This is a genomic window from Exiguobacterium sp. UBA1053, assembly GCF_002316465.1.
GTDB classification, from domain to species: Bacteria; Bacillota; Bacilli; order Exiguobacteriales; family Exiguobacteriaceae; genus Exiguobacterium_A; species Exiguobacterium_A abrahamii.
Genome location: NZ_DCDO01000003.1, coordinates 287,102 through 344,772 on the forward strand (window position 1 = coordinate 287,102; position 57,671 = coordinate 344,772).

The following is a 57,671-nucleotide window of genomic DNA, read 5'->3' on the forward strand; positions in this document are numbered from 1 at the left end:
TACGTGAAACAAAAAAGATGGATTTTAGCAACCGTCGCATCCGCTGCTTTTTTAGTGCCACTTGCGCAACCGATTGCAGTCGGCGCAACGGCAGACAACGGAACGATGATGCAGTATTTCGAATGGTATGTGCCAAATGACGGTAACCACTGGAACCGTCTCGGGAGTGACGCAACAAAGCTCGATCAGCTCGGGATCACATCGGTCTGGATTCCCCCTGCTTACAAAGGTACCTCGCAAAATGATGTCGGGTACGGCGCCTATGATTTGTACGATTTAGGTGAGTTCAACCAAAAAGGAACGGTCCGTACGAAATACGGCACAAAGGCGCAATTAAAAACGGCGATCGGACAATTGCATACCGCCGGAATCGATGTCTATGGCGATGTCGTCATGAACCATAAAGGTGGTGCCGATTTCACGGAAGCCGTCACGGCAGTCGAAGTCAATCCGGGTAACCGCAATCAGGAAGTCTCGGGCGATTATCAAATCCAGGCATGGACGGGCTTCAATTTTGCAGCACGAAATAACCTCTACTCGAACTTCAAATGGAAATGGTATCACTTCGACGGCACGGACTGGGATCAATCGCGTTCTAAGAGTGCCATCTACAAGTTCCGCGGTACCGGTAAAGCGTGGGATACGGATGTCTCAGGTGAAAACGGCAATTACGATTACTTGATGTATGCGGATCTCGACTTCGATCATCCAGAAGTCCAGCAAGAAATGAAGAACTGGGGTAAATGGTACGTCAACGAACTTGGTCTTGATGGATTCCGTCTCGATGCCGTCAAGCATATTAAACACGGTTACTTAGCGGACTGGCTCGCGAACGTTCGTCAGACGACAGGCAAACCATTGTTTACAGTCGCAGAGTACTGGCAGAACGATCTTGGCACGTTGCAAAACTACTTAAGTCGGACGAATTATCAACAATCCGTCTTTGATGCACCGCTTCATTATAAGTTCGAACAGGCAAGTAAAGGCGGCGGGTACTATGACATGCGGACGATCTTTGACGGTACTCTCGTCAAGAGCAATCCAGTCCAAGCCGTCACACTCGTAGAGAACCATGATTCGCAGCCTGGACAATCGCTTGAATCAACGGTTCAGTCATGGTTCAAACCGCTTGCTTACGCGATGATTCTGACACGTGAACAAGGCTATCCGTCGGTCTTCTATGGTGACTACTATGGTACAAAAGGTACGTCGAATCGCGAAATTCCAGCACTCGCTTCGAAGATTGATCCGTTACTCAAAGCACGGAAGGACTTCGCGTTCGGGAAACAAAATGATTACCTCGATAACCAAGACATCATCGGTTGGACACGTGAAGGTGTCTCAGACCGGGCAAAATCAGGTCTTGCGACAATCCTTTCGGATGGTCCTGGCGGTAGCAAGTGGATGTACGTCGGGCTTCAGAACAAAGGAGAAGTCTGGACAGACATCACTGGAAACAACACAGCATCGGTCACGATCAACCAAGATGGCTACGGTCAATTCTTCGTCAATGGTGGTTCGGTCTCCGTCTATCGTCAACAATAAGCAATCAAAAAGGTCTCTTCCGTATGACGGGAGAGACCTTTCTTCTTCATTCAGCGAGACCGACACTCGATTTGATATGATCTTCTGTCTCGATTGCTTGTAAGAGGAAATGCGCCACATCTGCGCGATTGATTTGTTTTGCATCTTCCGGAACACCTGTATCTGCTTGACGATAAAGCCCCGTCAACGGACCGTTCAGTAAACGGAGTGGTCGGGCCACCGTATAGTTCAAATCCGCTTGTTGCAAAAGCGCGATCGCTTGGCGGTGATCCTTCAGTGGATTTTTCAGAATCCGCTGAGCGAGCATTCCTTGTACACCCGGTAATTCATCATCAACACCGGCAGACGCGACATAACCAATTCGGTCTACGCCCTGCTTTTTCATCGCTGTCACGATCCGGACGAGACTCCGTTCTAAAAAGCCACTGTATGCAAGACTCTCTGTGCCAAGAGCCGTCAGGACAGCCTCTTGCCCGGCAATAGCAGCCGTCACCGCTTCTTGATCGAGCACGTCACCTTTAACGACGTGTAACCGTTCGTCACGTAGTGTCAGTTTTTCCGGACTGCGGACGAATGCTGTGACCTCATGACCGTGATCAATCGCTTGCTTGACCAGTTCTTGCCCCGTTTGACCCGTCGCTCCAAAAATAATCAATTTCATACAAAACATCCTTTCTCTTTCAAGAACCACTGATTCCATCATACCCTCACCACTTGAAAATGAATCGTCTCACCTTGTCTTTATTTTCAGAAAATTGTTTTTATTTGTTAAGCGTGTATGCTAAAATCTTCCTAAGTACATATGGATATTTTTTCCTTAAAAACAGGAAGGAGGATCGCTTGTGTTACGGCAACGCTTTATCATGTCGCTTGGTGTCATTCTAATTGGTCTGTTATTGTTTCAAACTACCGCGACGTATATTTACACGCATTACATCATGCCGGATCCTTTTAAAAAGCCTTCGATTGCAGAAACTGAAGCGAATGGCGAAATTAGTTTTAAAAACGGTCACTCACCTACTAACACAAAAGGCAAGATGCCTTTTGAACCGATCGATCCACGACCTGGTCCAAAAGAGCTCTGGAAATCCCTTAAAGCGGATGCCTCTGACTCCCCCTTTTCTTATCTACAATATGTCATTTTAATCAGCTTATTTAGTTTCATGGTCTGGAAACTCGTTCAGTCGCGTCGCGTGAAAAAACGGCGCAGGTCTACAGGAGACGTAACGGATGACGTTCCATTCGCTCAATCAATCTTTCGTCCTGCTTCTTTAAGAAAATCACCTTATCTGTATGCATCGTATTCGTCTTCACGTGTCCGTAATCTTGTCATTCGTTTTGAGCAACATTTACCGCGCAGTCAGCAACGTCGTCCGAACGAAACGCTTGAAGACTGGTTACGTCGAATTGAGGTCCCTGTCGATTTTCAGTTGTATCGGAATATCCGCTACGGTGATATGTCGGAAACAATCGTCACGGACGATGAAATTCTACGCTTCGAACAACAACTAGCACGCTACTCAACCATTTAACCTTGGAGGGATTTCCTATGAAACTACAACAATTAAAAGACCAACTCAATTCGATCTATCTCGGTAAACCGGACGTCATTGATCTCTGTCTGACGGCACTCATCGCAGAAGGACATATTCTATTAGAAGATGTACCGGGAACGGGGAAAACGATGCTCGCGAAGGCGCTCGCTCAAAGCTTCGAGAGTGCCTTCTCGCGGATCCAGTTCACGGCGGACCTTCTCCCGTCAGACGTCATCGGTTCGGACTTCTTCAACTTAAAGACGCAGGAGTTCGAGAATAAACGCGGTCCATTGTTTGCGAACGTCGTCTTGATCGATGAGATCAACCGCGCCGTTCCGCGGACACAATCGGCATTACTTGAGGCGATGGAAGAGCGTCAGGTATCGATCGGTGGAACAACCTATCAGATGCCAGCCCCATTCTTTGTCATCGCAACACAAAACCCGATTGAATCGGCAGGAACATTCCCACTACCGGACGCCCAACTCGATCGATTCATGGTCGCAATTGAAGTCGGTTACCCGGATTTCGAGAATGAACGTCGCTTATTGTCTGAGATTCTGACGAACGTCCGTCGGTCAGCCGTCGGCATCGCGTCAGGTGGCGACTTGATTTCCTGGCAGGAAGAGGCACGCCGCGTCCATGCATCGCAAGACGTGCTCGATTATCTATTACACATCGTTCAAGCGACACGAAATCATGAACTCATTGAAGTCGGCGTCAGTCCGCGTGGAGCGATTGCATTACTTCGCGCCTCGCAAAGCTATGCGTTCTTGAATCAACGCGACTTCATCATCCCGGAAGATATCAAATATCTTGCAAAACACGTCCTGTCCCATCGCCTGACACTGACACTTGAAGGTGGAATCAAGACGACGAAAGCGGCTGTCTTGACGCATATTCTTGACGACGTGCCGGTTCCGGTCGAGATGGGGTGACGAATCATGCAGATTGAACGTTCCGTCCCGTTTTGGCTTGAACGTCGACTCTTTCCACTGTACGTCACGATGACGTTCATCTTTCTTTTCATTCCACGTCTTTCCGTCCTCGGTTTTCTGTTCGCAGCCTTAGCGACGATTCATTTCGTCGTCGGGCGAACAGAAAAGCAGCTTCGACGGGACGTGGCAATCGAATGGAAACATTATGAATCATTGATGTTCAACCAGGAACAGACATCACTCCATTTACAAGTCTTCGGCGTCGAATCCTTGAGTCAACTCGGACTCGAAGCGACACTTCGTTTGCACACGGATGGCGGAGTCATTTTCCCGGAGATGGACCCACTACATCCGGCGACGTTTCATGCAGTGATTGACTCTGAAGACGGAGTGACGATCCCGATTCAGACGGTTCGCCGCGGACCAGCCGAGTTCGATGAGATCATCTTGACGATTCGCCTGCCCTGGAAGATGGGCGTTTATCTCTTTACGTTCGATACATATCCGTCGTTTACAGTCTTACCGTCCTTGACGGCGCAAGCGACGCCGCTTCTTTTACAGCGTTTACGGATCGGTGATCGACCGGACCGTTACTCACCGCTCAAGAACAAACTGGTTCAACTCGGTGCAAAACCCTATACGGCGGAACCGTCAAAAGAGATCGATTGGTATGCGACGGCGAAGACCGGTCGCTTGCAGGCAAAAGTATTCGAAACGAGCAATCAAGATACGTTTACGATTGCCTTGAACTTATCTGCCCCGAGCGGTTACGGACTCCACCAACAATTTGAGACGTTCATCGAACAAGCGGCATTCCTGATCAGTGAATTAATCAAGGAGGGCTGTAAGATTGAACTGTTCTTGAATCGACTCGACGGAGCAAACCGGATGACACATCACTCGTTACAAGAAGGACAACCGCAATTAAAACATGTCCTGATGACCCTTTCGACGGTCTCGACGCGTGATTCGTTCATCGCGACACAACAGTTCGAACGCTATGTACTGCGCAGGCAACATATGAACAGTCAGTTGATCCAAATTGGCAATGACCGGATCCTCGCCATCGGCTGAGGATCCAAAGAAAGGAGTTTTTCGCCTCATGGTGTTTATCGCCCGAAAATCAATTCAGCTTATCGTGGCATTTTTTGTCTTGATTGCGATCAGCGCCCTTCCGGCGCTTGTCGCGCAAATGAAATTCAACCCAGCAAGCTACTGGGAAGGTCTGAAGCAACAATTTGCTCAATTAACGAAACTTGATGAGATTACCTATTTCAACGTAACCGCTCAAAAGGAATTCTTGTTGCTTCCTACCATCAGTCCATTCATTAAAGAGACGTTGATCATCTTTACGACAGCTATGCTGGTCTCCGCTGTGTGTGCGATTTTTTATGCTTATTTGTTTTATCGGAGTGGTCGCAAAACACGCATGATGCTGAAACAAACGACTCGGACGCTTGAGATGGTTCCGGATCTGTTCTGGATCATTCTTTCGCAATTCCTTGTCCTCTATCTGTTTAAAACGACCGGGTATGACAAAATCGAAATTGCGGGATCCTATGCTGAGTACATTCGTTTTTTACCGATTCTTACGCTAACGTTGACAACACTATTCTTCTTCATCAAATGGTTAACGACGCAAGTACTCGAACAGGAAGCTGCTCCTTTCCTTGAACTCGCACGGGCTAAAGGCATTCGTCCTGCCGCTCTTTTCTGGAAACATTTGATTCCGACAATGATCTATCGGTTTTATCTGTTTTTCCGAGCGAACATCATTACGGTCTTATCGAGTCTCGTGATCATTGAATACACGTTCGAAGTGCAAGGTATGTTCCGGTTCGTCTTTTATAATGGACAAATGCCGATTTTGATGGTCATCTTGTTCTTAATCTATCTGCCGATTTTCATCATTGATTTGTTGGCAGAATGGCTTATTCCTAACGCCTGGAAAGGGGGGATTTGATGCGTCGTACTTTGATGCGAGATCCTGTCTTCTGGCTATGTTTATTTTTACTCACTGGTTTACTGCTCCTTAGTTTTGGAAATATGATCTTCCGTGATGGTCAAGTCGATCAAATCTCGAACCGGTATGCTGAAGACGGTACGTTCCTTGCGACGTCACCACTAAAACCGTCAAGTGATCAATGGCTCGGTACAGACCGCTCTGGCTATGACCTCTTTCAATTGATGATTGAAGGATTTAAATGGACAGCCGGTATTTGTATGATTGTTGCGCTCGGTCGAATGTTTCTTTCGCTAGTGATTGCGATTCCGCTAGCTTTTAGAAGTGCTCGCATCAATCGATACTTAAAACTTATTCTTGATGGATTTTTAGTTTTACCGCTCTCTCTTGTCGCGTTGCTCATTTTGCTTCCATCACTTACGTTCTTTGATTCGACTGCTATCCCACCACTTTTTGATCGTGTATCGTTTGAATTGATTGTCTTGATTTTGCTTGGTCTCCCCTCTTTATCGCTTTATCTGATTGCTGAGACCCGCCAGTTACTTAGTCAAGAGTTCATGATTGTCGCACAGACGCTTGGTGGCAGTCCGTGGCATAGGTTCAGACGCCATATTTGGCCACATCTTGTTCCAACGTTGACAATCGTTTTTATGCAACAGTTCATCCAAACGTTGATGTTACTCGTCCACTTATCGCTCTTTGATATTTTCTTTGCAGGAACAGTTAATTTACATGTAGGAACTGCTCCAACGATCTTTGAATGGTCATCGATGTTTGGCTATTACTACAATCAGTTTTCGGCGACGTCGTGGCTCAACCATATGTTCCTCGTTCCACTGATTGGACTAGCATTAGTCGTCTTTTTCAGCAATCTATTCATGAGTCGACTCGAACGGGCTTTCCGATTCCGCCAGCAACTAAAACCAATCAAGCTATCGGCATCTCGTGCTCAAGACGAAGCTGCCGCGACGTCGATGGTTGATCCCTTTACACCCGTTGCACTGAAATCTCATCACGATTCTGATTGACAATCCATTTTTTTCCTCTTACACTAAAAAAAACACGAAATGAGGGCGTCCAATGTAAGTCATTCTGAATTTTCACTCCTAATTAAATACGTACGATATGGAGGTCATTCAGAATGAACCGGTTTACGCTTTTATTGGTCAGTCAATGGATTGCGAATGCGGGAGATGCGCTCTATATCGTCTCCCTGATCGCGATGATCTATCAAACGACAGGGCAAGCGAGTCTCGCTGCCCTGTTTCCCGTTCTCGTCACAGCAGGCATGACAGGAAGCGGCTTCTTATTCGCCCAAGTCGCTCAACGTGTTCCCCATGCCTCCTTGTTGTTCGGCAGTCAACTCCTCAAGACGATTCTCTTAGGCGTCATCTGGGGGTTTGATCTACCACTGCCGCTCGTCCTCGCGCTCGTTGGGTGTATTGCCTTCTTCGACGGATTTGCTCGTCCGATCGAAAGTGCCTTCATCCCTCGACTGTGTCAGGATGTCCAAAAAGCTAACAGTCTCGTACAAGGTTCGAATCAAGTGATTCAGCTCATCATGTGGCCGCTTGGTGCCATTCTGGTCAGCTGGTTATCGCCGCTTTCCGTCTTGTCCGTCTCGGCTGGTCTGTTTTTAGGTGCGAGTCTCATCAGTTATCTGTTCTATCGAAGCGTCCGCTCTCTACCCGACCCTTCGATGGAAGGGGAAGACGTTTCCTTCCGGTCGAGTATTCGCTACACGCGATCGCATTCTTTCGCGAAAGCCAACACCTACCTCGTCGGAATCGATGCGTTCGTCAGTACGGCGTGGATTTCTGCTCTGTTTCTCGTCTACATCGATACACATTTCCAGCTATCGGAACGCTGGTGGGGCATTCTAAATGCCTTCTATCTGCTGAGCATGATCGCCGGTAGTTACATGATGTTACGTCGTCGTGGAACGCGTTCGTTGCTTTATCGTAGTATCGGCTTTTCGATTGTTGCGACCTTCTTGTTTGCTTTCGCTCCAATCGTCACACTTGCCGTGATCGCTTGTCTGATCCAAGGGTTTGCGAGTCAAGTCCGGGCGATTGAGCTGAATACGTTGTTGCAAAAGACGACACCACTCGAACGGTTACCGTATGTCTATAGCGTGCAACAAACCGTGTATGCACTCTGTTTCTGTCTCGGTAGTCTGCTGTTCGGATGGCTTGCCGATGTGTTTGCGATCGAGATTGTCTATGCGCTCGCAGGAGTCCTCTCCTTGTTGATGTGGCAACCAGCTCGCCAGGTATTAGCGCGTTCCTCTCAGGAGCAACGACACGTGTCGTAATAAATGACAGTCAAAAGGACAAAGGTCAATGCACCTTTGTCCTTTTTTTGATTCAGTTCTGACGCGTGCGCGTCACACTATACAACAGAAGCAACATAAGTGAGACGAGACCGAGCGCGGCATAGGTCATCTGAAGCGAGAAGACACGTTCGACGAAGACGAATAGCGTACCGGTTCCAAGCACAGCTAAACGTTCAATGACTGAGATCAGCGACGTAAACGTTGCGCGTCCATTTGTCGGCGCAACTTCTTGGATGACAGTGGTCAAATAAGGATCAGCCCAGCCATAGCACAAGTACAGCGTCCCGAGTAACCCGATACTGACGAGCGGTGAGGCAACCGACAATCCGGCAAGACACACGATATAGATCATCGCCCATCCGACCGGAGATCGGAACCGAGATAATGACGCACCGATCGCCTGCATGATTTGAAATAACACGAAAACGAATCCGAAATGGACCATCGGTATCGTTTGATCCCGTAGATAAAGTTGCCAAAACTCATCGACGAAATCAATCGTCGCCCCGTATAACAAGACAAGACAAAGAATTCGGACGTAGACGCGTCGAAACGAGAGTCCTATTAGCAATGTCTTCAACGAACTCGTCTCTCCGTCTTGTTCTCGCGATGCTTCCTTTAAGAAAAACGTCAGCAGTACTGTTCCGAGCAATACCCACCAGGACACGTGATAGTGCCAAATCAAGTCTACCGATCGCACGGCGTAACTTCCGACAAGTGCCGCGAGTCCTGATGTCAATAAACCACCGATTGAAATCAGTCGCCAGACCGTCTCGAATCGCTCTTCTATCCTTTGCATTCGCAATGTTTCATAGACGTGGGCTTCAAGCGCTCCACTAAGTGCTGCGCCACCGATGCCGGCAAGGACCATCGCCAAGAGGAAGGCAGATAATGAGTAGGCTTCAAGCAACACCGTAAACGATAACCACTCACATACGAAACCAGCCAGAATGAACGGCTTTCTGCCCCACCGATCGGATAACAAACCGAACGGGACCTCACCAATCAATATGACCCAAGCAAAGACGATTTCTGCGATGACGACGTCGGCAATGCTCATTCCCCGGTCTTCCCAGTAAAAGCGCTCAATCACATACGCTGGAATGAACGAACTACTGGCTTCGATCAGGATCCAAAGCATGAGTGATCGTCGGACTTAACAAGGCCATCTGCTTCGCCGCATCTCCTCACTTCCTTTCTATTTGATAGTAGTTAATTCCCGTTTTGCAGATGAAACCAACAAAAAAACGCCCTTTGATTAAAAAATCAAAGAACGCTTTTGACATTAACATTCATCTGCCGATTCCGTGACCGGTACGACGGACTGGACGATCGGTAGTTCGACGATGAACGCGGACCCGACACCTTCTGTTGATTCGACATGAATCATCCCTTCGTGCGAACGAACAATTTCCTGACAAATCGCAAGACCAAGACCGGTACCGCCGATTTTTCGACTATCCGAATTATCGACTCGATAAAACTTACTAAACAGTTGTGGTAACGCGTGACGGGGAATGCCGATTCCCTCATCTTCGATCTTCAGCTGTACACGATCTTCGACTTGACGCATCGTGATCGTGATTTGACCACCATCCGGTGAATACTTGATTGCATTATTGATCAGGTTCGTGAACAGCTGACGCATTTTTTGTTCGTCAGCATGAATCCGCCCCGTCGTCGTTTCTTCAAAATCAAGGACTAGCTCGTGATCTTTTGCCGAAGCCGTATGGAACTCGACCGTTTCCTGAATGACTTTCGTCAAATCAAGCGGTTTGAAGTCATATTGTTGCTGACTCGATTCCATGCGCTGGACATCGAGGAAGTCGTTGACGAGGTTCGACAACCGTTCGGTTTCTGCATGAATCGTCTCGAGATACCGTTGACGTTTTGATTCCTGGACGTCGCGCGCGAGCATCAATTCCGTGTAGCCGTAAATCGAGGCAAGCGGTGTCCGTAACTCATGCGAGACAGTCGAGACGAATTCCGATTTCATCCGGTCGATCGCTGTCTCTGCCGTCACGTCACGTAAGACGAGCATCGTACCGCGGAAACAACCACCGTAATGAATTTCCTCTGCATACAGCGTGACGAATCGTTCTTCCTTGTTTAAGGACAACGCCAAGCTCTCCGTCGGAATTTCCTGACTGCAGACATGATCCATGTAGGTTAAGAACGCCTCATGTTGATCGACTTGCACTGCCAACTCTTCGATTTTGACGTCGAGCGTCATCAATCCTTCTTCCGCCACTTGATCGTGCGCCGGATGATGGAATAAAGCGAGCAATGGTTTATTGGCAAAAATCGTCTCTCCTTCGATATAGATGACCGCTTCCCGAATCGAATGGAGAAGTTTGGACGTCTTTTCCCGTTCTCGTTCGACTTCTTCAAAGACACGCATCCGGAGCAAGGAGAGTGCCAATTGACGGGAGAACGACCAGATTTCGTTCGTCTGGTCTTCCGTAAAGGCATCCCGGTAACGGACGAGATAAATGCTTGCAATCATCGTGTTCGTTGCTGGGTCCATCACCGGTACGACGATTTCGTACATCGTGTATGGATACGGGAGCGGATGATGACTCGCGACTTGTTTCGTCGAGCGAACGGCACGTTTATTAAGACGTGCGCGTTCAAGTAATGACGTCGAAGCGTGCAATAACTGGTGCTCCTGAGCTGACGTCATCCCGTACGAGACGAGATCCGTATAACGGTCTTGCTCTAAGAAGACGATCGCTCCGAGCTCCGCATCGGTAATTGTGATCAATTTTTCGATGATCGCCGGATACGCCGTCAACGTTTCGCGAGACGCGAGTGTCTCGGTCAACTCATTGCGATAACGCAAATGGGTCTCGTTACGTAACGTGATGTCGAGTGCTTCTTCGAGCTCTTCCTGTTGCGATTGCAGTTCTTCTTGCTGAGCAATTAATTCTTCTTGTTGACTTTGGAGTTCGTCGTTACTTGCGACAAGTTGATGTTTTTGCCCGGAAATGGCGGCTGCCATCTGGTTGAACGTTGTCGTCAATTCACCAATCTCATCTTGACGATTCGTGATGACGATCGGCGTCGCATCTTCACCTTTAGCGAGTCGTCCACTTTCCCGGTTCAACTGACGCAACTGACGCGTCAAGCGGCGGACGAATGGTCGGACGAAAACGAGCGTGATCAATAAGAGGATTGCGATATTGACTGCTCCGAGAATTTGCGACGAGTTGACTTGTTTACCAAGCCGCTCTTGTGCCGCCATCTCTTGATCGTTTAAGGAATTACGATATTTTGTAAAAACGCTCTCCATATCAACGATACTTGAACTCATATCAGCCGCACTCTTCGTCTTGATGTTGAACTTTCGCTGTGGATTGAGTGGTTTTGATTTCGTGACTTTTCCAAGCGTCGGCATCTTCAAGAACGGCTCCGTCACTTTGCCGTCTTTTTTCGCCGCGACATAATTGACGAGGCTTGGCATGACGCGTTGGGTATACGCCGTGTAGAGTTCCCGTGCGTCCGTTGCATACTGTCGTTCTTCTTTAAAACGTGCATTTCGCTCGAACCACGTCGTTTGTTGATTGATACCATTTTTCTTTTCTTCGATTTCCTTCAGCATTTCTTCGTCACCAAGCAAGACGAAGCCCCGCATTTCGTACTGCATACTTTGCCATGATTCGTACAAATCCGTCGCCCGTGTCCGATGTTCGTTTAACATCTTTAATTCTTGCCGTGATTCATCCACCTGTTGTTTCGTATATAGGTAGACACCACCTGTCGTTAACAGCAGTGTCAGAAAAATCACATAAAACGCAGACATGATTTGCCGTCCAATCGTTCGATTCAGCCATGTTTTCATTAAAGAAATTCAACTCCTTTCCCTTTATCCTTCTCCAGCAATAAAGGTATTCCCGTCCATTCATTGTAAACTTTTTTCAATCGATACACAGCATTCTGCTCAAAAAGATTTCAATTTCATACAACTTTAATTTAAATCGTTGTATATGACAATTAGATGTCACGATTCGATCGTTTTCAACAAAAAAAGAGCCCCTCAGGACTCTTTTTAATGATGATGGTGATGGCTATGACTATGGCTCCGGACCGGCTGTTCGTCTGCTAAATGATCCGCATCCAAAATGCCGAGCCGTAAGTATTGGGCGACGACTTGTTTTTTCGTCGCTTCGGAAATCTGATCCGTTCCTTGGACAAGCTTTAAGATGCCGGTCGCAATCCGGAACGGTTCGAGATTCGTCTTTTCCACCGGAAAACTTGTCAACGTTTCTAAGTAAGCGACGTAATTCAGTGCATCCGATTCATTCGGACTGACGAGACGCGCCGCATGCTCGCGCAGTTGTTGCGTCAATGAATTCGTTGAGATTCCCTTTGAGGCTGCAGAGATGACTCCAAACAGAATGAACCCGATGATGAGAACAAAAAATCCGACCATGAAAATCGGCATGCCCGAGAAAAAGCCGTCGCCTCCCAGTTCGCTTTCCATGAATGCTACTGTAAACATGATGAACCCTCCAATTGAACAGTATGATGACGTTAAGCTATATTACGTCATCCTGATCAAGAAAGTTTCACCTAGTTAGGTAGTTTTTGTAAGTCAGCTTGGAACCAGTCTTCAACGAAGAAACGTTCCGTCTCCGTCTCGATTTGATATGAATACAACACTTCGAAGTCGCCCTCCGTCAACATCGGTAATGTCAATTCGCGGACGAGTTGGCGTAATTCTTCCGTCAGCTCAGCTTCGTAGCGGATGAATCCATCTTCCCGGTGCTCGACTTCCGTCAAGTACGGAAGCAGGATATGCTTGCCGAATGATTGTGGATCATCGATCACTTCCGCTGTCACACCAAACAGTTCTTCTGCTTCTTCGACCAGTCCTTCTGCTGACTGTACCTCGATATGATCCGGAAACCAGACCGTCAAGCGGCGCCCTTCCTGTAACAGTCGTTCAAAGACAGGACGAAATGATTGATTTTGAATCAGTTCGTATTGCATCAGTCTTCCCCTTTCGTGAATTCGAATTTTAATTGATCGCGCTCGAGATAAAGCATCGCCTTAAACTGGCGCGCATTTTTTTTCATCTCGAGTGGCTTTGTTTTTTGACCTGCTAGTACTTTTTTGACTTCCGTTTGCGTCAGTCGGGCACCAAGGATCGTTTTCGGTAACGTAAAGCCACAGTTGTTCTTTTGATATCCACTGCAGCCATAGAACTTCCCACGATCAAGAACCGCTGATTGACACAGTGGGCACGGACCGACCGGACGATTCGTCGCACCACGCGGGGACTTACTCTTGACTTGCGTCGGATCAACAGCGAGTTGTTCGATCCGTTGCTTGGCATCAACGACGAGATGCTCTGACAATTTTTTCGCCTGTTCAATGAACTGGGCAGCCGACGCTTCCCCTTTACCGATTTGCTCGAGACGGCTCTCCCACTTCGCTGTCATCTCTGGCGAAGCAAGAATACTCCCCGTCACGGCATCGATCAATATCCGACCTTTTGGCGTCGGATGAATCTCTTTTTTGACGAGTTTGATGTATTCCCGCCGTTTTAGTCCGTCGATGATCCCGGCACGAGTTGCTTCCGTCCCGAGTCCCTCGACTTCCTTCATGATCGCTTGCAGCTCATCTTCGAGTAATTTACCAGCTGTTTTCATGCCGAGGATGAGTGTCCCTTCCGTATAGCGTTTCGGCGGCTCCGTTTGTTTCTCGAGCAGACGACAGCCTTTGATCGGCATCTCTTGTCCTTGTTCGACGGCTGGCAGTTCGACTTCTTTTGACTCGATTTGTAAGACTTGTTTAAAGCCCGGATCAATCGTCCGACTGCCGCGTGTCAAAAAACGGTCCATCTCACGCGTCGTCACGATTTCCGTCTTCTCCGAGACGGCGTCCGGTGCAAAGGCAGCAAGGAAACGGCGAACGATTAAATCGTAGACTTGCGCATCTCGTCCAGAGAGCTTCGCGACGGCACCCGCTTCTTCTGTTGGAATGATCGCATAGTGGTCGCTAACCTTTGCCGGATTGACGTAGCGTTTATCGTTAGCTGGATTGTTCGTCAGGACATCCTTGATTGGGCTATATTCCGCTTGCTTCAATAACCGATCAAGAATGACCGGGAACTGTCCCGCCTCCTCTTTCGTCACGAAAGAAGAGTCCGTTCGCGGATAACTGATCCAACCACGGATATAGAGTTTTTGCGCGATATCGAGCGTCTCTTTTGCACCGAGACCAAACCGTCGGCTCGCTTCTGTTTGTAAGAGCGACAAACTGAACCAAAACGGTGGACGTTCCGTCTGCCGTTTTTTCTCGATCGATGCGACGATTCCGGTTCCTTTCGTCCGATCCACGATCGCTTGTGCCTGTTCCCGGTCACTCAGTTTCGTCTGTTTCTTCGCATTGATATATTTTCCTTTGTATCGCGTAAAATCCGCCTCGACCTCGTAGTACGTCTCCGGTAAGAAATTCTCGATCTGTTTTTCCCGTTCGACGATCAGTGCAAGCGTCGGTGTCTGGACTCGTCCGAGGGAAAAAACGTCGGCGATGCCCTTCTTCTTCAGTAACGTCGTATACGCACGGGACGCATTCATCCCGATCAGCCAATCGGCGCAAGCGCGACTCATCGCCTCATGGAAGATGTTCTCTGTTTCCTTTCCATCAAGCAGATTCGCAAACCCATGGTCAACCGCTTGAGGCGTCAAACTCGAAATCCAGAGTCGTTGCAGTGGTTTTGCGTTGTTCGCGAGACGTAAGATCAATCGGACGATTGCCTCTCCCTCTCGCTCGGCATCCGATGCTATAATGATGGAAGTCGTCGTCCGCTCATTCAATAATTTCTTGATGACTTGGTACGGTTTACTCTTACCTTTTGCCAGTCGATAATCAAATCGTTCCGGGATGATCGGCAGATGATCGTAGTTCCATCGTTTCCATTTGGCGTCATAATGCGCCGGCTCCTGCAGTTCACATAAGTGTCCGACTGCATAGGCGAGTTTTGCTCCTTGCGGAAACCGGTCACACGGCTTGATTTCAATGTATCCGTCCCGCTTCACGGACGGATACGGTGCTGCCAGTTTTTCAGCTTGTTTTGGTTTTTCAGCAATGATCAATTGCACACGCTTCACCCTCATTTCCTTACTTCAGACATGTGGAGGTACCCATGCCCTATTTTACGTTATTCATGGCTTTATTCTTTATTTCAACATCGGCAATCTTCGTCAAGTGGGCGGAGACCCCGATTGAGGCTGTCGCCTTTTACCGCATGTTGTTCTCGACCTTGTTGTTGCTCCCGCTCATTCGATTGAAGGAACTTTTGCAACTCAGTTCGTCAACGATCCGGCATATGCTATTAAGTGGCATTTTGCTCGCCGGGCATTTTTGGCTGTGGTTCCTCTCTCTTGATTATACGACAGTTGCGAGCTCGACGCTCTTCGTGACCGCGAGTCCGATTTTTGTCCTTGCCGGTAACGCGTTATTCTTCAAACAACACCCGTCACGCAAGGCACTCCTGTTCGTTGCTGTCGCCCTATTTGGTGGCGGTCTCGTCGCTTACGGAGATATCGCCGTCGGCATGCGTGCCTTGATCGGGGACGGTCTTGCCTTGCTCGCAACGATTTTAGTCGCTGGTTACTGGTTGCTCGGTCAACATGTTCGCACGAGCGTCTCGACGAACCTCTATTCGTTCGGTGTCTACGCTGTCGCGTCGCTCGTCTTGCTTTTGTTATCGTTGATTCAATCGACGAATCTCGTCGCTGCGTTCCAACAGGATTGGTGGCTGTATATTCTTCTTGCCGTCTTCCCGACGTTACTCGGTCACAATTTATTCAACTGGGCGCTCGCTCGTGTCAGCGCCAGCATCGTCAGTATCACGATTCTTGGTGAAGCGGTTTGGGGGATGATCTTCGGATACTATCTGTTTGATGAGAAGTTGACATGGATTCAAATCACCGGTGCCGCTTTACTATTGATCGGAATCGGATTGTTCCTCCGACGCAACGAACGCGATATTCGCGAACAACTCGCCCAGCGTGAGAGTGCCACTAGTCAATCTTCTTAATGACAAAAGCGAACCAGGATGATCATCATCCTGGTTCGCTTTTTCATTACGATCGTGGATCGTCAGGTCGAACTTTCGGTAAACGCCATGTCATCGCGAACGCGAGAATCGCACAAAGGACGCCACCGATGAAGACGTAACGTAATCCATGTGATAACGCGATTTCTGCCGCATACTGCACATCCTGTCCGAACGTTTTTGCCGTACTCGATTGGAAAAATGGATCAATCGCGTACCCTGAGAGCGTGTCCGACGCTGAAAACGAACGAAGGATGGATAGGTTGAAGATCGTACCGAAGATCGCAACACCGAGCGTCTGTCCCGTTGTACTCAAGAACGAGTTGACGGCCGTCGCTGAGCCACGAAGTGACCAATCGACGGAAGTCTGCAAGACGACCATAAAGACAGGCTGTGAGAGACCAAAACCAATTCCGATCAGCGAAACAGCAAGATAGATGAAGACATCACTTGATTCGCGCGTGATTAACGATAAAATCACAGTACCGACGATCAGCAATCCCATTCCTGTCATCGTCCGGTACCGGGGCGAGGCGACACCAATCGTCCGTCCACCGATGATGGCGGTCAGCGTCCAAAAAAGCGAGAGCGGCATCAACATGAAACCGGCCTCGGTCGGACTCTTCCCGAGTACCCCTTGGGCAAAAATCGGAATATACGCTGACATCGAGACGAGCACCCAGGCGGAAAAGAAGACCGCTAAGTTGATCACGAGAATGACCGGATGGCGAATGACTGCTGGTGGTAAGAGTGGATCGCTCGCCTTTTTCTCGACCCGATAGAACGTGAACAACAACACGAAACTAATGAAAAAGCTCGCTAGAATAATCGGACGCAAGAACGTCTCCGATTCACTCCCCGACAATAAGCCATACAGAAACGCACTCATCCCGAGCGCAAACAATAACGCGCCCCGGTAATCGATTTTCCGCTCCGTTTCACGGACCGTCTCTTTGTAGTAAACGACGATCATGAAGAACGACAATAACGCAAACGGTACGTTTAGTAAGAAAATATACCGCCACGAAAGCGATTCGACGAGGAATCCACCGACGAGTGGTCCAGCGACACCCGAGATCCCCCAGACAGCGCTGAGCACTCCTTGGATTTTCCCCCGTTCCTCATATGTATACAAATCACCGATGATCGTCATCGCGATCGGCAATACGGCTCCTGCCCCGATTCCTTGGACGGCGCGGAAGACGATCAACATCTCCATCGATTGAGCAAGTCCACAGGCTAACGAAGCGACGGTGAAGACGCCGATTCCGAATAACAGAACTCGTTTTCGCCCATATAAATCTGCCATCTTGCCGTAAATCGGTGTTGATACCGCCATGAACAACAAGAACCCGGCAAAGATCCAACTGACTAATTTCGCCCCGTTCAATTCACTCGCCATGACAGGTGTTGCTGTTGCAACGATCGTCCCCTCGATCGCGGCTAAAAACGTCGCGAGCAACAAGGCGACGGTTACTTTTTTCCTCATCTGTTCCACTTCCCCTCTACTGTTCTATCATACTGGTTGGACCAGTGATAAGAAAAGTAAATGCTTACGAAACAGGATTCGCGGGAACGGTATGGAATGGTATACACTAGACTCAGATTCACGATTTCGAATGGAGGAATGTCCTATGTTACGAAAAACGGCACTGATTACCGGTGCATCGGGTGGAATCGGACTGGATCTCGCTGTTCTCGCGGCGCGAGATGGCTTCGATTGTGTACTCGTTGCCCGCAATGAGAAAAAATTGAAGGAGCTTCAACAGGTCCTTGAAAAACGCTATCAGATCAAAGTCTATGTATTCGCTGCTGATTTATCACTAAGCGACAGCGTTGATCGTCTCGTGCAATACTTAGAGGAACAAGAATTGACAGTCGATCTATTGTTCAATAACGCCGGCTTCGCCACGTCAGGACGCTTTGCGGAAATCGATCCAACAGAAGACATTAACTCGATCCAGGTCAACGTCGTCGCCTTGACGGATTTGACGAAACGTCTCTTACCAGGAATGGTTGAACGTGGCTTCGGACGCATCCTGAATGTCGCGTCGGTCGCTGCCTTCATGCCAGGGCCTTACATGAGTGTCTACTACGCAACGAAAGCCTATGTCCTGTCGTTCTCGGAAGCACTTGCGACAGAAGTAGACGGCTCGGGTGTCAGTGTGACTTGTCTCTGCCCGGGACCGACCGATACGAACTTCTTCGACCGGGCGAACATCACGCTACCGTTTAAGAGTATGCCGTCACACCTCGTTGCCTTCGCCGGGTACCGTGGCATGCTCAAAGGACGACGCGTCGTTGTTCCAGGTGCAAGCAACCGCGCCATGGTTTCCTTATCTCGTCTCTTGCCACGCCGTCTCCTGACAGAAGTGACCGGTCGCATTCAAGACCCTGCTCGCCAACAAGAATCCTCGACAGAAGAAGAACTCCTGTACGCGAATTCATGAAAAAAAACGGAAGGACCAGATAGCTGGTTCTTCCGTTTTTGTATTTATGCCTCGTGATGACGAAAACGCCGCGTCGCATAACGTTTGATGCGATCAAAGGTCGTCGTATAGCGATACAGATAACGAATGACGAGCGCACTCGTGATCGAGACGATGTAGCCTGTCGATAAGACGAGTAACCAGGAGACAATCGCGAGGAACCATGAACTCTCGAATCGTAAATGTTGCCAAAGTAATCCTTCTGATGAGGTAATGAGCATGGCGCTTGGGAAGATGGCGGCAGCAAGTAAGTAACAAGCAGCATAACGTCCTCTAATCGTACCTTTCATCAACAGAATACTGCCAAACACTAAGCCGACACTCGAGACGATGAGCAACATGACGACATAAGCAAGCGAAATCGACGATTCCAGCATATGCCTTCCCTCCTGTTCGGTATGTTACTATTCTGTACCCCTCTTTTCATCGAATGAATGCATAATTCGTAAAAAAATCGGAAACAATATCCAAATGAAAATCGCGTTACTGAGACCGTGAAGCATATCAAACGTTCCTCCGGCTACAAGCAGTGTCAAAAAAGCTTGCCACGAGAATCCGGTCAATACCAAGAACCCGAGATTGCTCACCCATCCGTATAAGAAACCAGCTAGAAATCCATATCCAGTCAATACGATCCGGTAACGAAGAAACGGAACGAATCCTAAACTGGCAATCGTTGCATACGCCAGCGCCTGAAAGAGGACGAACGGACCGCTTCCGAGAAATAAGCTCGTTAACACAATGACAAGCATCCCAGAAATGGCTCCGACGATCGGATGGATGAATACGGCTAATAATAAGACGAGTGCCGTTGCCGGCTGGACGTTCGGCAAACTGGAGAACAACAATCGTCCGACGATTGCCGCTGCCGTAATGATGGCGATGAACCGTAATCGTTGATCCGTCATCTGAAGTCTCTCGAACATGACTAAAAACAGACAGACGATCAGAACCGTTGCGACGATCATACGAACAACCGACTTTCTTGTAAAAAGTCCTTCGTCGGTCCATCGAAAGCAACTTCTCCGTGCACGAGATAAATGATCCGCTGTGCTGCCCGAATGAGAACTGGATCATGCGTCGCCATGACGATCAGATTCGTCGGATTCTGCTGCCACGATGCGACGAAAGCCATTCGTGCGCTGTCATCAAGTCCAGCCGTCGGTTCATCAAAGTAATAGCTGTCTTTACTCCAATCAATACCGTCCAAGAGACGCTTTTTTTGCGTCGTAAAACTACCGCTTCGATCGTCTAATGGCGCAAGCATTGGATGCGCTGGTACATAATGTGTCTCCCCCGACCGCCGGACTTTTCCGTATAGCGGTCGCTCGACACCGAGCGCGAGCCGGAGTAACGTCGATTTCCCACTACCATTTGCACCAATGATCGCAATGCGTTCACCTTGATGAAACGACAATTTTTCTGTCACGAGTGCATAGCGTGTCTGTAACGGATAACGGTGTTGGACGTTTTCGATCCGATTCAGGATACGACCTGTCAGTTCAGTGGCGCGACTCGTGATCGCCAAGTCGGATTGTATCGTCATCGAGCAATGGATCTGACAACCAAACCGTCGTTCGATTTCTTCAAGCAAACTCATTAATCGCTTTCGCCTGACATGATCAAGAAAGAGAAACGGTTCCGACAAGAACAGGGTCTTTGGTGACGAAGACAACGCATGACCGAGACCGACGAGCTGTTGTTCTCCGGAAGAGAGCTCACTGGACTCCGCTTCAAAAAAAGCTTCTAGCCCAAGCAAGGTCGCGAGTTCTCCTGCTCGAAACAAGGAACCCGTCGCCAGAAGATCTCGGACACGTCCATGAAGCAACCGCTCCGGTGTCAAGACCGGTTGTTCATGTTCGCCCGCCTGTTGACGTAGTCGCTCTTCGCGATCGGTGTCGGTATACATGATAGGCATCCCGGATTCCCCCTTTTGTAAATAATAGTGCTACGGGCAAAATCATCGCCGGAATGATTGCCCATGGTGTCAGACAAAGAGCCAGTCCTGCCGCAAGCAATAAGCCTGTCTGAACATCACGTCGCGTGATCGGTCTTAAGCGAGACGGCACCGCTTCGATCGGTACGATATGATAGGCGGCCATCCGCTCCAGTCGAACAGCAAGCGACGCATTCGGATGACTCATCTTGACTTCGGGCCAAGTGCGTAAGAAAGACGGAATCAGTGCCAGCACCATACCCGTCAATCGTGTCAGTCGAGGTAAGAAACGAAACAACGGTCCCATCTGCTCGAGTCGAACCAACGTAAAAATCCATTGACTCGACGTGATGAATAGCGTCACTTGGACCGTCGTTTCATAAATCGCTACTGTGTCGATGCTTGCACCATAAAGAAGCGGGACACACATCATGACGGCATAAAGAGCCGGGAGGACTAAATAGCGAAACACAGTCCGTTCTTGAACGAATAAAAACAAGAGCAGATGATAGACGACGATCACTGATTGATCATGTGTGAGGACGAACGGGATCGTAATCATCCCGATGAAAAAGAGAGCGACGTTCACTGGGTGAAGTCGCTCCCGTTCTGGTTTACTCAAAATAAGCCATTGCATCTTTTTCAAATCGCCATTCGAGACGATCTCCTTTTTTCAGTTCATAACTTCCAGCACCGACTTCGCCCGGTTTGCCGTTGACTCCGAAGACCCAGCCACTACCTGTTCCAGCTGATTTCTCTCGAATCCCATCGACTGCCGTGACATATGCCATCTCACCTTTGCCTGTTTTGACGACATCGAGCGTCGTATCTTCAAGTGCATCAAGTGCCGTATCTTTTTCGTTCAAGCATACGTCTTTATTAAATAACGTCTTATCCTTGACGTGATCCACGACCGATACCTTGACTTCCGCCTCACAAGACGCTGTTTGTTGTTCCTCTTTTGCTTCCGCGCAACCGGCAAGTAACACGATACTTGCAGCAAATAGCCATTTTTTCATCGTACGACTCCTTTTCGCCTTGATGTCTCAAAGCTGTAATTGTATAACAGAATGGTTTTATTTCGTAAGGATTGACCGTCAGAACGGTAATACGTCAGACGGACCGCATTCGCTAAGACATCGTCCCCTGTATTGACGTACGGAATCAATTTCCCTTCGTCATCAATCAAGAAGACCGTTGCATCCTGCAGACTAAACGTTTCGTAGAGCCCATCGAGATCCATCTCGACATAAGGGGTTTTGGAATCATGTAAGATTTCATGAATCGAAAGCTTTCGCAACGTCTCAAACGATTGATTCGCATCAATCAGTTTCTGGTAATATGATGTCAACGATTTTGTCGCCAACTCTTCACGTGGTCGATAGGAAATCGTTCCTGTCAGCTCCTGGTAACTGACATCGTAACGAATGAAGCGTTTCGGTGTTTCGACAAGCATCTCAAACGAGGCGTTCCGGAGATTCCCGCCCCGATCGAACATCAACCGACTTTGTTCCATCCGCAGTCCCTCTTCACCGACACGCCGTTCGATTTGAGAAAGGAAATTGTCGAATGAGTCATCCGTGATCGTCACGCGACCAATCTGTTGTGTTTCTTCCCGCAACACTCCCGCATCAAACGGACCGAGAAAGAGTTGCAACAGGAAGAATAAGAACCCAAAGAGTGCCATGTATCTTTTATAACGCGAGTTCTTTTTCGGGTGCAGGACGATCAGGAAAATGATGATGCCGAGCGGTAACTGAATATCATAGACTGGAAACGACACGGCCCCGAGACACGCATAAAAAATGAACTTCATGTACAAGTATTTTTCTTTTTCCGTCCGACGTTCGAGTAAAAAACCTAATCCGCTAGCAGCCAGTAAAAAGAGTGCCCATAAAATGAGAAAGTCCATCGTCTATCCTTTGACCGGGACGATCCGGTGATCAAACATGAGATGACTGTTCGTGAATACTTCTCGTGCCTCTTGTTCCAGTACTTCCTCTTGATCGACATAACGAGCGGAAACGTGCGTCAATAGAAGCTTTTTCGCTCGTGCCGTTTCTGCAATGACAGCTGCCTGTCGAGCGGTCGAGTGACCGAAGCGTCCCGCATGTTCGACTTCTCGATCGGCAAACGTTGCTTCATGGACTAATACATCAACGTCTCGCGCCAGTTCGACCGAGGCTGCGCACGGCATCGTATCGCCAAGAACGGCTAGCTTAACACCTGGTTTTGGTGATTCTAAAAAGTCGGACGATGGATAGACCGTTCCTTCGAATTCGAAGGTTTCTTCCAGTGTGATTCGGCGATAGATCGGACCGGATGGCACGCCTAGTGCCTTCAGTGCATCCACACGCAAGGCGCCCCGCTCTTCTGGTCCTTCGAGTCGGTACCCAAACGCCGGGAAACGATGCTCAAGCGACCGCGCCGTCACGCGGAATCCGTCCTGGTCATAGGTTTGACCGTCTTCGACTTCAACGATCCGGAGTGGATAACGTAGATATGTTCCTGTGATGCGTAATGTCGCGTCCATCCATTCTTTGATCCCGGTTGGTCCATAGATCGTTAGCGGTGTCGTTCCTTCCAGCGCTGCCCTTGTACTAATGAATCCTGGTAATCCAAAGATATGATCCCCGTGTAAATGGGTGATGAAGATCGCATTGACTTTCCGTGGTTTGATCGGACTGTGTAAGATTTGATGTTGCGTCGCCTCTCCACAATCGAACAACCAGGTCATTTTGGGGTGTAACAAGGCAATCGATGTGACGTTTCGTTGTTTCGACGGCATACCGGCTCCTGTCCCTAAAAAATAAAATTCCATCTTTTTCCCCTTTTCGTAAAATTAGCATTTTTTATACACAAAATACACCTTTCTTCTGTTGAAGCATGGTAAACTGTACCTATTCAGATTTGGAAGGTGGTTTTTTCCATGACTAAGATTGAACGGACCTATGCCCGCATCGTCCGGGAAGCCCGCAAACTGAACGAGAGTTATCGGCAAAAATACGGAAAGTCGATTCAAATCGATGAAATCGCTTCGACCTTATTATGTACAGAAGAACTCGTTCTAGAGTCTATGGAATATGTTGATCGTCCTCTAGTAGTTTAATCGTACAATGATAAAGAGTGTACCGCAATGTTGCGGTACACTCTTTTTTGTGTTTCATCAGCTTATTTGTTCGTGATGTAATCGACTAGCGTCACGCAAAGTTCCGCTGTTTTGACAAGTTCTTCGATCGGCATCTTCTCATTCGTCGTGTGGATATCTTCATATCCGACAGCCAAGTTGACCGTTGGGATACCAAAACCAGCAATGACGTTGGCATCTGATCCGCCACCAGAATGTAAGAGGCGTGGCGTGCGTCCGAGTTGTGTGATCGCTGCTTTCGCGACTTCGACGACTTGATCTCCATCCTCGAACTTGAAGCCCGGGTACATGACTTTGACTTCGACTTCAGCACGACCACCAAGCTCTGCTGCCGCTTCTTCAAATGCCGCTTTCATCTTCTCTGTCTGTGCTTCCATCTTCGGAGCGACAAGTGACCGTGCTTCCGCGAAGATTTCGACATAATCACAAACGATGTTCGTTGATGGACCACCACCGCTGAACCGTCCGATGTTCGCTGTCGTCTCTTCATCAATCCGACCGAGCGGCATCTTCGCGATTGCTTTCGAAGCAATCGTAATCGCCGAGACACCTTTTTCCGGTGCGACACCAGCATGCGCTGTTTTCCCGAATATCTTAGCATTGACTTTTGCTTGCGTTGGAGCAGCCGTAATGATGTCTCCGACTTTTCCATCTGAATCAAGTGCAAAACCGTAATCGGCATCGATTTTTGATGGATCAAGAACCATCGCACCGACGAGTCCAGATTCTTCACCGACCGTGATGACGAACTGAATTTTTCCGTGAGGTTGTTTCGTTTCGTTCAATACATGCACGAGTTCGATCAAAGATGCGAGACCTGTTTTATCGTCTGCCCCAAGAATCGTTGTGCCGTCCGTCTTGACGTAACCGTCCTCGATGATCGGTTTAATGCCTTGACCCGGGAATACCGTATCCATATGGGAAGTGAAATAAATTTTATCGACACCTTCTTTTGTTGCCGGAAGCGTGACGATTAAATTGTTTCCTTTATGTTCCGTCTTGGATGAAGCGTCATCCTCGAACACCTCACATCCGAGATCCTCGAACGTTTTTTTCAAATGGGCACAAATGCGTGCCTCCTCTTTTGATTCCGAATCGATCTGGACAAGTTCTAAAAACGTATCTAATACGCGTTGTTCATTGACCATGACAAAACCCTCCTCCTAATATGTTTCAATCCACTAGCGCTTTTTTAGTATACCATCCCCATCGTCATTTGCACTTCTGAAAGGTTGTTTGTACAATGGCAGTAATCAGTCGATACGAGAGAGGAGTCAATGACGATATGGCAAAACCATCGAAACAACAACGCATCATCAAATGGACGACGATCGGGATCTTAGCAATCTTCCTGATCGGTACGTTCGCTTCGACGATGTTTTATTTCTTTTGATTGACGTAGCGTTGTTTTAAACGTAAATATTGCTCCGCTTCTTGTAGCATGTGTAGTAAGGCAGAGCGGACCTCGAACTCTTCCCGCGTGACGGGTAAGGCAGAGGCACGGAAACGTGTCAATAACGCCTCTAGTTCTGAAATGTACACCATTGCGTCGGCTTCAGGTCGGACATTGTCACCAATCGTCCGAAAGAAGTCGGCGACTTTTTTTCCTTCTTCGACGACGAGGACCAGTTCCTCGGCATGATGGACGATACCACGCAGTAACTCGAATTGTTGTTCGCGCATCCGGAAGTAGGCATAATCCTCATCATCGTTCCGACGACCGATCGCGTTTCCCATCCGTTTTAAGGCGGCATCCTTCCCTTCACGTAACAGTCGTTCTGTCTCGTCAAGCGTCAACGCATGATGATTGACCCGCCCTGTCTCGATCGCAGCGGCGACTTCGAAGAATAAGGCAGCGATCCGTTGATCAATCTTTTCTCGGCGGTCGTCAATCAACAAATCGAGACTTGGCATGTACATGTTGACAAGCAATCCGACACCAACACCAATGCCAAGCAATAAGGATTCATTTAACAGGATGTGCGCGTTGAGCTGACGTTCCGTATACAAATGTGTCAGAATGACGACACTCGTGATGAAACCGTCCTGAAGTCGGAGGCGTTGAACGGATGGAAGGAATAAAATGAAATAGATCAATAACGTCACCGGACGATAGCCGATGACCTCGAATAGAATGAATCCGAGCACGATGGCAAGTAATGATGCCATGATGCGTTCGTAAGAAGACCGAAACGTCTTCTTTCGTGTCGACTGGATGCTCAAGATGGCGATGATGGCAGCGAAGACGTAATAGTCGAGCTTGAGCTGTTCTGCGATCCACATCGCGAGCGCAGCAGCGACTGCTGTCTTCAGCGTGCGATAACCGATTTGCAACAGGTTCACCCCCTTTTGTTTTTCTTTGTTAGACTACCTACGTTGGACACGAATGTCCATTGCTTTTTAAAGGACGTGATTTACTTTGACGACACGCACTATCCGCCCCGGTCGCCCCGTGCGCCGGACCGGTTCGATAAAAGGATTGCTTTTTTTCTTCCTCATCGGAGTTCTCTTGTTCTTTTGGCTCCGCGAGGAACCGAAGACCGTCTTAACCCCACCAGCGCCTTATTCAGCTGAGCGCTATGAAAAAGGCAAAATCATGGAACAAGAGTTCCAGACGTTCACCGAAGCGAAGGAGTACGCGGGGCAGCGTGGTGCGGTGAAACGTTCATCGGACGACCGCTACGTCTACCTCGGTGGACCAGGTACTGGGATCGTCGACGATCGTGGTATTCTATCGATTCATCGTGACCCTGAGTTAAAGAAACGGCTCACTTACGTCGCTTCTGGCACACGTGTCCAGTTGCTTGAGTTCGGTGAACAGACGAGTCGTGTCAGTATCGCCGGCGTGACGGGGCATGTCCCAACGGACCGCTTACGTCCGTTCCCGGCAGAACGTGTCTCGAATGCATCGTATTATCAGACGAAGGGCGATCGACTCCTTCACTACATCGTCGCGGACAGCGGACTTGGTGGACTGATCGTTGCCGGCGAAGCGACGAAAACGACTCCTCGGACGAGCAAATATGTCGAATCGAAGACATTAACGCGTGATTTGACGAAACCGACGCGTCTCAGTGCCAAACAACTCGATGCGTTCATCAAGGAGCAAGCACCGGACAGCCCCTTGATCGGTAAAGGGAAAGTCTTTAAGTCCGTTGAAAAGAAATACCGTGTCAACGCGGCCTATCTGCTTGCACATGCGATTCACGAATCCGATTATGGACGGTCTGAGATTGCCCGCGAGAAAAATAACTTGTTCGGCGTCAATGCGACCGATTCCGCGCCGGGAGAAGATGCGACCGTCTATAAATCCTTGACGGACTCAATCGAGCAAACCGGTCGATTCATCGCAAAGGATTATCTCGATCGGGATGGACGTTATTTCCGTGGGGCGTACCTTGGAAACAAACAAAAAGGCATGAACGTCTTTTACGCGTCAGACCCCTTCTGGAGTGAAAAAATCGCTGGTATCATGGTGAAAATGAACGCTTTCTAAATCCGAGATATGATACACTATAGGGCGAGACAACAATCATTGAGGAGTGAACACGTCATGGAAAAAGTTTTAGTATTTGGTCACAAAAATCCTGATACCGATACAATCACATCGGCAATCGCTTATGCAGAATTAAAGAAAGCACTCGGTGTCAATGCCGAAGCCATCCGCCTCGGTGAAATGAATGATGAAACGTTATTCGCACTCGATACGTTCAAAGTGACAGCACCACGTTTAGTGACAGAAGTCGCGACAGAAGCGTCACACGTCATTTTAGTCGACCACAACGAACGTCAACAAAGTGCGAACGATATCGACGCTGTTACGGTAACGGAAGTCATCGACCATCACCGGATCGCAAACTTTGAGACATCGGATCCTGTTTACTACCGGGCAGAACCGGTCGGCTGTACAGCAACGATCCTGAACAAGCTCTACAAAGAGCATGGTGTTGCCATCAAACCAGAAATCGCTGGGTTGATGTTATCAGCGATCATTTCTGACTCGCTCCTGTTCAAATCGCCGACTTGCACGGAGCAAGATATCATCGCAGCACGTGAACTCGCAGAAATCGCTGGTGTCGATGCGAACGTCTACGGTCTTGAGATGCTCAAAGCTGGAGCTGATCTCTCGAAAAAATCCGTTCCTGAATTGATCTCACTTGATGCAAAAGAATTCACGATGGGAACACTCAAAGTCGAAATCGCTCAAGTCAACACGGTCGATACAGCTGAAGTCTTACTTCGCCAAGAACAACTCGAAACAGCGATCAACGAAGTCATCCTTGCAAAAGGACTTGATCTGTTCGTCTTCATCGTCACGGATATCTTGACGAACAACTCTGTTGGACTCGTCCTCGGGAAAGAAGCGAATCTCGTCGAACGTGCTTACGGTCTTGAAGCGACGAACAACCTTGTTTACCTCGAAGGTGTCGTTTCACGTAAGAAACAAGTCGTTCCTGTCTTAACAGATACGGCTCTTGCAACACAATAAGTCAGAAAAAGAAGGAGTTCGCTCCTTCTTTTTTGAATAAAGAATATGAATGGCTGTTCATTCATTATATAAAGGAGGAAGCAATATGACACAAACGATCATGGTGACGGGTGGAACGAACGGAATGGGGAAAGCGATGGCGCTCGCCTTAAAGGAAGCCGGCTGGAACGTCGTTGTTACAGGACGCGACGCGGAACGCTTGCGACTCATGGATGAAGCATTGGGTCAGATTCAAGGCGAACATCTGACGATTCAGATGGATGTCCGTGATGCTGACGCTTGTCTGGCTGCTGTCAATCAAGCACGCGAACGGTTTGGTCGTCTCGAAGCATTGATCAACAATGCTGCCGGGAACTTCATCTGTCCGACCGACGAGTTATCACCAAATGGATGGAAGACGGTCATCGATATCGTCCTCAACGGGACATTCAACTGCTGTCACGCTCTGGTCAAAGGATGGCAGGAAGATCAAGTCGTTGGCGGACAAATCGTCAACATCGTTGCGTCTTATGCGTGGCAGGCCGGCGCTGGTGTCGCTCCGAGTGCTGCTGCGAAAGCCGGTGTCCTGAACTTGACGCGAACGCTTGCCGTCGAATGGGGCTATAAATATCAAGCCCGTGTCAACGCGATCAGTCCAGGTCCGATCGAACGGACAGGTGGTGCTGACAAACTCGCTTTATCACCGGAACACGCGGAACGAATTCGTCGCAACGTCCCGCTCGGTCGATTCGGGACACCGGAAGAGATCGCAACGCTTGCAGCGTGGATGGTGTCAGATCAAGCCCGCTACTTGAACGGAGAATGTATCGCTCTTGACGGTGGTCATTGGTTAAATAAACAACCATTCTAATGATTGAGATTTAATGACTTAAGAAGTCGGTCTCCACAAAGATAAGAATGACGCGCTTCACGCAACTCCTACAGGAAAAAGCGCATCTTTGCGCTGTCAGAGACGAACAAGACCCGCTTTCCTGCTTGAAAGAAGCAGGAAAACTGGCCTGTGTCTCGTCCGAGGAAAAGGCGTGCGTCATTCTTTTTTTGAGTCAGCCCCTTGCATGCGTCGCGAACTATTTTTCTTCCTTTTCGCTATGTTTATGAATTATCTAGAACAGGTAGAAAGGACAAGAAGGAGGCGATCGTATGTGGGAAGCGTTCGGTTGGGGAGCGCTAGCAGGTGGGGCCGTTGTCATCGGTGCCCTATTCGGGCTGTACTTACCCTTAAAGCAACGCCTGATCGGTTATATCATGTCGTTTGGGACCGGCATCTTGATTGGAGCAGCGACGTTCGAGTTACTCGATGAAGCACTAAAGAAGTCAACAACACTCGTCGTCGCGATCTCTTTCATCGTCGGTGCTCTCGTCTTTACGGGCTTCGACCTATTCGTTTCGTCACGCGGCGCGAGTAAACGGAAACGTTCGTCTGGTGGGAACGAAGGCACGGGAACAGCGATTTTCTTCGGGACGATTCTTGATGCGATCCCGGAATCAATCATGATCGGTGCCAGTCTGTTATCCGGAAATGTCAGCGCGGCACTCGTCGCGGCGATTTTCGTCAGCAACATCCCGGAAGGTTTATCGAGTACGACCGGTTTGCGAAAAGATGGATTCTCGAAGAACAAAGTATTGCTGATGTGGGGAGTCGTCTGGTTGATCTCCGCCCTCGCCTCACTCGCCGGCTACACGATTCTCGCAGAACTACCGGACATGCAATTCGCCATGATCGGTGGCTTCGCAAGCGGTGGGATCATCGCGATGCTCGCTTCGACGATGATGCCGGAAGCTCATGAGGAAGGTGGTGCGATCGTTGGTCTGTTCGCAGCACTTGGGTTAATTACTGCCATCATCCTTAGTTAAATACAACATAAGGCGCATTGTCTGGAAAATGAACCGGACAACGCGCCTTATGTGTTTAAATTGATTTACATATCACCTACTTCTCCCGTAGCGCCCTCCCATTCCTGCTTAAAACGATTAACGAACTCTTCCATGTAGCGATGTCGCTCTTCTGCTAAATGAAGTGCTGTTTTCGTATTCATTAAATCTTTTAGTCGGAATAACTTTTCTTCGAAATGATTCAGGGCACTTGTCTCTCCCTTTCGGTCACCCGGTTTTCGTGGTGCTAGTCCAGGTACATGCATCGGCTCCCCGAACCGGCCAGCGAACTGAAATGTGCGCGCAATCCCGATTGCACCGATGGCATCGAGTCGATCAGCATCTTGAACGACTTGCCCTTCGATCGTTTGCATCGGTGGGCGTGTACCGTCTTTATAGGACAGGCTCGTGATGATGTCTAGAATTTGTTCCTGTTCTTCTTCTGTCACTTTTCCTTGTAAAAAGGTTGCGACCGTTTCTGCCGTTCCCCCGAGTTTACTATCTGCTACGTCATGAAGTAAGGCCGCCAGTTCGATGATTTTGACGTTCCCGCCTTCCTGTTTAGCAATATGTAAGGCTAAGCGGCGAACCCGTTCGATATGGGCATAATCATGACCTGAAAAGTCCGTCGCGTGAAACGACCGGACGAACGCTTCCGTTTCTTGAATCATTGTCGTTCCCTCCATTCCGGTTCGAGTAATCCGTACAGTAACATATCATGTCGCTCCCCGTCTCGTCGTAAAAAGGCTCGGTATCTTCCTTCCTGAACGAACCCGAGTCGTTCGTACAGTTGAACCGCACGTGTATTATACTCAAAGACCGTCAATTGAATCCGGTACAGATTCAGTTCGAAGAAGGCGTATTCGAGGATTGTCTGTAGCGCATCCGTTGCATACCCTTGCCCTTCACAATCCGGATCGATGCCAATCATCAGCCATGCCGTTCCATGTGTCGGTAAAATATCTTCTAATGCGACCACCCCAATCATCCGTTCATCTTCGAAGTTACGAATCGCAAACCGAAACGTCTCCGGAGCATCCGTCGCCATCATCTGTTCAATCTTTTCCTTCGATAAGTGACGATATGGCGTCGCACTGAAATGGCGAGCAAACGTTGCATCGTCAAGTAGACGTTGCATCACTTCGGTATCTTCCGATTGAAAACGCGTCAGACGAGTATGATGACCTTCAAGCAATTTTTTCATTCTTATCCCCCCTCTATACAAAAAACCGAAAAACGCTAACCCTCTTCAGAGTTAGCGTGCTGTGCTCATAAAACTTTTTCGAGGAACTTTTTCGCCCGGTCCGTCTTCGGATTGTCAAAGAGTTCGACCGGTGAACCTTCTTCCATCAGAATCCCCTCATCGAGGAACAAGACACGATCCGAAACTTCTTTGGCGAAACCCATCTCGTGTGTCACGATGACCATCGTCATTCCGCTTTCCGCCAGTTGTTTCATGACGTCCAGTACTTCATTGACCATCTCCGGGTCAAGCGCTGACGTCGGTTCATCAAACAACATGACGTTCGGTTCCATCGCAAGAGCACGTGCGATCGCGACCCGTTGTTTTTGTCCACCTGACAACTGGTTCGGGTAATTATCGCGTTTTTCAGCTAGACCGACACGTTCAAGCAATGTCTCTGCCCGCTTGACTGCCTCGTCTTTTGAGATACCAAGGACGTTGATTGGTGCGTACGTCAAGTTATCAAGAACAGACTTATGTGGGAACAAGTTAAATTGTTGGAACACCATGCCGATGTTCTGACGTGCTTTCGAGATGTTCGCTTTTGGTTTCGTTAATTCAAAACCATCGACGATGATCGTTCCACTCGTTGGTTGCTCAAGTAAGTTGATACACCGTAGAAATGTTGATTTACCGGATCCCGACGGTCCGATGACAGCGACGACTTCACCGCGTGTGACTGTCGTCGAGATACCTTTTAATACTTCTAATTTTCCGAACTGCTTATGCAAATCGGTGACTTGGATCATAGGTTCCATCTGATTACCCACTCTTTCTCATAGCTTTTTCGACTTGTTGGCCTATCAAGCTCAATCCCATGACGAGAACAAAATATACGAATCCGGCAAACAACAACGGTTCGAAATAAATCGCCTTTTCTCCTCCAACGATTTGCGCACGACGCATGACGTCGAGCACACCGACTGTCGAGACGAGTGCCGATTCCTTCGTCAACGTGATCAATTCGTTCATGATCGCCGGAAGGATATTTTTAAAGGCTTGTGGCAAAATGATCGAACGGAGTTGTTTGAAATACGAAATACCGAGCGCATCTGCCGCTTCCCACTGTCCGCGATCAACAGCCTGAATCCCTGCCCGAATGATTTCCGAGATATACGCTCCGGAGTTCAAGGAGAAGGCGATGATTGCCGATTGGTATCCTGTCGTCACATACCCTGTCAACTGTGGTAATCCAAAGTGGACGATCGCCAGTTGCAAAATCAATGGTGTCCCCCGGAAGATCGCTGTGTAAGCATGACCAATGAAACGGAGGAAACGGCTCTTCGTGATTTTCAGTGCCGCGACGACGATTCCGATCAGCATCCCGGCAATGGCCGCCACGATGACGACTTGGAACAGGACCGGAATCCCCTCAAGAATATATGGAATTGAATCTTGAATCTTTGTAAAGTCTATCATAATCAATCTCCTAACGTCGCACAAAAGGGATGAGGTTACCCCCACCCCCATGCACTTGACTTATTTTGCTTCTTTTTGGAACCATTCTTCTGCCAATTTATCGATTTCACCACTGTCGATCATCTTCTTCAACTCTTTGTTGAAATCGTCACGCATCTTATCCCCTTTTTTGAAGGCGATCGCTGATCCAGCTGGACCATCTTCTTTAATCTGGTACGTTTTTAGGGATGCATCTTGATCCATGTATTTGACGGCAACTGCATCCTCGATGATGAGGGCATCAATCCGACCTGTATTCAATTCTTGAATGATTTCTGGGATTTTGTTTAAAGGAACCGCTTCGCTATCTTTGAAGCGATCTTTTGCGAGTCCCTCTTGGATCGAACCAAGCTGGACACCGATTTTTTTGCCTTTGAGTTCGTCTTCCGAACTAATCGCTTTATCCTTCGTCATGACTAAGTTTTTTGATTCGAAGTAGATGTCCGTGAAGTCAGCGTTTTTCTTACGCTCTTCTGTCGGTGTCATGCCCGCCATGACGAAATCGACACGACCTGAGCTGAGGGCACCGAGTAGGCTTCCGAATTCCATGTCTTCGATTTTTAAGTCATACCCGAGATTTTTCGTGACTTCCTTGGCGATCGCAACGTCGAACCCGACGATGTCCTCTCCTTTTTTCGTATCGATGTATTCAAATGGGAAGTAATCCGCTGACGTTCCCATCGTCAATACTTTATCGCTTTTGCTCGATCCACCTGTTGATTCTTCCGACGCGCCACATGCTGCCATCGTGACTGCCAGAATGCCTGCCATTGCCGTTGCTAATAATTTTTTCATTCGAGTTTTCCCCTTCCAACGCTCAATTGTCAGAACTTTAACAATAGTATGACTTATGTGTATGTCCAATTCAATACCGAAAAGCCTGACCTGTTCTATTGCTTTTAGGATATACGAATATTTATTCACTGTAAAGCATAAATATATAAATTTTTTTGACTTTCTATTCATAAATCATGCATAAATGACTTTTTATACAATTTTGCAAACGCTTTCAATATTGAAATTTATTATTTTAATCTCATGAATGCACAAAAAAAGACCCCTTTATCAGGAGTCTTCTTTGCTTATGCATAGATTTCAATCAATGATTCAAGTTTGTCGACGACTTCTTCTGCCGTGAACGATTCGATGTCGAACCGCTCGACCATCGAGAGGATATTTCCATCTTGCATTAATGCAAATGATGGAGATGAAGGTGGATAACCTTCGAAGTATTCACGCGCACGGTCTGTCGCTTCGCGATCTTGTCCAGCGAATACCGTGACGAAATGATCGGGCTTGATACCCTCTTTCCGATTAACGTACGCTGCAGCAGGACGGGCGATCCCGCCAGCACATCCACACACCGAATTGACAAGGACAAGTGTTAGCCCTTCGCGTTTCATTGCTTCATCCACGCTCTCTGGCGTCGTTAATTCTTCAAATCCAGCAGCTTGCGCTTCTTTGCGGGCTGTTTGGACGACATCTTCAAAATACATTTGGAAATCCATCGTATTGCCTCCTTTGATTCGTTCTCCTTCTTATTGTACGAGTTTCGGTGAAATCTGTCCAAGTCTGCCGCTTAATTCAGTTTCTAAAAATGGTCGGGCATGCAACAGATCGCGGAAAGCGATGTAGCGGTCGATTTTCTCTTCCGTTGGTCGCTTGTTTTGTTTGTATGCTCGAATCAAGATGTTCTTCGGTGTGTGCTCGAGATCGATGAATTCGAGAAGTTGCGCTTCATATCCGACCAGTGTTAGCAACTCGGCACGAATCGAATCTGTCGCCAGTGATGCGAATTTTTCTTTGATCAGTCCGTGCTGGAGCATGACATCGAGTGGCGAACAGTCCAGTTGACGGTTCAATTCCTTTTGACAGCACGGTACGCTCAGGATGACCGATGCATTCCAGTCAACAGCTCGCGCGAGTGCGACATCAGTTGCGACATCACAAGCGTGAAGTGTCACCATCAGGTCGACTTCCGTCTCCCCTGTGTAATCATGAACGTCTCCGACACGGAATGTTAGATCGGTATAATCCAGATCACGCGCAATTTGTGTACATTCTTCGATGACTTCTTTCTTTAGATCAAGACCTGTCACTTCGAGGTCGAATCCTTTGACGACTTTTAGATAATGATAGAGAGCGAACGTCAAATACGACTTCCCGCAGCCAAAGTCCAAGATCCGGAGTTTTTTTCCTTTTGGTAAGGCAGCGATGCTATCCTCGACGAATTCAAGGAAACGATTGATTTGTTTAAACTTATCGTACTTCTGTTTTTTGACCTGACCCGCTTCCGTCATGACGCCTAAGCGAATCAGAAACGGAACCGGCACACCGTCTTCTAATAGATAGGTTTTTTTCCGGTCATGCGACAAGAGAGCTTTCATCGGCTCCTTTTTGGATGTCTTGATCGCGACTTTCATCTTTTTCGAGAGCTGGAATTGCCATTCTTCTTCTTCAAAACGGAATAAGAATTGACGGAATTCCGTGAACCAGTCATCGAGTCGTCCGACGAAATCGTCAATTAAAATATTTTCATGCTTCATAACGCGTTCAAATTGAAACTCTACCTGCATCATCACCGTATCTCTTAATAGAATCGGTTTTACCTTGATTCGTCGGAGATCATTTGATTTTTGACGCGGATTACTTATCGTTGCATGGATCAGTGTTCCTTGCGTGATTTGCGAGGCAAGACTCGCTTTTAATTCATGTAGTTCCACTAGTCGTCCCGTCCTTTTCTGATGTTCTTTCGAAACTGTAGCAAATTCGTACCTGTTCGACAAGTTTACACGCTTCATCATTCGTACGTAATCAAAAGGAGGAATGCATCATGTTCAAAAAAATTCTCTCACAAATCGGAATCGGTGCCGCAACGGTCGATACACGCTTGACGGATGACCGGTGCGAACCAGGCGGTCAAATTCACGGTGTCGTCCATATCAAAGGCGGAAACGTCGATCAAGAAATTGATCGAATTTATCTTGAATTCAACACGCAGTACAAACAAGAAGTCAATGATAGCACGACGTTCACGACCTTCACGCTCGACCGGTTTGCCTTAAATGAAGCGAAGTTCACGATTGAAGCGGGTGTCGAGCGGGAGATTCCTTTTACATTACGCGTACCGCTGAATACACCGCTCTCCGTCAGCCAATCGAAATCGTGGATCGAGACGGGTCTCGACATCGCTCAAGCCGTCGATCCATCGGACCGTGACGCCGTCATCGTCGAAGCAAACCGCTACCAAGCGACAGTCTTAGATGCGATGGAGTCACTTGGCTTCCGATTGAAAAAAGCCGATACGGAAAAATTACCTGGACGATTCCGGAAAGATTTACCGATTGCTCAGGAGCTTGAGTATTCAGCTCGCAATACACACTACGCCCATAAACTGGATGAGATCGAAATCATCATGCTCCAAGACAGCTCAGGGATTGATTTAATCGTCCAAGTCGACCGTCGTGCGCACAGTCTCGGTTCATTATTCAGTGAAATGGCTGGTGCGGATGAGTCGATGATCAAACTGCGTCTGTCCAATAGTGAACTGCAGGATCAATCGTTCGTCGAACGTCAGCTGACAAGCATCGTGGAACGCTATAGCTGATCAATCGATCGACTTTACTTGAAAGTGATTCCTCTTCAGGGGGAGTCACTTTTTTTCATTCAAGTCAGTCTATCTAAAAACACATTTGAAATTTATTTCAATTTGAAATCGTTTACAAATAAAATATTGTTTTAAAACAAACACCTTGCTATACTGTCCGTATCGAAAAGAATTCCAGTCACGGTTTGACTAAAGGAGGACGTACATCATGAAAAAAATCGGACAGTTCACGTTAACAGCCGGACTCGCAGCAGTACTCGTCTCAAGTAGTTTACCTGTCATGGCAGAGGCAGGATCTTCAGCCGATCGGATCAGTCACAAAATCGACACGATGACACTCGAACAAAAAATCGGGCAGATGATCATGCCGGACTTCCGACAGTGGAATGGCAGCAATCATACGTCGCTTGCCCCAGAAGTCGCGAACATCATCGATCGCTATGATTTAGGCGGCGTCATCTTGTTTGCTGAGAACGTCAGCGAAACCGAACAGACGACGAAACTCGTTCATGATCTGCAAGAAGTCGTCAAACAAGATGCTAGCAACGATATTCCGCTCTTCGTCACGATCGACCAAGAAGGTGGAATCGTTACTCGGCTCGGAACAGGGACGAACTTACCTGGCAACATGGCGTTAGGTGCGACCCGCAGTAGCACATATGCCAATGATGCCGGTCATATCATCGGTTCCGAACTGCGTGCGCTCGGCATCAATGTCAACTTTGGTCCGGTTCTCGACGTCAACAGCAATCCTGGAAATCCTGTCATCGGTGTCCGCTCATTCTCGAGTGATCCGGAGCTCGTCGGCACACTCGGTTCCGCTCTTATGAAGGGAGTTCAGTCTGAAGGCGTCGCGGCGACCGCCAAGCACTTCCCGGGTCACGGCGATACGGCGACCGATTCCCACTATGGATTACCGGTCGTTGACAGCTCCTTGCAAGAACTGGAACAAGTCGAGCTCGTACCGTTCAAGCGAGCTATTGCTGAAGACATCGATATGATCATGACAGGACACATCGGGATGCCGCAAATCGAACCTGAAGTCGTCACGTCGACAAATGGTACCTTCCCTTTACCTGCGACGTTATCGGATGATGTCATCACGGGCGTACTGCGCGAAAAACTTGGCTACGATGGCATCGTCATCACAGACGCGTTGAACATGCAGGCGATCGCCGACAACTTCACGGAGTCAGAAGCCGTCTTAAAGACGTTTGACGCTGGAGTCGATATCGCGCTCATGCCGACGATCCTTCGTTCCGAGCAAGATGTCACAAAGCTCGATCAGATTTTCAAGGATGTGATCGCAGCAGTCAAAGACGGTCGCCTCTCAGAGGAACGGATCGATCAATCGGTCGAGCGAATCCTGACGCTGAAAGCAGAACGCGGAATTTGGAACGGTACGACTGACACGACATCCCTAGCTGAAAAAATCGCGCACTCGAACCGAATCGTCGGCAGTCCCGAGCATAAAGCAAAAGAACGCGCGATGACGGAAGCCGCGGTCACACTCGTGAAAAATGATCAGCGGACGTTACCATTCAAACCGAAAAAGAATGCCAACGTTCTTGTGATCGCTCCTGCGGCGGATCAAACGGACAGCATGAAAAAAACGATCGCTTCCCTACCGAAGAATCGGAACTGGCACGTGACGACAGCGAATTACTCGGCTACTACGCTACCGCTCGACCAAAACCCGACATTACGGGCGCAACTCGATGCAGCAGATTACATCATCGTCGGTTCCAACGTCAACACGAGTGCTAAACTACTACCTACTGCACCAGAACAAGCGATTCCGGCTTCAATCTTCCGCTATGCGAAACAAACGGAGACACCATCCGTCCTGCTCAGTCTCCGTAACCCATACGATGTTGCTGTTCAACCGGACGCACCGGCACATGTCCTCGTCTATGGCTTCAAAGGTGATCCGAACGGTCCAGACTCCGAAGCAGGCAATCTAAAATCAGCGGGACCAAACCTGCCTGCAGGTATCCGCGCGATCTTCGGAACGTTCAAACCGCAAGGCACTTTACCGGTTGATGTGCCGATCTTTCAGAACGGTGTCTTTACCGACAAACTGCATCTCGAATTCGGTGACGGCTTTAAAAACTGGAAAAAATGAGGACATGATACACAAAAGACCGAAGCTCCTTAAAGGATGCCTCGGTCTTTTAATGATGGATATGCAGATTCGGCTTCTGCTTTCGTACGCTCGTAGACACGATGAAGTGAATAAGTCAACGAAGCGTAGAGGACGACGACCAGGACAGTTGCGATAGTTCTCCCCGTTGTAAAACCGAACTGAAGCAACCCCTGAAAATTCTGAATCGTAGCATATGTGCCGTACACCACCATCAATATGGGAATGATGTACCCAACAAATCTCACTTTCACTTTTCCGAGCACCTGTTGCACAACATATGCCGCGAGAATCACGAGTGCGATCACGATGATTTCCATTCCAATCCCTACTCTCACTAAATGGTATTCCTAATTCTACCATTTATTGATTCAAGAAGATACCGCTCGTGCCGGAATCGTTTCGTAAACCGACGTAAACGTCTCTTCCGTCCATCCCATATGCCAAAACAGCAACTCATAATAACAGCTCGTCACGAAATGACGTTTCATCCGCTCGCGTTCCGTCGGGCTTGCTTGCTCCGCCAGCGCATCAAGCCGTGCAATCTGATCAAAGACGACCTTTTCGAACCATTCCGAGCTATACGTGTCGATCCATTGCTGATAGATTTTTTCTTCCGGTGTACACGTCAGTAATTGTTGCCCGACTTCATAATACAACCAGTAACATGGCAAGATGGCAGCAATCGTCTCACCAAGCGTTCCTTCACTCGCATGATGCATGTGCGAGACGTACGCATATGCTGTCGGTGCCGGTTCAAATGCTTCAAGGTCTGCTGCCGTAATACCGAGCGGCTTAAAAAATGATTGATGTAAGCTCAGTTCTGCCTCGTAAGTCGAAGTAGCATGTTCGGCAAGTGTCGCGATCGTCGCGAAGTCGTCCGCTTTTGACGCTGCCTTCGCTTGAATCTTCGCAAAGTGTTTTAAGTAATAGGCATCTTGCATGACGTAATGCCGAAATTTCGAGAGTGGTAACGTCCCCTCTCCGATTCCTTGAACGAATGGGTGCGTAAAACTACTGTTCCAATACGCTTGTGCCGCTTGTTTGATTTCTTGTGTGAATGTCATGATCTCATCCTCCTCGTTTGGTATGAAACGAAAAAACACCACCCCGAAACACACGGGCATGGCGCAAGAAGAACAAGACTTGACGCCACTTCCCTCCGTAAGTACGAACTTAATCAGGTTCAAAGGGTCCGAACGTCTTCGTTCGTCTCAGTCAGCCTACCGACTCCCCTAGTGGTCATTATTCGATTCCCATCCACTATAGCATGCTGAAAATGGAAGTCAAGTTGTCCTCTTTTCGCTATACTATGGAGTGTCAGAAGACGGATGCCGTCTCCATCTACAGACCGATTCCGAACTTCTTTCGTTCTCGTACACTAACTTTAGTACCTGATACTATAATTCATTCTGTTACTCATAATTGGAGGATTTCATTATGCATACACCAACAAAAATCATGGCGTCAGCCGTTATCGCTTCTGCTTTATTACTCCCAACAGCCGCATCTGCCGAACAAGTCGTCGATAAGACGATCGTCACACTCGGGGAGTCGCTCGGCGCAAAGGATAAAGCATGGGTGCTTTCCCGTCTTAATGCACCGGAAGGCATCACGCCGATCATCGCCACTTCTGCTGACGAAGAAAAATATCTCGGGAAAAACATTCCACAGTCGCAAAAAGGCGGCAACATGTATTCGTCGGCTAAAATCGAACTGACGGAAAAAGGAGATGGACTTTCCGTCTCGACGGAGAACATCACATGGGTGACGAAGGATATGTATCTCAACGCTCTCGTCACAGCGGGTGTCAAAGATGCCGACATCACGATCACTTCTCCCTACAAGGTGACCGGGACATCGGCACTGACAGGAATCATGAAAGCGTACGATCAAACTTCCGCTGAGACGGGAATTAAGTTAAGTGACGAACGCAAGGATTTAGCACAGCAAGAATTATCGGTCACATCAGACGTCGGAAAAACGGTCGGCACGGATAAAGTCGCTGACTTAATGAATGAGATCAAGGCTGAGATCGCCAATCAAAAACCGGAAACCAAAGTCGAGATCGAAAACCTGATCGTCCAAGTCATTCAAAACAACAATATCCAGTTGTCTGACGCACAAATGGACCGGTTGACGAATCTATTCAATCAAATGGAGCAAGCGAACATCAACTGGGGACAAATCGAGAGTGGTTTGAAAAATGCGGGGCAAGACATCCACGCGTTCGCAACATCAGAAGAAACGAAAGGTTTCTTCGCTAAATTATTCGATGGACTCAGTGACTTCTTCAGTTCAATCGCTGGCGTGTTCAAATAATTCAGACTTCCGTAACGGACAAAAAAATAGTAAACTAGAGATATCTGAAACGAAAGGTGGTGTGAAAAGATGGACTTTGCCGCGTGCAAACACTGGTTGATGGAACAATTGTATCTGTTGCGCGCGATTTTTCATGGAATGGCGTTCTAAGGCACCCGTCTGTCCTTTTTTAAGAACTTCATGAATGAAAAATACAGCAAAGCGCATCTTTCACACGTTAGGGAGAGTGCTATTTGCGCTCTCCTTTTTTGATGCGCGCGAAAGGATCAATTGAATATGATGATTTGCGACATTCAACACCTAACCAAACAATTCGGAGGCGAGACGATCTTAGCGGATGTTTCCCTCTTCTTAAACGAACACGACCGTGTCGGTCTGATTGGACGAAACGGGAGTGGTAAGACGACATTACTCCGCTTGCTTGCTCGCCTTGAGCAACCGGACGGTGGTGTCATCTATCAAAAGAGCGGTTTGACGATCGGCTATTTGGAACAACTTCCTGTATATAGTGAGACGATGACCGGACTCGACGTCCTTTGGACAGCGTTTGAAGACATCCTCGCGATCCGTTCTCGGATGCAACAGTTGGAGCAAATGATGGCGACAGCACCAGAGAATCTTGATGCGTTACTTGCACGATATGCGGAAGCGACGAATGCGTTCGAACAAAAGGATGGCTATCTACTCGACTCGAAAATCGAACGCATGGTGAACGGGTTACACCTTCGTCCGTTACTCACTCGTCCTTTCCACCAGTTGAGCGGTGGTGAACAGACGAAGATTTGTCTCGGTCGCATGTTACTCATGGAGCCAAATCTGCTCATTCTTGACGAACCGACGAACCATCTTGATTTAGCTGCCGTGGAATGGCTGGAGCAGTTCTTACGGGACTACACAGGAACCATCCTGCTCGTCTCTCATGACCGGGTCTTCTTAGACGCCGTCGTCACCTCGATCGTTGAACTCGAGGACGGTGAACTGACAACCTATATAGGGAATTACAGCGCGTTCGTCGTCGAACGAGAACGTCGCTTGATGGAACAGTTCCACGCCTACCAAGAGCAACAGAAAAAAATAAAGAAAATGAAGGAAGCGATTCGTCGACTCCGGCAATGGGCAAACGAAGCGTCTCCACCGAGTGAGAAATTATTCCGTAAAGCAAAATCGATGGAACGGGCACTCGAGCGGATCGAACGGATTAAACGACCACAACTCGAAGCCAAAACCGCTGATGTCTCCTTCTCTTCCACTGATCACTCGAGCCAAGTCGTCTTTCGCGCTGAAGAACTCTCGTTTGCTTACGGAACCCGTCACATTTTTGATGACGTCTCGTTCGAGATCATGGCACAGGATCGGATCGCGATCGTCGGAACGAATGGGAGCGGGAAATCGACGTTGCTCTCACTGCTGCTTGACGAATTATCACCAGAGGCAGGCACACTCACGCGTGGACCATCGAATCGGATCGGTTACCTGTCCCAGCATGCCCATTTCGAGGAGGACGCGCGGTTAATTGACTGGTTTAGAGACCGGATTGCCGTTCCAGAAGCGGAAGCCCGCCATATCCTAGCCCGGTTCCTGTTCTTTGGACCAACTGTCTTTCGGTCCATTTTGTCACTGAGCGGAGGCGAACGTGTGCGATTGCAACTCGCCGTCCTCGTTCATTCGTCGGTCAATGTATTAATTCTCGACGAGCCGACGAATCATCTCGATATTGAATCAAGAGAGACGTTGGAAGAAGCACTCGAGAATTTTTCTGGAACATTGATTGCCGTCTCACACGACCGCTATTTCTTGAATCGGCTATTTCCGCAGATCCTGTGGCTCGAAAATGGTCTGACGCGTTATCATGGTACGTATACGTATGCTCAACAGAAGCGTGCTGAGTTCGCTACGTCTTCCTCACTCCACGTAACCCCTCAAAAACCAAAACGCTTGTCACAACATGAGTTAGAAGTGCAGATCGAGCGGCTTGAACAGAAATTAGCAAAACGTGAAAAACCGACCGATACCGTTTCTAAAAGCATCCAACAGCAACTCGATGACCTATACGAACAATTGCTACAGTATGGATGATTTAGCTTTACTTGCCTGTCACTCTCGATACCGAGAGTGGCAGTTTTTTCGTTCATTCATAAGATTTCATCATATGTTTTTTTAGCTAACCTTATTAAGTTTTAAAATTTTATTTTATTTTGTTGTTGATTATTTTCAGAAAATTCGTATAATTTAGCGTATAGCTTTTTATTATTCTTTGGGAGGAATACATCATCATGAACGCCATTCAGCAAGTCATTCAAGGAAGTGTCGATTACGCCAACAATATTTTATGGTCGTATGTATTAATTGCCGTATTGATCGGCGGCGGGATCTACTTCACGATCCGAACTGGCTTCATCCAATTCACTTACTTAAAAGAGATGTTCCGCGTCACGCTCGATAAAAGTGAACAAACAACAGACGATAAAGGAGAAAGCATCACTTCTCTCCAGTCATTCTTCATCGGTGCGGCGACACGGATCGGTACGGGTAACCTTGCCGGTGTCACGATTGCCGTCACACTCGGCGGACCAGGTGCCGTCTTCTGGATGTGGATGGTCGCTCTCTTAGGGGGCGCGACGGCTCTCATCGAAAGTACACTGGCTCAAGTCTATAAAGTACGCGATACGAAATCGAACGCATACCGTGGTGGTCCTGCCTACTACATCGAAAAAGGCTTGAAGAACCGAGCTCTCGGAATCGTCTTTGCAATCTTGATTGCTGTGACGTTCGGCCTTATCTTCAACTCCGTTCAATCAAACACGATTGCCGCTGCCTTTGACAATGCGTTCGGTATCAACACAGCTGTCGTCGGCGCAGCACTCGTCGTCTTGACGGGACTCGTCATCTTTGGTGGTGTCCACCGTGTCGCGAAGTTCTCTGCAATCATCGTTCCTATCATGGCAGGTCTCTACTTGATTGCTGCTCTTTATGTCGTCGTTACGAACCTGACGGAACTTCCTGGTGTGTTCGCAATGATTTTCAAAAGTGCCTTCGGAATCGAGCAAGCATTCGGTGGCTCGGTCGGTGCTGCAATCTCACTCGGTGTCAAACGCGGATTGTTCTCAAACGAAGCGGGAATGGGGTCTGCTCCGAACGCTGCGGCAGCGGCTGAAGTCTCTCACCCAGCAAAACAAGGTTTCTTACAAACACTTGGTGTATTCCTTGATACGTTGATCGTCTGTACAGCGACAGCAACGATTATTCTCCTCAGTGATAGTTATGCTGCTGGAAATGGCGAAGGAATCGGCATGTTGCAAAACGCGCTCTCCGAAGAATTTGGTGCAATTGCCCCACCATTCATCGCACTCAGCGTCTTCTTGTTTGCTTTTAGTTCGATCGTTGGTAGTTACTACTACGGTGAGACGAACATCGAGTTCATCAAACAAAGTCCAGCAGCCGTCTTCGGTTTCCGGATTGCGACAATGGGCTTCGTCTTCATCGGATCTGTTCTCAGCCTCGGTATGGTATGGAGTTTTGCCGATCTCTTCATGGCAGGCATGACATTAATCAATATGACAGCGATCCTCCTCTTGAGCGGCATCGCTCTCAAAGTCATCAAAGATTATCAGGAACAACGGAAACAGGGACTCGATCCTGTCTTCTCAGCAAAAGCACTCGGGATCGAAAATACGGAGTGTTGGGACGTTGAAGAAGAAGCTCGTCCTGCTGCTGGTGAAGTGCCGCCATTACAATAATTTAACTCTGAGTTCAAACTTCAACACCGAGGAAGCCATGCGCCTACTCGGTGTTTTTATTTGTAAAAAAGAATTTGGATTATGTTTTCATCGGACAGGGAAAAAGTCAACAGATTGCCCCGAAGGAGGAATTCATCTTGTCTCAAGCCATGTTGATCATCAACCCGTCTTCTGGAAAAGAACTCGGAAAAAAACACGCAACGCTTGCTGAGGAAACGCTTGCTACTCGCTTTGAAACCGTCGACGTTCGGTTCACGGAAAAAGAACACGATGCGACGGAATTTGCGCGTCATGCCGCCCAGTCTAATTACGACGCTGTCATCGCCATGGGAGGTGACGGAACGGTCAATGAAGTCATCACTGGGATTGCCGAACAACCGCATCGCCCAACGCTCGGAATCGTCCCACTCGGAACGGTAAATGACTTATCGCGCGCATTACACATTCCGACGGATCCGGAAGAGGCGATCCAGATTCTAGCTGACGCCCCTGCCCGACCGCTCGATATCGGTAAATATGATGACCATTACTTCATGAACGTCATCGCTGTTGGTCTGATTGCGGAAGCCGTCGAGGAGGTCAGTGTCGAACAAAAGACGTCACTCGGATCGGTCGCTTATTTCATTGAAGGTCTAAAAGCCTTCAAGGATCATAGCCCCTATCCGATTGAAATTGATTCTGCTGAGAAACAATTCGATGGAGAAGCGCACTTGTTGATCATCGCCTTAACGAATTCCGTTGGCGGGTTCGAATCCTTTGCAGAAGACGCAAAAGTCGATGATGGACTGTTGCATGGCTTTATCATTACGAAGCTTGGATTCTTTGATGCGCTCCAAGCATTACCCAAACTCATCACGGGTGGATTATCAAAAGCAGATCAAATCGAACACTTCACGACGACCCGTGTCGAAATTCGCTCGAAAGAAGAATTGCCGATTAATGCCGATGGGGATACAGCAGGTCATGTTCCCGTGACTGTCGAGGTACTCCCGCAACATTTAACTGTGTTTTCACCATCTTCTAATGAATAACAGTATATGTTCATCGAAAAAAGAACTGACTCTTCGTCAGTTCTTTTTTTACTTATTAATCCATTACAATATATGTTAACAAAGCGTAATTTTGAAACATATTTGAAATATTTTCGTGTTATTGACGATGCTATAATCATCTCAGGCGAAAAATCATTCTTTAAAATAAATAATTATACATAAAATCTTACAATTTTGTAATGATCAGTTCTGGCGCTTCAGATTTTTAAGGAGGAAATACACTCAATGAAACGTTTACTTACAACAATGACAATGACAGCTTTGGTAGTTTCAGGTTTTGCAACAACGAGTGCTTCGAAAGTTGAAGCTGCAACGACATATAAAGTAAAGGTCATGGCAGACGGACTTCGTGTTCGTACAGGTCCATCAACAGCTTATAAAATCGTCGGTAGCGTCAATACAGGACAGACATTCAATTATCTTGGTGTTTCCGGTTCATGGACAAAAATTTCATACGGTGGCGCATCACGCTACGTTTCTTCTACATACGTAAAAAAATACAGCACAACGACTTCAACAAAAGCAACGACTGGCTTCTCGCGTCCAGCAAGCGGTCCAATCACGCAAGGATATGGTGCTGCAAGTGGAGTTTACGGTTATACGTTCCATAACGGCATCGATATCGGCGCTCCAACAGGTACACCTGTCTATGCATCAGCCGCTGGTAAAGTCATCACATCCCGTTATTACGGCGCATACGGAAATCACGTCATGATGACGCATACCGTCAACGGCATCCAATATACGACGGTGTATGCACACTTGAATAGTCGCTCCGTCTCAGTCGGACAGACGATTGCAAAAGGATCGAAAATCGGTACGATTGGTGCAACAGGTAACGCGTTTGGTGCGCATCTCCATTTTGAAATGCATCGTGGTCCTTACGTCTACAGCGGAACGTCTGCTGCAAACAGTGTCAATCCGCTCAATTACTTCAACTAAGCTTGATTCACCGGACTTCTCCCCATGAGAAGTCCGGTTTTGTGTTTCAGATGAAATCTCCTGACAGGAATGGTACGGTATGGTTATGAGTCTAATCCACAACGGAGGCGAAACACATGAAACGAACGATCCCCTTTCTTTTATCAGCGACGTTTGGTGTGACGTTACTTGCCGGATGTCAAGATCAGCCGACACCTGAAGAACGTCTTGATGCCTACATCAAACTTTGGGAAAAACAAGATTACGATAAGATGTATACGTACGCGAGTACGGCTACTAAAAAGGAATACGGAAAAAAAGAATTCATCGACCGGACAAAACAGTTGTCGAAATCGCTTGATATCAAAAAGTTATCCGTCGAACGGAAGAAAGCGAAGGAAGCAACGGATGACGAAAAAGCGTCCCTTCCCGTACGAATCTCCTTTGATACGGTTGCAGGAGCCGTTGCTTATGATAAACAAGTCCCGTTAACATTCGAGAAACAAGGAGAAACAGAAAACTGGTTCATTGACTGGGACTCTTCGTTTGTTCTAAAAGACTTTAAGAAAGAAGACAAGGTTCAGTTAGAAACCGTAGAAGGCAAACGTGGTGATTTACTCGACGCAAACGATAAACCGCTCGCGACCTCCGGTAAAGGGTATACTGTCGGAGCAACTGCAGGACAACTTAAAGATGTCGACCAAGTTGCCGAGTTGCTCGACCGCCCGACCTCATCGGTCGAAGATTCCTTAAAAGCAAGTTGGGTCAAGGATGGACAATTCGTTCCGCTCAAAACACTGACCGACGAAGCAACGGTTGAAAAATTGCGTGACATTCCTGGAATCAGCGTCAAGGAGACAGAAGTCCGAACGTATCCACTTGGTAAAGCAGCCTCTCATTTAATTGGATATATCGGTTCGGCAACAGCAGACGAAATTAAAGAATCGAAAAATAAAATCCAAGCTGGTGAACAAGTCGGGAAACGAGGTCTTGAACAAGTCCTTGATGATCGGTTACGCGGTAAAGCCGGTGCTTCGATCATTCTACAAAAGAAAGACGGATCAAGCGTTACCGTCGCTGAAACGAAGCCGACGAATGGTGAGGATATCCCGTTGACGATTGATGCTACGCTCCAGAAAAAGACGTACGACACGATGCAAGAGGATCCGGGAACGGCATCGGCAATCGATCCGCGGACTGGTGAGACGCGTGTCTTACTTAGCTCCCCGGGCTTTGATCCTTCTGAATTCATGTCAGGGATCTCGCAAGCGCGACTCGATGAACTGACGCAGGATCCGGATCAACCATTGTTGAACCGATTCACGAGTGCCTTCGCACCCGGTTCGACCCAAAAACCCCTGACGGCCGCCGTTGGCTTAAAGAGTGGAACACTTGACCCGGAAAAAGCCTATACGATCAATGGACTGAAAAATAAGATCGATGGTTTTAACGTCACGCGGATTCACGAGACGCCAGCACCCGTTAATCTGCACAATGCGCTCGTTTATTCAGATAACATCTATTTCGCCCGCTCAACACTCGAACAGGTCGGAACGAAAGCGTTCACGTCTGGACTTGAATCACTCGGATACGGAGAGAAGCTACCGTTTACGTATCCGTTACGCGCTTCTCAGATTTCAAACGACGGGACGATCTCTTCAGATGGACAGCTGATGGATACGTCCTACGGACAAGGACAGATGCTGACGAACATTCTCCATCTAACGTCGATGTATGAAATTTTCTTGACCGATGGAACAATCTATCGTCCGACTCTTTTACAAGAGGAAAAAACGAAGCAAGTCTTCAAAAAAGATCTGCTGGATGCGAAAGACGCGAAGATGATTCGTGATGATCTCTATGACGTTGTCCATAACGGCTACACGCTCCCGGCCGATATCAAGGAAGTCGATGTTGCCGGTAAGACCGGTACGGCAGAATTGAAAAAGGCAGGCGAAACCGATGGAAAAGAGAATGGCTTCTTCGTCGGTTACGATAACGACAAAAAAGATCTTCTCGTTGCCATCATGATCGAATCGGTCGAAAAAGAAGATCGTGGCAGTCCGTATGTATCGGGTCTTGTTGCCGAAGTACTCAAACAAAATCGATGATTGGAGTGATTGCTTGATGATCCGCACGAGCCGTACTTCAGACCTCCCTGCCCTGCTTGCACTGACGGCAGAGACCTTCTTGCACCATCAACGATTATCGCCTCACTTTCATCCAGATGTAACGACACCGTACACGCTGGAGTCTTTAAGTCAGATGGTGGAAGCAGAACAACAACTCTGTCTGACAGCGCTTGACGGAGAAACACTCGTTGGTTACTTGTTCGGCAAGTGGACTGCGCCAGCATCCGATCGATTTACACCAGTCCGGATCTTGAACATCACCGACGTCGGTGTCACCTCATCCCATCGTTCATTCGGAATTGGTCGCCAGTTAATGCAGGCTGCAGAAGAACTCGCACTCGAGCGAAAGGTCGATGCTGTTCGCTTAAACGTTTGGGCGGTCAACGACCGTGCCGCCACGTTTTATGAGGAACTTGGATTTGAACCGCTGTATACCAACTTGCAGAAGTCGCTCGTTCAACAGTGACATCTATACGAAAAAGGGGCTGACTCAAAAAAAGAATGACGCGTCTTTTCACACCCTTTCCTCAGGCGAGACACAAGCCCGCTTCCCTGCTTCATTTAAGCAGGAAAGCGGGTCTTGTTCGTCTCTAACAGCGCATAAATGCGCCTGATCCTGTAAGAGTGGTGTGTGACGCGTCATTCTTTTTGTTACGAGATAAGGGTGGCAGATCATCATTCTGCCACCCTTATCTTTGTAGAGACTGTCCTTTGAGTCAGGTCCTTTTTATTAATGCGACGGCGTCGCCGCAAGACGTGCTGCCATCAACTGTTGAATTGTTTCTCGATCGTTCTGGTGCAGTAAATCGACGATTTTACTGCCGACGATGACCCCCGAGACTGGGCGGCTCAATTGTTTGACGTGTTCCGGTGTACTGATCCCGAACCCGGCAAGGACTGGTACTGGACTGTTTGCTGCGACGTTCGCTAAGTGGTCTTCAAGCGCCGTATCAAACGTCGTCTGTCCACCTGTCGTTCCGTTGACCGTGACCGCATAGAGGAATCCTTCACTTTTATCGGCAATCTTTTGAATCCGCTCCATCGGACTCGTCAAGGAGACGAGCTGGACGAGCGCGATGTCCGATTTGTCCTCTTGCTCGAAGAACTGTTCGCTCTGCTCAAGCGGCAAATCAGGAATAATCAGTCCGTCGACCCCGACTTCGCGACATGTCGCTAGAAACGCCGTTAATCCGTAGCGGAAAATCGGATTTAAGTACGTCATCAAGACGACAGGAACATCGACGGTCTGACGAGCAACGCGAACTGCCTCGAGGACATCCTTCAGTCCAACGTTCGCTTCTAGTGCGCGAAGTCCCGCTTCTTGAATGACTGGACCGTCAGCGACAGGATCCGAAAACGGAACACCGACTTCAATCGCTGTCGCTCCGGATTCAGCGAGAAACGACAGGATTTCCGGGAGTTGATCAATCCCTCCGTCTCCCCCCATGACGTACGGAATGAAGGCTTTCTCCCCTTTGCTCGTAACGGTACGAATGGCTGTTTCTAATCGCATCACGCTTCCCCCTTTAGTGCGTTTCTGACAGTGACGACGTCTTTATCGCCCCGTCCTGATAAGCAGATGACGAGAATCTCTTCCTTGTCCATCTCTGCCGCGAGTTGAGTCGCGTAGGCAATCGCGTGTGCCGACTCAAGTGCCGGGATGATTCCCTCCTTGCGGCTCAACAACTGGAGTGCTTCCAGTGCTTGTTCATCGGTCACCGCTTCATATTGGACACGACCGATATCTTTTAGCAAGCTATGCTCCGGTCCGACACCCGGGTAATCGAGTCCAGCTGAGATCGAATGCGCTTCTTGTACTTGACCGTGTGCATCCTGTAAGAGATACATCATCGAGCCGTGCAAGACACCGACCTCTCCTTTTGTCATCGTCGCTGCGTGTTTCTCTGTGTCGATTCCGCTGCCCGCCGCTTCAATGCCATACAATTTTACATCTGTATCATCGATGAACGGGTGGAACATCCCGATCGCATTACTACCGCCGCCGACACAAGCGACGATCGCCTCTGGTAGACGCCCCTCTTTTTCGATGATTTGGCGTCGTGTCTCTTTTCCGATGACTGCTTGGAAATCACGGACGAGTTGCGGGAATGGGTGTGGTCCGAGAACAGAACCCATCAAGTAATGCGTGTCTTCGACATGTTTGACCCAGTAGCGGAGTGCTTCATTGACGGCATCTTTGAGTGTCCGACTGCCTTGTGTGACTGGGATGACGGTTGCTCCAAGTAACTCCATCCGGAAGACGTTCAATTCTTGACGACGGACGTCCTCTTCTCCCATGAAGATGACACATTCGAGATCGAGTAAGGCACAGACCGTCGCTGTCGCGACACCGTGTTGTCCTGCCCCTGTCTCAGCAACGATTTTTCGTTTCCCCATCCGTTCAGCCAGTAACGCTTGACCGATCGTATTGTTGATTTTATGGGCACCGGTATGGTTCAAGTCTTCTCGTTTCAAATAGATCTTTGCGCCACCGATCGTTTGCGTCAAATGTTCGGCAAAATAAAGTGGTGTTTCACGTCCGACGTATTCTTTCAATAATTCGTCCATCCGCGCTTGAAACGCTGGATCTTCTATTACCGTTGCGTAAGCTTCTTCGAGTTCGATCACCGCGTGCATCAATGTTTCCGGGATGTAGCGTCCTCCGTATTTACCATATTGTCCGAGTGTATCTGGTTGTGCGTAGCTCATACTTCTCTCTCCTTTACGGCATCTGCGAATGCCTGCATTTTGATGGGATTTTTCCGTCCATCCGTCTCGATGCCACTTGAGACATCGACGGCGAACGGGTGATATCGTTTGATTGCTTCTCCGACGTTTCCTGCTGTCAAGCCACCGGCAATGAACAGTGGTCGATCGGCTTGAATGTCTCGTGACCAGTCGAATGTCTCGCCACTTCCAGCAACCGGTGCGTCAACGAGCAAATAATCCGTCTGTTGCTCTACTTGTCCGATGTCCGTCACCGGAATCGCTTGAATGACGGGAACTGGTATCTCTCCGTCCGGAATGACACCATGAATTTGGACGAGATCTAGCGCGACTTGTTCGACCGCGTCGGTCACCTGCTGGTAAGTCGGGGAGACGAAGACACCGACGACTTGGACCGTTTTTGGAATGTCGCGTCTGAGACGAGCCGCCTCTTCCAGCGTGACCTGTCGTTTACTTTTAGCAAAGATAAAGCCGATGTAGTCCGCTAAGCGAACTGCCGCTTCGACATGTTCTCTTTCCCGGAGACCACAGAACTTAATCCGTGTCATACGCGAACGCCACTCACTTCTCGGATGAAGACTTGCGGATCGTCTGCCCGCATCAACGTCTCGCCGACGAGGATCCCGTCTGCACCGGTAGCGTGTAATCGCTGTGCTTCCTCGACCGTCTTGATGCCACTCTCACTGATATACCGGACGTCCGATTGTTTTTGTTCGAGTAATCCGACCGATGTCTGTAAATCAACTTCGAACTTTTTCAAGTTCCGGTTGTTGATGCCAATGATTTGCGCACCAATCGCCTCTGCTCGGCGTAACTCCTCTTCGTCATGGACTTCGACCAAGACCTCAAGTCCTTCTGCGTAAGCATACGCATACAAGTCAGCAAGCGTCTCCTGCTCGAGAGCGGCGACGATTAAGAGAATCAACCGTGCCCCATGTGCTTTTGCCCGGTCGATTTGAATCCGATCAATCATGAAATCCTTACAAAGCACCGGGATATCGACTGCTGCAGCGACTGCCGCTAAATCGTCCATCGACCCTTTGAAGTACGTCTCGTCCGTCAAGACGGAGATGACGGTCGCCCCACTCGCTTCATATTGTTTTGCCTGAGCGACGACATCGACGTCGAGTGCGATTGCCCCTTTTGATGGCGACGCTCGTTTGATTTCCGCGATGACGGATAAATCCGCTCCCGCTAGTCGTTGCTTAATCGACGGCTTCAATGCCTCCCGACTGATCCGTTCGACCCCGTTTAATTTTAATTGCAGGACTTCTGCTCGTTTCGTTTCGATGATGCGATCTAAGATATTCATCCGATTGCTTCCTCCCGTGTCATTTGTCGTAATTGGTTCAATCGTTCCATCGCCCGTCCTGAGTCGATGCTATCTGCTGCTAAGGCGATTCCTTCTTCGATCGTCTTCGCCCGATTTGCTGCAAAGAGAGCAATTCCGGCATTGAGTAGAACCGTGTCGCGATAAGCACCATGCTCTCCACCAAGAACACGGAGTAAAATCGCCGCATTCTCTTGTGCACTACCTCCGCGAATTGCTTCAAGCGGTGCGGTCTTCAGTCCGACTTCCTCCGGGTGAAGACTGAAGCGGATCAGCTCGCCTTCGTCGAGTAAGACGAGTTGGTTCGTTCCGGCAAGGGATGCTTCATCCATTCCATTCGCACCGTGTAAGACGATTGCCCGCTTCCGTCCGAGTCGATGCAATGTCAACGCCATCGTCTCAAGCATATCCTCCCGGTAAATTCCTAATAGTTGTGTCTTGAGTGGAACCGGATTCGTCAACGGCCCGATCAAGTTAAAGATCGTTGGAATCCGCAGATCGCGTCGGACCTTCATGATTTGCTTGACGCGTGGGTGCATCCGTTGCGCAAACAAGAAGGCGATTCCGTTCGACTCGAGCTGTTCTGCTAAACGTTCCGGTGTCGCATCGAGCGAAACCCCGAGTGCTTCGAGCACATCAGCACTGCCCGTTTTACTCGAGACACTCCGATTCCCGTGCTTCGCGACTTTCATGCCGGCACCTGCCAGAACGAAGGCGGCTGTCGTACTGATGTTGAACGATTGTGAGCCGTCGCCTCCCGTGCCGCAGTTATCCATGAAATCGCCGGTGACCGGAATATCGAGGGCGACCTCGCGCATGATCGAAGCGAGACCGGCTAATTCTTCTGCAGTCTCCCCTTTTGCTTTCAATGCGACGAGAAAAGCGGCAATTTCGCTATCGGTCACGTCTTCCGCAAACAGTTCGCGTGCTGCCTGTTGCATCTCTTCGTATCGTAAATGTTTCGCTTCTGCTAGTTTCAATAACGTCTCTTTCATCGTTCGTCACTCCTTTGTCAATTCAATGAATCGTTTAATCATCTGCTGTCCTTGTGGTGTTCCGACGGATTCAGGATGGAACTGGATTCCGAACGTCGGATCTGTCTTGTGCTCGAGTGCCATGATCGTCCGGTCCTCAGTTTCTGCCGTGATGACGAGTTCCGTTGGTAAATCGTTTCGCGCGACGATCAGCGAATGATAGCGCATGACCTCTAACGTTTCCGTCATTTCGTCGAAGAGTTGTCCCGATTGTCGAATCATCGATGTCTTCCCGTGCATGATGACCGGTGCTTCGACGACGTGTCCTCCGAATGCTTCGCCGATTGCCTGATGTCCGAGACAGACACCGAGAATCGGTACTTGACCCGATAATTGTCGAATGAGATCGATACAGATGCCTGCGTCAGCCGGGCGACCGGGACCGGGTGAGAGGATGATGCCGTCAGGTTTCATCTCGCGTAGTTCTTCGATGCTGACCGCATCGTTTCGGATAACGTGAACGTCCGTATAAACGGATGCGTATTGGTATAGGTTATAGGTAAAAGAATCATAATTATCAATTAGGACGATCATTTCCAAACCTCCAGTAGTGATTTCGCTTTGTGTAACGTCTCCTGGTACTCGAGGCGTGGAATCGAATCGTAGACGATACCAGCCCCTGCTTGAACAGAAGCGACACCATCCTTGATCACCATCGTCCGAATCGCGAGGGCGAAATCCATATTCCCCCGAACATCGAAATAGCCGACCGCCCCGGCATATACTTCTCGTTTCACCTGTTCGTACTGGTCAATCAACTGCATCGCTCGGATTTTCGGAGCTCCCGTGACCGTCCCAGCCGGTAGACAAGAGACGAGTGCATCTGCGCCGGTCTTTCCGTCTGCTAACGTTCCTTCAACGACCGAGACGAGATGCATGACGTTCTTGAAGCGCTCGATTTGCATGAATCGCGTCACCTCGACGGTACCAATCTGACAAATCCGACCGAGGTCGTTGCGTCCGAGATCGACAAGCATCCGGTGCTCGGCCCGTTCCTTTTCATCGTGAAGTAACTCCTCTGCCAGTCGTTCGTCCTCCTCTTTCGTCTTCCCCCGGCGGCGTGTGCCGGCAATCGGATTCGTCGTCACGCGATTCCCTTTGACTTGGACCAAACTTTCCGGGGATGCCCCGAGTACGATCGCTTCACCTAAGTCGATATAGAAGAGATAAGGGCTTGGATTGTCCTTGCGGAGCTTCCGGTAAAACTGGAACGGGTCACCTGAGAATGTCGCATCGAGGCGTTGTGAGAGAACGAGTTGGAAGACGTCGCCTTGGCGGATATGTCTCTTTGCTTGTTCGACAAGTCCTTCAAATGTCTCTTGATCCATCAACGGTTCATAGACGACATCCCGGAGAGGACGCTCGATATCCGTTCGCTCCCGTGGTTGCTCAAGTTGCGCTTTCCGTTCTGCTAAACGTTGACGTAATTCATCACGATCGGTGATGCCACCGAGCGACGTCTGAATCAAATGGACACGATGTTCGAGATGATCGAACAGGATGATTTGGTCGTATACGGCGAGTAGCGCGTCCGGTAGTTGGCGCGTTCGCTCTGGAACCGCTCCGAGTGTTTCATAGGCGCGCATCATGTCGTAACCGACATATCCGATCCCACCCGCTAAAAACGGCAGTTCCTCTTCGACGCCACCTCGGAGGATCATCTGTTGCATCAGCCGTACCGGATCACCCGTTTCCTGCGTCAATTGACCTGTCGTCAATTGTTCCCGTGTCACGGTTCGTCCCTCTGCCCGAATCATCTCCACCGGATCGACACCGATGATCGAATACCGTCCTTGATCCGTATGCGCGGAACTTTCAAGCAAACATTTCTGTGTTCCGCTCAGTTGTTGAAAAATCATGATCGGCGTCATCTCGTCGCCGTTTAGTTCAAGTTGTTCGATGATAAGTGTGTCTGTCTGAACCATCCCTGTTCGCCTCCTGGAATATAAAAAAATCCTCCACACAGCGTATGCTGTATGGAGGACGATGATCTCGCGGTGCCACCTCTCGATTGGAACGGTTCGACCGCTCCCACTCTGTCTGATGCGTCTAAAAATAAGAGACATCATAGCCTACGATAACGGGGGCATCCGTCGCGACCTACTTCTTCGTTCAGCCACGCTCTCATGAGACCATTCACGAAACCTCGCCGTACGGAAGTCGCACCATTCTTCCGCTCTCTGAAACGCCGATGTTGTCTCGCTACTTAACTCACTCTACGATTTGTTTGATTCGATTGTATACGAAAAGGGTCTTCTCGCCCATTCATGTAGAACATGAAGGACGGGAAGACCCGCGGTACCACCTTCGTTGACGATGCTGACACCGTCCCCTTTGAAACGAACCGGACCGTTGTCCTGATTCGTCGACCCCGATAACGGGAGGAACCCGTCAGAGCCTACTACCCATTGAAGGGATTTGGTCTGAAGCTCAGAAGGCCATTCGCTTGTTGCCCGATACTGATTCGCACCATCCATCAGCTCTCTTGAATCGTTTCACAAGTTACTTCTCTTCGTCTTTGCTATCGTGTGTTGAATTGATTCTTATATTACGATGCTTCTTCTTCCCTGTCAACTGGAAAAACTCAGTATAAGGAAAGTTGGTTTGGATCAATCGATTCGAGCGCTTGTTTGACAGTTTGTAGGAACTGTCCGGCTACGAGTCCGTCGAGCACCCGGTGGTCGATCGACATACAGAGGTTGACCATGTCGCGTGCTGCGAACATGCCGTTCACCCAAACTGGACGTTTGACGATTGATTCAACGGACAGAATTGCCGCTTGCGGGAAGTTGAGAATCGGTGCTGATTGGATTGAACCGAATGAGCCCGTATTGTTGACCGTAAACGTCCCGCCCTGCATCTCTGCAGACGACAACGTGCCGGCTTGTGCCCGTTTCCCGAAGTCATCAATCGCGCGTGCGATCCCCTTGATGCTTAGTTCATCCGCATTCTTGACGACTGGTACGAACAGAGCGTCCTGCGTCGCGACAGCAAGTGATAGATTGATCGCTTTCTTTTGAATGATCTTATCTCCCGCCCATGTCGAGTTCATGATCGGATGTTTCTTCAATCCTTCGACCGTCGCCTTCATGAAGAACGGCAAGAACGTCAATTTGACCCCTTCTTGTTTGAAGAACGCATCTTTATGACGATTACGTGCTTCGACCAAGTTCGTGACATCGACTTCGATCATCAACCAGGCATGTGGCGCTTCGTGTTTCGCACGTACCATGTTCGAAGCGATCGCTTGACGCACACCGGCAGTCGGAATCTCGATGTCGCCCGTTTCCGTCGGTTGTGGTGCACTGACCGGACGTTTTGGTGCAGGTGGTGCTTCTGCCGGAGGCGCTACCGGAGCCGCTTGCGCTTCCGGTTTTGGTTCAGTTGCTTGTGGTGTCGGGATCGATCCAGACTCGATCAGTTTCAAGAGGTCTTTCCGTGTAATCCGTCCGCCAGCTCCAGTACCCGTCACTTGTTCGAGATCAATGCCGTGTTCTCCCGATAGTTTCAAGACAGCTGGTGAATAGCGTTTTTTCATCGATGTATCAGACGACGTCGTCTCTTCGACAGCCGGTACTTCTTGTTCGGTCGCAGCGACTTCCGTTGACCCACCACTGACTTGCATCGTGACAATCGCGTCACCGACT

56 protein-coding genes, 1 riboswitch and 2 other annotated features (1 of these 59 cut by a window edge) are annotated in these 57,671 nt (G+C 48.7%); of the genes, 23 read left to right on the plus strand and 33 right to left on the minus strand.

Annotated elements, in window-relative coordinates:
• Positions 1-21 precede the first annotated feature (21 nt).
• Positions 22-1,545, plus strand: coding sequence for an alpha-amylase (amyS, locus tag B3G15_RS02470; RefSeq protein ID WP_373954801.1), 1,524 nt, complete (start codon positions 22-24; stop codon positions 1,543-1,545).
• A 46-nt stretch (positions 1,546-1,591) separates the two neighbouring features.
• On the opposite strand, the gene B3G15_RS02475 is transcribed toward amyS, so the two are convergent.
• Complete coding sequence (locus tag B3G15_RS02475) at positions 1,592-2,206, minus strand: NAD(P)-dependent oxidoreductase (protein WP_133208007.1); 615 nt, start codon at positions 2,204-2,206, stop codon at positions 1,592-1,594.
• A 181-nt stretch (positions 2,207-2,387) separates the two neighbouring features.
• Between B3G15_RS02475 and B3G15_RS02480 the strand changes: the two genes are divergently transcribed.
• The 6 genes from B3G15_RS02480 to B3G15_RS02505 all read left to right on the plus strand — a co-directional run bounded on the left by B3G15_RS02480 (position 2,388) and on the right by B3G15_RS02505 (position 8,295).
• The gene (locus tag B3G15_RS02480; RefSeq protein ID WP_290715243.1) at positions 2,388-3,077 is read left to right on the plus strand and encodes a hypothetical protein; all 690 of its coding nucleotides are present in this window, start codon (positions 2,388-2,390) and stop codon (positions 3,075-3,077) included.
• A gap of 17 nt (positions 3,078-3,094) precedes the next feature.
• The gene (locus B3G15_RS02485; protein WP_029341157.1) at positions 3,095-4,018 is read left to right on the plus strand and encodes an AAA family ATPase; all 924 of its coding nucleotides are present in this window, start codon (positions 3,095-3,097) and stop codon (positions 4,016-4,018) included.
• Between the two features lie 6 nt (positions 4,019-4,024).
• Positions 4,025-5,092, plus strand: coding sequence for a DUF58 domain-containing protein (locus tag B3G15_RS02490; protein WP_290715247.1), 1,068 nt, complete (start codon positions 4,025-4,027; stop codon positions 5,090-5,092).
• Positions 5,093-5,120: 28 nt separating this feature from the next.
• Positions 5,121-5,981 carry an ABC transporter permease subunit gene (locus tag B3G15_RS02495; RefSeq protein WP_023467647.1) on the plus strand — a complete coding sequence of 287 codons (861 nt, stop codon included), beginning with the start codon at positions 5,121-5,123 and terminating at the stop codon, positions 5,979-5,981.
• Positions 5,981-7,009, plus strand: coding sequence for an ABC transporter permease subunit (locus B3G15_RS02500; RefSeq protein ID WP_290715252.1), 1,029 nt, complete (start codon positions 5,981-5,983; stop codon positions 7,007-7,009). The genes B3G15_RS02495 and B3G15_RS02500 overlap by 1 nt, the downstream gene beginning before the upstream one ends.
• Before the next feature lie 113 nt (positions 7,010-7,122).
• The gene (locus B3G15_RS02505) at positions 7,123-8,295 is read left to right on the plus strand and encodes an MFS transporter (protein ID WP_290715255.1); all 1,173 of its coding nucleotides are present in this window, start codon (positions 7,123-7,125) and stop codon (positions 8,293-8,295) included.
• A gap of 52 nt (positions 8,296-8,347) precedes the next feature.
• Here the strand turns inward: B3G15_RS02505 and B3G15_RS02510 are convergent, their stop codons facing one another.
• The 5 genes from B3G15_RS02510 to B3G15_RS02530 form a co-directional block, all read right to left on the minus strand.
• Positions 8,348-9,457, minus strand: a complete 1,110-nt coding sequence (locus B3G15_RS02510; RefSeq protein WP_290715258.1) for an MFS transporter — start codon at positions 9,455-9,457, stop codon at positions 8,348-8,350.
• 144 nt (positions 9,458-9,601) lie between these two features.
• On the minus strand, positions 9,602-12,157 hold the full coding sequence (locus tag B3G15_RS02515; protein ID WP_290715261.1) for a sensor histidine kinase: 2,556 nt from the start codon (positions 12,155-12,157) through the stop codon (positions 9,602-9,604).
• A 207-nt stretch (positions 12,158-12,364) separates the two neighbouring features.
• Positions 12,365-12,817, minus strand: a complete 453-nt coding sequence (locus B3G15_RS02520; protein WP_290715264.1) for a hypothetical protein — start codon at positions 12,815-12,817, stop codon at positions 12,365-12,367.
• 71 nt (positions 12,818-12,888) lie between these two features.
• Entirely contained in the window at positions 12,889-13,308 is a 420-nt protein-coding gene (locus tag B3G15_RS02525; protein ID WP_047390976.1) for a hypothetical protein, read from the minus strand.
• On the minus strand, positions 13,308-15,425 hold the full coding sequence (locus B3G15_RS02530; protein ID WP_064300258.1) for a DNA topoisomerase III: 2,118 nt from the start codon (positions 15,423-15,425) through the stop codon (positions 13,308-13,310). Before B3G15_RS02530 ends, B3G15_RS02525 begins: the two co-directional genes overlap by 1 nt.
• Positions 15,426-15,469: 44 nt before the next feature.
• Here B3G15_RS02530 and B3G15_RS02535 point away from each other — a divergent pair, with 44 nt between their 5' ends.
• Positions 15,470-16,366 (plus strand): DMT family transporter, encoded by an 897-nt coding sequence (locus B3G15_RS02535; protein WP_023467639.1) that lies wholly within the window; start codon positions 15,470-15,472, stop codon positions 16,364-16,366.
• 46 nt (positions 16,367-16,412) lie between these two features.
• Here B3G15_RS02535 and B3G15_RS02540 read toward each other — a convergent pair whose 3' ends face one another.
• A complete protein-coding gene (locus B3G15_RS02540; RefSeq protein ID WP_058712922.1) occupies positions 16,413-17,873 on the minus strand; it encodes an MDR family MFS transporter in 1,461 nt (486 codons plus the stop codon).
• 145 nt (positions 17,874-18,018) lie between these two features.
• Here B3G15_RS02540 and B3G15_RS02545 point away from each other — a divergent pair, with 145 nt between their 5' ends.
• Positions 18,019-18,834, plus strand: a complete 816-nt coding sequence (locus B3G15_RS02545; protein ID WP_023467637.1) for an SDR family NAD(P)-dependent oxidoreductase — start codon at positions 18,019-18,021, stop codon at positions 18,832-18,834.
• 44 nt (positions 18,835-18,878) lie between these two features.
• Here the strand turns inward: B3G15_RS02545 and B3G15_RS02550 are convergent, their stop codons facing one another.
• The 7 genes from B3G15_RS02550 to rnz are packed head-to-tail and all read right to left on the minus strand — an operon-like array spanning position 18,879 to position 23,630.
• Positions 18,879-19,250: a hypothetical protein gene (locus tag B3G15_RS02550; RefSeq protein ID WP_290715271.1), complete on the minus strand. Its 372-nt coding sequence runs from the start codon at positions 19,248-19,250 to the stop codon at positions 18,879-18,881.
• 27 nt (positions 19,251-19,277) lie between these two features.
• A complete protein-coding gene (locus B3G15_RS02555; RefSeq protein WP_290715274.1) occupies positions 19,278-19,841 on the minus strand; it encodes an ECF transporter S component in 564 nt (187 codons plus the stop codon).
• Positions 19,838-20,791 (minus strand): ATP-binding cassette domain-containing protein, encoded by a 954-nt coding sequence (locus tag B3G15_RS02560; RefSeq protein ID WP_290715277.1) that lies wholly within the window; start codon positions 20,789-20,791, stop codon positions 19,838-19,840. The genes B3G15_RS02555 and B3G15_RS02560 overlap by 4 nt, the downstream gene beginning before the upstream one ends.
• Positions 20,727-21,446, minus strand: a complete 720-nt coding sequence (locus B3G15_RS02565; RefSeq protein ID WP_290715280.1) for a hypothetical protein — start codon at positions 21,444-21,446, stop codon at positions 20,727-20,729. The genes B3G15_RS02560 and B3G15_RS02565 overlap by 65 nt, the downstream gene beginning before the upstream one ends.
• Positions 21,424-21,828: a DUF4430 domain-containing protein gene (locus tag B3G15_RS02570; RefSeq protein WP_055966801.1), complete on the minus strand. Its 405-nt coding sequence runs from the start codon at positions 21,826-21,828 to the stop codon at positions 21,424-21,426. Before B3G15_RS02570 ends, B3G15_RS02565 begins: the two co-directional genes overlap by 23 nt.
• A complete protein-coding gene (locus B3G15_RS02575; RefSeq protein WP_055966805.1) occupies positions 21,825-22,721 on the minus strand; it encodes a hypothetical protein in 897 nt (298 codons plus the stop codon). Before B3G15_RS02575 ends, B3G15_RS02570 begins: the two co-directional genes overlap by 4 nt.
• A gap of 3 nt (positions 22,722-22,724) precedes the next feature.
• Entirely contained in the window at positions 22,725-23,630 is a 906-nt protein-coding gene (gene rnz / locus B3G15_RS02580; protein ID WP_055966808.1) for a ribonuclease Z, read from the minus strand.
• A gap of 108 nt (positions 23,631-23,738) precedes the next feature.
• Between rnz and B3G15_RS02585 the strand changes: the two genes are divergently transcribed.
• Entirely contained in the window at positions 23,739-23,918 is a 180-nt protein-coding gene (locus B3G15_RS02585) for a hypothetical protein (protein ID WP_290715290.1), read from the plus strand.
• Between the two features lie 62 nt (positions 23,919-23,980).
• On the opposite strand, the gene B3G15_RS02590 is transcribed toward B3G15_RS02585, so the two are convergent.
• Both B3G15_RS02590 and B3G15_RS02595 read right to left on the minus strand, forming a co-directional pair.
• Complete coding sequence (locus tag B3G15_RS02590) at positions 23,981-25,105, minus strand: M20/M25/M40 family metallo-hydrolase (RefSeq protein WP_023467628.1); 1,125 nt, start codon at positions 25,103-25,105, stop codon at positions 23,981-23,983.
• Positions 25,106-25,337: 232 nt separating this feature from the next.
• On the minus strand, positions 25,338-26,291 hold the full coding sequence (locus tag B3G15_RS02595) for an aromatic acid exporter family protein (protein ID WP_023467626.1): 954 nt from the start codon (positions 26,289-26,291) through the stop codon (positions 25,338-25,340).
• Positions 26,292-26,376: 85 nt separating this feature from the next.
• Between B3G15_RS02595 and B3G15_RS02600 the strand changes: the two genes are divergently transcribed.
• The 4 genes from B3G15_RS02600 (at position 26,377) to B3G15_RS02615 (ending at position 30,300) form a co-directional block, all read left to right on the plus strand.
• Positions 26,377-27,453 (plus strand): N-acetylglucosaminidase, encoded by a 1,077-nt coding sequence (locus B3G15_RS02600; protein ID WP_064300263.1) that lies wholly within the window; start codon positions 26,377-26,379, stop codon positions 27,451-27,453.
• Between the two features lie 57 nt (positions 27,454-27,510).
• Positions 27,511-28,446 carry a manganese-dependent inorganic pyrophosphatase gene (locus tag B3G15_RS02605; RefSeq protein ID WP_064300264.1) on the plus strand — a complete coding sequence of 312 codons (936 nt, stop codon included), beginning with the start codon at positions 27,511-27,513 and terminating at the stop codon, positions 28,444-28,446.
• 85 nt (positions 28,447-28,531) lie between these two features.
• Positions 28,532-29,296, plus strand: coding sequence for a 2,4-dienoyl-CoA reductase (gene fadH, locus B3G15_RS02610; RefSeq protein WP_035398246.1), 765 nt, complete (start codon positions 28,532-28,534; stop codon positions 29,294-29,296).
• Between the two features lie 290 nt (positions 29,297-29,586).
• On the plus strand, positions 29,587-30,300 hold the full coding sequence (locus B3G15_RS02615) for a ZIP family metal transporter (protein ID WP_047390876.1): 714 nt from the start codon (positions 29,587-29,589) through the stop codon (positions 30,298-30,300).
• A 65-nt stretch (positions 30,301-30,365) separates the two neighbouring features.
• On the opposite strand, the gene B3G15_RS02620 is transcribed toward B3G15_RS02615, so the two are convergent.
• The 7 genes from B3G15_RS02620 to B3G15_RS02650 form a co-directional block, all read right to left on the minus strand.
• Complete coding sequence (locus B3G15_RS02620; protein WP_064300266.1) at positions 30,366-31,004, minus strand: HD domain-containing protein; 639 nt, start codon at positions 31,002-31,004, stop codon at positions 30,366-30,368.
• Positions 30,986-31,522, minus strand: coding sequence for a GNAT family N-acetyltransferase (locus B3G15_RS02625; RefSeq protein WP_055966817.1), 537 nt, complete (start codon positions 31,520-31,522; stop codon positions 30,986-30,988). Before B3G15_RS02625 ends, B3G15_RS02620 begins: the two co-directional genes overlap by 19 nt.
• 65 nt (positions 31,523-31,587) lie before the next feature.
• Positions 31,588-32,310: an amino acid ABC transporter ATP-binding protein gene (locus B3G15_RS02630; protein WP_290715989.1), complete on the minus strand. Its 723-nt coding sequence runs from the start codon at positions 32,308-32,310 to the stop codon at positions 31,588-31,590.
• Between the two features lie 13 nt (positions 32,311-32,323).
• Complete coding sequence (locus B3G15_RS02635) at positions 32,324-32,983, minus strand: amino acid ABC transporter permease (RefSeq protein ID WP_041255309.1); 660 nt, start codon at positions 32,981-32,983, stop codon at positions 32,324-32,326.
• Positions 32,984-33,040: 57 nt separating this feature from the next.
• On the minus strand, positions 33,041-33,814 hold the full coding sequence (locus B3G15_RS02640; protein ID WP_023467617.1) for a transporter substrate-binding domain-containing protein: 774 nt from the start codon (positions 33,812-33,814) through the stop codon (positions 33,041-33,043).
• Between the two features lie 287 nt (positions 33,815-34,101).
• Positions 34,102-34,527, minus strand: coding sequence for a BrxA/BrxB family bacilliredoxin (locus B3G15_RS02645; RefSeq protein ID WP_064300267.1), 426 nt, complete (start codon positions 34,525-34,527; stop codon positions 34,102-34,104).
• Between the two features lie 30 nt (positions 34,528-34,557).
• Positions 34,558-35,742, minus strand: a complete 1,185-nt coding sequence (locus B3G15_RS02650; protein ID WP_023467615.1) for a class I SAM-dependent methyltransferase — start codon at positions 35,740-35,742, stop codon at positions 34,558-34,560.
• Between the two features lie 110 nt (positions 35,743-35,852).
• On the opposite strand from B3G15_RS02650, the gene B3G15_RS02655 reads away from it, so the two are divergent.
• Both B3G15_RS02655 and B3G15_RS02660 read left to right on the plus strand, forming a co-directional pair.
• Positions 35,853-36,626: a sporulation protein gene (locus B3G15_RS02655; protein ID WP_023467614.1), complete on the plus strand. Its 774-nt coding sequence runs from the start codon at positions 35,853-35,855 to the stop codon at positions 36,624-36,626.
• Positions 36,627-36,834: 208 nt separating this feature from the next.
• Entirely contained in the window at positions 36,835-38,751 is a 1,917-nt protein-coding gene (locus tag B3G15_RS02660) for a glycoside hydrolase family 3 protein (RefSeq protein ID WP_290715327.1), read from the plus strand.
• 29 nt (positions 38,752-38,780) lie between these two features.
• Here B3G15_RS02660 and B3G15_RS02665 read toward each other — a convergent pair whose 3' ends face one another.
• Both B3G15_RS02665 and tenA read right to left on the minus strand, forming a co-directional pair.
• Positions 38,781-39,089 (minus strand): hypothetical protein, encoded by a 309-nt coding sequence (locus B3G15_RS02665; RefSeq protein ID WP_290715330.1) that lies wholly within the window; start codon positions 39,087-39,089, stop codon positions 38,781-38,783.
• Positions 39,090-39,140: 51 nt separating this feature from the next.
• The gene (tenA, locus tag B3G15_RS02670) at positions 39,141-39,836 is read right to left on the minus strand and encodes a thiaminase II (protein WP_290715333.1); all 696 of its coding nucleotides are present in this window, start codon (positions 39,834-39,836) and stop codon (positions 39,141-39,143) included.
• Between the two features lie 73 nt (positions 39,837-39,909).
• Positions 39,910-40,016, minus strand: a riboswitch (TPP riboswitch).
• A 193-nt stretch (positions 40,017-40,209) separates the two neighbouring features.
• Between tenA and B3G15_RS02675 the strand changes: the two genes are divergently transcribed.
• From B3G15_RS02675 to B3G15_RS02705, 7 genes are all read left to right on the plus strand, one after another.
• The gene (locus tag B3G15_RS02675) at positions 40,210-41,091 is read left to right on the plus strand and encodes a DUF1002 domain-containing protein (RefSeq protein WP_023467610.1); all 882 of its coding nucleotides are present in this window, start codon (positions 40,210-40,212) and stop codon (positions 41,089-41,091) included.
• Between the two features lie 276 nt (positions 41,092-41,367).
• Entirely contained in the window at positions 41,368-43,167 is a 1,800-nt protein-coding gene (gene abc-f, locus B3G15_RS02680; RefSeq protein ID WP_290715341.1) for a ribosomal protection-like ABC-F family protein, read from the plus strand.
• A gap of 197 nt (positions 43,168-43,364) precedes the next feature.
• The gene (locus B3G15_RS02685; RefSeq protein ID WP_290715344.1) at positions 43,365-44,828 is read left to right on the plus strand and encodes an alanine/glycine:cation symporter family protein; all 1,464 of its coding nucleotides are present in this window, start codon (positions 43,365-43,367) and stop codon (positions 44,826-44,828) included.
• A 137-nt stretch (positions 44,829-44,965) separates the two neighbouring features.
• A complete protein-coding gene (locus B3G15_RS02690; protein ID WP_290715347.1) occupies positions 44,966-45,859 on the plus strand; it encodes a diacylglycerol/lipid kinase family protein in 894 nt (297 codons plus the stop codon).
• 246 nt (positions 45,860-46,105) lie between these two features.
• The gene (locus B3G15_RS02695) at positions 46,106-46,822 is read left to right on the plus strand and encodes a peptidoglycan DD-metalloendopeptidase family protein (RefSeq protein WP_055966831.1); all 717 of its coding nucleotides are present in this window, start codon (positions 46,106-46,108) and stop codon (positions 46,820-46,822) included.
• Positions 46,823-46,938: 116 nt separating this feature from the next.
• Positions 46,939-48,912 (plus strand): penicillin-binding transpeptidase domain-containing protein, encoded by a 1,974-nt coding sequence (locus B3G15_RS02700; RefSeq protein WP_290715351.1) that lies wholly within the window; start codon positions 46,939-46,941, stop codon positions 48,910-48,912.
• A gap of 16 nt (positions 48,913-48,928) precedes the next feature.
• Positions 48,929-49,399, plus strand: a complete 471-nt coding sequence (locus B3G15_RS02705) for a GNAT family N-acetyltransferase (protein ID WP_215148118.1) — start codon at positions 48,929-48,931, stop codon at positions 49,397-49,399.
• Between the two features lie 264 nt (positions 49,400-49,663).
• Here B3G15_RS02705 and trpA read toward each other — a convergent pair whose 3' ends face one another.
• The 8 genes from trpA to B3G15_RS02745 form a co-directional block, all read right to left on the minus strand.
• Positions 49,664-50,446: a tryptophan synthase subunit alpha gene (trpA, locus tag B3G15_RS02710; RefSeq protein WP_047390833.1), complete on the minus strand. Its 783-nt coding sequence runs from the start codon at positions 50,444-50,446 to the stop codon at positions 49,664-49,666.
• Positions 50,446-51,642 carry a tryptophan synthase subunit beta gene (trpB, locus tag B3G15_RS02715; RefSeq protein ID WP_290715361.1) on the minus strand — a complete coding sequence of 399 codons (1,197 nt, stop codon included), beginning with the start codon at positions 51,640-51,642 and terminating at the stop codon, positions 50,446-50,448. The genes trpA and trpB overlap by 1 nt, the downstream gene beginning before the upstream one ends.
• Entirely contained in the window at positions 51,639-52,208 is a 570-nt protein-coding gene (locus B3G15_RS02720; protein WP_290715364.1) for a phosphoribosylanthranilate isomerase, read from the minus strand. Before B3G15_RS02720 ends, trpB begins: the two co-directional genes overlap by 4 nt.
• Positions 52,205-52,972: an indole-3-glycerol phosphate synthase TrpC gene (gene trpC, locus B3G15_RS02725; RefSeq protein WP_290715367.1), complete on the minus strand. Its 768-nt coding sequence runs from the start codon at positions 52,970-52,972 to the stop codon at positions 52,205-52,207. Before trpC ends, B3G15_RS02720 begins: the two co-directional genes overlap by 4 nt.
• Positions 52,969-53,985 (minus strand): anthranilate phosphoribosyltransferase, encoded by a 1,017-nt coding sequence (gene trpD, locus B3G15_RS02730; RefSeq protein ID WP_035398277.1) that lies wholly within the window; start codon positions 53,983-53,985, stop codon positions 52,969-52,971. Before trpD ends, trpC begins: the two co-directional genes overlap by 4 nt.
• Positions 53,986-53,991: 6 nt before the next feature.
• The gene (locus B3G15_RS02735; protein WP_290715373.1) at positions 53,992-54,558 is read right to left on the minus strand and encodes an anthranilate synthase component II; all 567 of its coding nucleotides are present in this window, start codon (positions 54,556-54,558) and stop codon (positions 53,992-53,994) included.
• Complete coding sequence (trpE, locus tag B3G15_RS02740; protein WP_214857109.1) at positions 54,555-55,949, minus strand: anthranilate synthase component I; 1,395 nt, start codon at positions 55,947-55,949, stop codon at positions 54,555-54,557. Before trpE ends, B3G15_RS02735 begins: the two co-directional genes overlap by 4 nt.
• A 51-nt stretch (positions 55,950-56,000) precedes the next feature.
• Positions 56,001-56,252: a binding site (T-box leader), on the minus strand.
• Between the two features lie 48 nt (positions 56,253-56,300).
• Positions 56,301-56,552: a binding site (T-box leader), on the minus strand.
• Positions 56,553-56,608: 56 nt separating this feature from the next.
• Positions 56,609-57,671, minus strand: partial view of a dihydrolipoamide acetyltransferase family protein gene (locus B3G15_RS02745; protein WP_035398284.1) — the 3' portion only. Its footprint extends 206 nt past the window's final position; the window shows 1,063 of its 1,269 coding nt (coding positions 207-1,269); its start codon lies beyond the right edge, outside the window; its stop codon occupies positions 56,609-56,611.

Excerpts from the sequence above, each read along its gene's own strand:
- B3G15_RS02570 (WP_055966801.1), bottom strand. The coding sequence starts at position 21,828 with ATGAAAAAATGGCTATTTGCTGCAAGTATCGTGTTACTTGCCGGTTGC.
- trpB (WP_290715361.1), bottom strand. The coding sequence starts at position 51,642 with ATGAGCTACGCACAACCAGATACACTCGGACAATATGGTAAATACGGA.
- trpE (WP_214857109.1), bottom strand. The coding sequence starts at position 55,949 with ATGGTTCAGACAGACACACTTATCATCGAACAACTTGAACTAAACGGC.
- B3G15_RS02675 (WP_023467610.1), top strand. The coding sequence starts at position 40,210 with ATGCATACACCAACAAAAATCATGGCGTCAGCCGTTATCGCTTCTGCT.
- B3G15_RS02535 (WP_023467639.1), top strand. The coding sequence starts at position 15,470 with ATGCCCTATTTTACGTTATTCATGGCTTTATTCTTTATTTCAACATCG.
- B3G15_RS02475 (WP_133208007.1), bottom strand. The coding sequence starts at position 2,206 with ATGAAATTGATTATTTTTGGAGCGACGGGTCAAACGGGGCAAGAACTG.
- B3G15_RS02665 (WP_290715330.1), bottom strand. The coding sequence starts at position 39,089 with ATGGAAATCATCGTGATCGCACTCGTGATTCTCGCGGCATATGTTGTG.
- B3G15_RS02615 (WP_047390876.1), top strand. The coding sequence starts at position 29,587 with ATGTGGGAAGCGTTCGGTTGGGGAGCGCTAGCAGGTGGGGCCGTTGTC.
- B3G15_RS02660 (WP_290715327.1), top strand. The coding sequence starts at position 36,835 with ATGAAAAAAATCGGACAGTTCACGTTAACAGCCGGACTCGCAGCAGTA.
- rnz (WP_055966808.1), bottom strand. The coding sequence starts at position 23,630 with ATGGAATTTTATTTTTTAGGGACAGGAGCCGGTATGCCGTCGAAACAA.
- B3G15_RS02640 (WP_023467617.1), bottom strand. The coding sequence starts at position 33,814 with ATGAAAAAATTATTAGCAACGGCAATGGCAGGCATTCTGGCAGTCACG.
- B3G15_RS02555 (WP_290715274.1), bottom strand. The coding sequence starts at position 19,841 with ATGATCGTCGCAACGGTTCTGATCGTCTGTCTGTTTTTAGTCATGTTC.
- B3G15_RS02645 (WP_064300267.1), bottom strand. The coding sequence starts at position 34,527 with ATGGATTTCCAAATGTATTTTGAAGATGTCGTCCAAACAGCCCGCAAA.
- B3G15_RS02550 (WP_290715271.1), bottom strand. The coding sequence starts at position 19,250 with ATGCTGGAATCGTCGATTTCGCTTGCTTATGTCGTCATGTTGCTCATC.
- B3G15_RS02700 (WP_290715351.1), top strand. The coding sequence starts at position 46,939 with ATGAAACGAACGATCCCCTTTCTTTTATCAGCGACGTTTGGTGTGACG.
- B3G15_RS02585 (WP_290715290.1), top strand. The coding sequence starts at position 23,739 with ATGACTAAGATTGAACGGACCTATGCCCGCATCGTCCGGGAAGCCCGC.
- B3G15_RS02490 (WP_290715247.1), top strand. The coding sequence starts at position 4,025 with ATGCAGATTGAACGTTCCGTCCCGTTTTGGCTTGAACGTCGACTCTTT.
- B3G15_RS02560 (WP_290715277.1), bottom strand. The coding sequence starts at position 20,791 with ATGCCTATCATGTATACCGACACCGATCGCGAAGAGCGACTACGTCAA.
- trpD (WP_035398277.1), bottom strand. The coding sequence starts at position 53,985 with ATGAAAGAGACGTTATTGAAACTAGCAGAAGCGAAACATTTACGATAC.
- B3G15_RS02565 (WP_290715280.1), bottom strand. The coding sequence starts at position 21,446 with ATGCAATGGCTTATTTTGAGTAAACCAGAACGGGAGCGACTTCACCCA.
- trpA (WP_047390833.1), bottom strand. The coding sequence starts at position 50,446 with ATGCGATTAGAAACAGCCATTCGTACCGTTACGAGCAAAGGGGAGAAA.
- tenA (WP_290715333.1), bottom strand. The coding sequence starts at position 39,836 with ATGACATTCACACAAGAAATCAAACAAGCGGCACAAGCGTATTGGAAC.
- B3G15_RS02655 (WP_023467614.1), top strand. The coding sequence starts at position 35,853 with ATGTTCAAAAAAATTCTCTCACAAATCGGAATCGGTGCCGCAACGGTC.
- B3G15_RS02630 (WP_290715989.1), bottom strand. The coding sequence starts at position 32,310 with ATGATCCAAGTCACCGATTTGCATAAGCAGTTCGGAAAATTAGAAGTA.
- B3G15_RS02625 (WP_055966817.1), bottom strand. The coding sequence starts at position 31,522 with ATGAAAAAATTGCTTGAAGGTCATCATACTCGTCTGACGCGTTTTCAA.
- B3G15_RS02720 (WP_290715364.1), bottom strand. The coding sequence starts at position 52,208 with ATGACACGGATTAAGTTCTGTGGTCTCCGGGAAAGAGAACATGTCGAA.
- B3G15_RS02515 (WP_290715261.1), bottom strand. The coding sequence starts at position 12,157 with ATGAAAACATGGCTGAATCGAACGATTGGACGGCAAATCATGTCTGCG.
- trpC (WP_290715367.1), bottom strand. The coding sequence starts at position 52,972 with ATGAATATCTTAGATCGCATCATCGAAACGAAACGAGCAGAAGTCCTG.
- B3G15_RS02500 (WP_290715252.1), top strand. The coding sequence starts at position 5,981 with ATGCGTCGTACTTTGATGCGAGATCCTGTCTTCTGGCTATGTTTATTT.
- B3G15_RS02620 (WP_064300266.1), bottom strand. The coding sequence starts at position 31,004 with ATGGAGGGAACGACAATGATTCAAGAAACGGAAGCGTTCGTCCGGTCG.
- B3G15_RS02525 (WP_047390976.1), bottom strand. The coding sequence starts at position 13,308 with ATGCAATACGAACTGATTCAAAATCAATCATTTCGTCCTGTCTTTGAA.
- B3G15_RS02575 (WP_055966805.1), bottom strand. The coding sequence starts at position 22,721 with ATGGACTTTCTCATTTTATGGGCACTCTTTTTACTGGCTGCTAGCGGA.
- B3G15_RS02735 (WP_290715373.1), bottom strand. The coding sequence starts at position 54,558 with ATGATCGTCCTAATTGATAATTATGATTCTTTTACCTATAACCTATAC.
- abc-f (WP_290715341.1), top strand. The coding sequence starts at position 41,368 with ATGATGATTTGCGACATTCAACACCTAACCAAACAATTCGGAGGCGAG.
- B3G15_RS02540 (WP_058712922.1), bottom strand. The coding sequence starts at position 17,873 with ATGAGGAAAAAAGTAACCGTCGCCTTGTTGCTCGCGACGTTTTTAGCC.
- B3G15_RS02505 (WP_290715255.1), top strand. The coding sequence starts at position 7,123 with ATGAACCGGTTTACGCTTTTATTGGTCAGTCAATGGATTGCGAATGCG.
- B3G15_RS02695 (WP_055966831.1), top strand. The coding sequence starts at position 46,106 with ATGAAACGTTTACTTACAACAATGACAATGACAGCTTTGGTAGTTTCA.
- B3G15_RS02520 (WP_290715264.1), bottom strand. The coding sequence starts at position 12,817 with ATGTTTACAGTAGCATTCATGGAAAGCGAACTGGGAGGCGACGGCTTT.
- B3G15_RS02590 (WP_023467628.1), bottom strand. The coding sequence starts at position 25,105 with ATGGTCAATGAACAACGCGTATTAGATACGTTTTTAGAACTTGTCCAG.
- B3G15_RS02485 (WP_029341157.1), top strand. The coding sequence starts at position 3,095 with ATGAAACTACAACAATTAAAAGACCAACTCAATTCGATCTATCTCGGT.
- B3G15_RS02685 (WP_290715344.1), top strand. The coding sequence starts at position 43,365 with ATGAACGCCATTCAGCAAGTCATTCAAGGAAGTGTCGATTACGCCAAC.
- B3G15_RS02605 (WP_064300264.1), top strand. The coding sequence starts at position 27,511 with ATGGAAAAAGTTTTAGTATTTGGTCACAAAAATCCTGATACCGATACA.
- B3G15_RS02510 (WP_290715258.1), bottom strand. The coding sequence starts at position 9,457 with ATGCTTTGGATCCTGATCGAAGCCAGTAGTTCGTTCATTCCAGCGTAT.
- B3G15_RS02705 (WP_215148118.1), top strand. The coding sequence starts at position 48,929 with ATGATCCGCACGAGCCGTACTTCAGACCTCCCTGCCCTGCTTGCACTG.
- B3G15_RS02495 (WP_023467647.1), top strand. The coding sequence starts at position 5,121 with ATGGTGTTTATCGCCCGAAAATCAATTCAGCTTATCGTGGCATTTTTT.
- fadH (WP_035398246.1), top strand. The coding sequence starts at position 28,532 with ATGACACAAACGATCATGGTGACGGGTGGAACGAACGGAATGGGGAAA.
- B3G15_RS02545 (WP_023467637.1), top strand. The coding sequence starts at position 18,019 with ATGTTACGAAAAACGGCACTGATTACCGGTGCATCGGGTGGAATCGGA.